General features: G+C 39.9%; 49 protein-coding genes and 2 pseudogenes. 29 read left to right on the top strand and 22 right to left on the bottom strand.

What is annotated here, in order from left to right; genetic code table 11:
- Nucleotides 1-122 precede the first annotated feature (122 nt).
- The 8 genes and pseudogenes from Q0541_RS25110 to Q0541_RS25075 form a co-directional block, all read right to left on the bottom strand.
- A pseudogene (locus Q0541_RS25110) lies at nt 123-326 on the bottom strand (ChaB family protein).
- A gap of 18 nt (nt 327-344) precedes the next feature.
- Nucleotides 345-497, bottom strand: a complete 153-nt coding sequence (locus Q0541_RS25105) for a hypothetical protein (protein WP_298917182.1) — start codon at nt 495-497, stop codon at nt 345-347.
- Between the two features lie 168 nt (nt 498-665).
- Nucleotides 666-1,109: a pyridoxamine 5'-phosphate oxidase family protein gene (locus tag Q0541_RS25100; RefSeq protein WP_298917178.1), complete on the bottom strand. Its 444-nt coding sequence runs from the start codon at nt 1,107-1,109 to the stop codon at nt 666-668.
- Between the two features lie 390 nt (nt 1,110-1,499).
- Complete coding sequence (locus tag Q0541_RS25095; protein ID WP_298917176.1) at nt 1,500-1,745, bottom strand: hypothetical protein; 246 nt, start codon at nt 1,743-1,745, stop codon at nt 1,500-1,502.
- Nucleotides 1,746-2,033, bottom strand: coding sequence for a hypothetical protein (locus Q0541_RS25090; protein ID WP_298917173.1), 288 nt, complete (start codon nt 2,031-2,033; stop codon nt 1,746-1,748).
- A gap of 63 nt (nt 2,034-2,096) precedes the next feature.
- Nucleotides 2,097-2,438, bottom strand: coding sequence for a type II toxin-antitoxin system PemK/MazF family toxin (locus Q0541_RS25085; RefSeq protein WP_298917167.1), 342 nt, complete (start codon nt 2,436-2,438; stop codon nt 2,097-2,099).
- Nucleotides 2,423-2,665 carry a DUF2281 domain-containing protein gene (locus Q0541_RS25080; protein ID WP_298917164.1) on the bottom strand — a complete coding sequence of 81 codons (243 nt, stop codon included), beginning with the start codon at nt 2,663-2,665 and terminating at the stop codon, nt 2,423-2,425. Before Q0541_RS25080 ends, Q0541_RS25085 begins: the two co-directional genes overlap by 16 nt.
- 152 nt (nt 2,666-2,817) lie before the next feature.
- On the bottom strand, nt 2,818-3,384 hold the full coding sequence (locus Q0541_RS25075; RefSeq protein ID WP_298917159.1) for a Uma2 family endonuclease: 567 nt from the start codon (nt 3,382-3,384) through the stop codon (nt 2,818-2,820).
- Between the two features lie 258 nt (nt 3,385-3,642).
- Between Q0541_RS25075 and Q0541_RS25070 the strand changes: the two genes are divergently transcribed.
- The 4 genes from Q0541_RS25070 to Q0541_RS25055 all read left to right on the top strand — a co-directional run bounded on the left by Q0541_RS25070 (nt 3,643) and on the right by Q0541_RS25055 (nt 8,105).
- The gene (locus Q0541_RS25070; RefSeq protein ID WP_298917156.1) at nt 3,643-3,861 is read left to right on the top strand and encodes a bromodomain-containing protein; all 219 of its coding nucleotides are present in this window, start codon (nt 3,643-3,645) and stop codon (nt 3,859-3,861) included.
- A gap of 131 nt (nt 3,862-3,992) precedes the next feature.
- Nucleotides 3,993-4,574, top strand: coding sequence for an alpha/beta hydrolase (locus Q0541_RS25065; RefSeq protein ID WP_366941927.1), 582 nt, complete (start codon nt 3,993-3,995; stop codon nt 4,572-4,574).
- Nucleotides 4,575-4,993: 419 nt separating this feature from the next.
- Entirely contained in the window at nt 4,994-5,566 is a 573-nt protein-coding gene (locus Q0541_RS25060) for an HdeD family acid-resistance protein (protein WP_298917153.1), read from the top strand.
- 448 nt (nt 5,567-6,014) lie between these two features.
- Nucleotides 6,015-8,105 (top strand): family 10 glycosylhydrolase, encoded by a 2,091-nt coding sequence (locus Q0541_RS25055; RefSeq protein ID WP_298917149.1) that lies wholly within the window; start codon nt 6,015-6,017, stop codon nt 8,103-8,105.
- 9 nt (nt 8,106-8,114) lie between these two features.
- Here Q0541_RS25055 and Q0541_RS25050 read toward each other — a convergent pair whose 3' ends face one another.
- The gene (locus Q0541_RS25050) at nt 8,115-8,270 is read right to left on the bottom strand and encodes a hypothetical protein (protein ID WP_298917146.1); all 156 of its coding nucleotides are present in this window, start codon (nt 8,268-8,270) and stop codon (nt 8,115-8,117) included.
- A 275-nt stretch (nt 8,271-8,545) separates the two neighbouring features.
- On the opposite strand from Q0541_RS25050, the pseudogene Q0541_RS25045 reads away from it, so the two are divergent.
- From Q0541_RS25045 to Q0541_RS25030, 4 genes and pseudogenes are all read left to right on the top strand, one after another.
- Nucleotides 8,546-9,441: pseudogene (locus Q0541_RS25045) on the top strand (IS701 family transposase); the annotation flags it as partial.
- A 169-nt stretch (nt 9,442-9,610) separates the two neighbouring features.
- Nucleotides 9,611-10,603, top strand: coding sequence for a serine/threonine-protein kinase (locus Q0541_RS25040; RefSeq protein ID WP_366941928.1), 993 nt, complete (start codon nt 9,611-9,613; stop codon nt 10,601-10,603).
- A gap of 53 nt (nt 10,604-10,656) precedes the next feature.
- Nucleotides 10,657-11,562, top strand: a complete 906-nt coding sequence (locus Q0541_RS25035) for a serine/threonine-protein kinase (protein ID WP_298917143.1) — start codon at nt 10,657-10,659, stop codon at nt 11,560-11,562.
- An 89-nt stretch (nt 11,563-11,651) separates the two neighbouring features.
- Entirely contained in the window at nt 11,652-11,990 is a 339-nt protein-coding gene (locus tag Q0541_RS25030) for a hypothetical protein (protein WP_298917140.1), read from the top strand.
- Nucleotides 11,991-12,691: 701 nt separating this feature from the next.
- Here Q0541_RS25030 and Q0541_RS25025 read toward each other — a convergent pair.
- Together Q0541_RS25025 and Q0541_RS25020 are read right to left on the bottom strand one after the other, a co-directional pair.
- Nucleotides 12,692-12,823: a hypothetical protein gene (locus Q0541_RS25025; RefSeq protein WP_298917137.1), complete on the bottom strand. Its 132-nt coding sequence runs from the start codon at nt 12,821-12,823 to the stop codon at nt 12,692-12,694.
- 137 nt (nt 12,824-12,960) lie between these two features.
- Entirely contained in the window at nt 12,961-13,986 is a 1,026-nt protein-coding gene (locus tag Q0541_RS25020) for a diguanylate cyclase (protein WP_298917133.1), read from the bottom strand.
- A gap of 1,716 nt (nt 13,987-15,702) precedes the next feature.
- On the opposite strand from Q0541_RS25020, the gene Q0541_RS25015 reads away from it, so the two are divergent.
- A complete protein-coding gene (locus Q0541_RS25015) occupies nt 15,703-18,606 on the top strand; it encodes a calcium-binding protein (RefSeq protein ID WP_298917128.1) in 2,904 nt (967 codons plus the stop codon).
- A 264-nt stretch (nt 18,607-18,870) separates the two neighbouring features.
- Here the strand turns inward: Q0541_RS25015 and Q0541_RS25010 are convergent, their stop codons facing one another.
- Entirely contained in the window at nt 18,871-19,782 is a 912-nt protein-coding gene (locus Q0541_RS25010) for an exosortase-dependent surface protein XDP2 (RefSeq protein ID WP_298917125.1), read from the bottom strand.
- Nucleotides 19,783-20,279: 497 nt separating this feature from the next.
- Here Q0541_RS25010 and Q0541_RS25005 point away from each other — a divergent pair, with 497 nt between their 5' ends.
- The 5 genes from Q0541_RS25005 to Q0541_RS24985 all read left to right on the top strand — a co-directional run bounded on the left by Q0541_RS25005 (nt 20,280) and on the right by Q0541_RS24985 (nt 27,146).
- Nucleotides 20,280-21,446 (top strand): calcium-binding protein, encoded by a 1,167-nt coding sequence (locus Q0541_RS25005; RefSeq protein WP_298917122.1) that lies wholly within the window; start codon nt 20,280-20,282, stop codon nt 21,444-21,446.
- Nucleotides 21,447-21,731: 285 nt separating this feature from the next.
- Nucleotides 21,732-23,048 (top strand): efflux RND transporter periplasmic adaptor subunit, encoded by a 1,317-nt coding sequence (locus Q0541_RS25000; protein WP_298917119.1) that lies wholly within the window; start codon nt 21,732-21,734, stop codon nt 23,046-23,048.
- A gap of 465 nt (nt 23,049-23,513) precedes the next feature.
- On the top strand, nt 23,514-23,966 hold the full coding sequence (locus Q0541_RS24995; protein ID WP_298917116.1) for a hypothetical protein: 453 nt from the start codon (nt 23,514-23,516) through the stop codon (nt 23,964-23,966).
- A 474-nt stretch (nt 23,967-24,440) separates the two neighbouring features.
- Nucleotides 24,441-25,181 carry an SDR family oxidoreductase gene (locus Q0541_RS24990; protein ID WP_298917114.1) on the top strand — a complete coding sequence of 247 codons (741 nt, stop codon included), beginning with the start codon at nt 24,441-24,443 and terminating at the stop codon, nt 25,179-25,181.
- A 306-nt stretch (nt 25,182-25,487) separates the two neighbouring features.
- Entirely contained in the window at nt 25,488-27,146 is a 1,659-nt protein-coding gene (locus Q0541_RS24985; RefSeq protein WP_298917111.1) for a pseudouridine synthase, read from the top strand.
- Nucleotides 27,147-27,365: 219 nt separating this feature from the next.
- On the opposite strand, the gene Q0541_RS24980 is transcribed toward Q0541_RS24985, so the two are convergent.
- The gene (locus Q0541_RS24980; RefSeq protein WP_298917185.1) at nt 27,366-27,695 is read right to left on the bottom strand and encodes a TIM-barrel domain-containing protein; all 330 of its coding nucleotides are present in this window, start codon (nt 27,693-27,695) and stop codon (nt 27,366-27,368) included.
- A 498-nt stretch (nt 27,696-28,193) separates the two neighbouring features.
- On the opposite strand from Q0541_RS24980, the gene Q0541_RS24975 reads away from it, so the two are divergent.
- The 9 genes from Q0541_RS24975 to Q0541_RS24935 all read left to right on the top strand — a co-directional run bounded on the left by Q0541_RS24975 (nt 28,194) and on the right by Q0541_RS24935 (nt 35,733).
- Nucleotides 28,194-29,240, top strand: a complete 1,047-nt coding sequence (locus tag Q0541_RS24975) for an aliphatic sulfonate ABC transporter substrate-binding protein (RefSeq protein WP_298917108.1) — start codon at nt 28,194-28,196, stop codon at nt 29,238-29,240.
- A gap of 9 nt (nt 29,241-29,249) precedes the next feature.
- Nucleotides 29,250-29,411, top strand: a complete 162-nt coding sequence (locus tag Q0541_RS24970; RefSeq protein ID WP_298917105.1) for a hypothetical protein — start codon at nt 29,250-29,252, stop codon at nt 29,409-29,411.
- An 18-nt stretch (nt 29,412-29,429) separates the two neighbouring features.
- Nucleotides 29,430-30,551 carry an LLM class flavin-dependent oxidoreductase gene (locus Q0541_RS24965; RefSeq protein ID WP_298917103.1) on the top strand — a complete coding sequence of 374 codons (1,122 nt, stop codon included), beginning with the start codon at nt 29,430-29,432 and terminating at the stop codon, nt 30,549-30,551.
- Between the two features lie 192 nt (nt 30,552-30,743).
- Nucleotides 30,744-30,950 carry an RRXRR domain-containing protein gene (locus Q0541_RS24960; RefSeq protein WP_298917099.1) on the top strand — a complete coding sequence of 69 codons (207 nt, stop codon included), beginning with the start codon at nt 30,744-30,746 and terminating at the stop codon, nt 30,948-30,950.
- Nucleotides 30,951-31,161: 211 nt separating this feature from the next.
- Nucleotides 31,162-31,836, top strand: a complete 675-nt coding sequence (locus tag Q0541_RS24955) for a cysteine dioxygenase family protein (RefSeq protein ID WP_298917096.1) — start codon at nt 31,162-31,164, stop codon at nt 31,834-31,836.
- Nucleotides 31,820-32,581 carry a class II aldolase/adducin family protein gene (locus Q0541_RS24950; RefSeq protein ID WP_298917093.1) on the top strand — a complete coding sequence of 254 codons (762 nt, stop codon included), beginning with the start codon at nt 31,820-31,822 and terminating at the stop codon, nt 32,579-32,581. The genes Q0541_RS24955 and Q0541_RS24950 overlap by 17 nt, the downstream gene beginning before the upstream one ends.
- Nucleotides 32,582-32,730: 149 nt before the next feature.
- Nucleotides 32,731-33,849 carry a sulfonate ABC transporter substrate-binding protein gene (locus Q0541_RS24945; protein ID WP_298917090.1) on the top strand — a complete coding sequence of 373 codons (1,119 nt, stop codon included), beginning with the start codon at nt 32,731-32,733 and terminating at the stop codon, nt 33,847-33,849.
- 255 nt (nt 33,850-34,104) lie between these two features.
- The gene (locus Q0541_RS24940) at nt 34,105-34,926 is read left to right on the top strand and encodes an NADPH-dependent oxidoreductase (RefSeq protein WP_298917087.1); all 822 of its coding nucleotides are present in this window, start codon (nt 34,105-34,107) and stop codon (nt 34,924-34,926) included.
- A gap of 18 nt (nt 34,927-34,944) precedes the next feature.
- Entirely contained in the window at nt 34,945-35,733 is a 789-nt protein-coding gene (locus tag Q0541_RS24935) for an SDR family oxidoreductase (protein ID WP_298917029.1), read from the top strand.
- On the opposite strand, the gene Q0541_RS24930 is transcribed toward Q0541_RS24935, so the two are convergent.
- Complete coding sequence (locus tag Q0541_RS24930; protein WP_298917026.1) at nt 35,714-35,890, bottom strand: hypothetical protein; 177 nt, start codon at nt 35,888-35,890, stop codon at nt 35,714-35,716. The genes Q0541_RS24935 and Q0541_RS24930 overlap by 20 nt on opposite strands.
- 163 nt (nt 35,891-36,053) lie before the next feature.
- On the opposite strand from Q0541_RS24930, the gene Q0541_RS24925 reads away from it, so the two are divergent.
- Nucleotides 36,054-36,179, top strand: a complete 126-nt coding sequence (locus Q0541_RS24925; protein WP_298917021.1) for a hypothetical protein — start codon at nt 36,054-36,056, stop codon at nt 36,177-36,179.
- A gap of 21 nt (nt 36,180-36,200) precedes the next feature.
- Here the strand turns inward: Q0541_RS24925 and Q0541_RS24920 are convergent, their stop codons facing one another.
- On the bottom strand, nt 36,201-36,746 hold the full coding sequence (locus Q0541_RS24920; RefSeq protein WP_298917018.1) for an RNA 2'-phosphotransferase: 546 nt from the start codon (nt 36,744-36,746) through the stop codon (nt 36,201-36,203).
- Nucleotides 36,747-36,803: 57 nt separating this feature from the next.
- On the bottom strand, nt 36,804-38,132 hold the full coding sequence (locus Q0541_RS24915; RefSeq protein ID WP_298917015.1) for an amino acid permease: 1,329 nt from the start codon (nt 38,130-38,132) through the stop codon (nt 36,804-36,806).
- Nucleotides 38,133-38,706: 574 nt separating this feature from the next.
- Between Q0541_RS24915 and Q0541_RS24910 the strand changes: the two genes are divergently transcribed.
- From Q0541_RS24910 to Q0541_RS24900, 3 genes are all read left to right on the top strand, one after another.
- On the top strand, nt 38,707-39,954 hold the full coding sequence (locus Q0541_RS24910; RefSeq protein ID WP_298917012.1) for a hypothetical protein: 1,248 nt from the start codon (nt 38,707-38,709) through the stop codon (nt 39,952-39,954).
- 106 nt (nt 39,955-40,060) lie between these two features.
- Complete coding sequence (locus Q0541_RS24905; RefSeq protein WP_298917009.1) at nt 40,061-42,370, top strand: NAD(P)-binding protein; 2,310 nt, start codon at nt 40,061-40,063, stop codon at nt 42,368-42,370.
- Between the two features lie 202 nt (nt 42,371-42,572).
- Nucleotides 42,573-47,915: an ATP-binding sensor histidine kinase gene (locus Q0541_RS24900; protein WP_298917006.1), complete on the top strand. Its 5,343-nt coding sequence runs from the start codon at nt 42,573-42,575 to the stop codon at nt 47,913-47,915.
- A gap of 136 nt (nt 47,916-48,051) precedes the next feature.
- Here the strand turns inward: Q0541_RS24900 and Q0541_RS24895 are convergent, their stop codons facing one another.
- Entirely contained in the window at nt 48,052-49,029 is a 978-nt protein-coding gene (locus tag Q0541_RS24895; RefSeq protein WP_298917003.1) for a threo-3-hydroxy-L-aspartate ammonia-lyase, read from the bottom strand.
- Between the two features lie 208 nt (nt 49,030-49,237).
- Here Q0541_RS24895 and Q0541_RS24890 point away from each other — a divergent pair, with 208 nt between their 5' ends.
- On the top strand, nt 49,238-50,050 hold the full coding sequence (locus Q0541_RS24890; protein WP_298917000.1) for an SDR family oxidoreductase: 813 nt from the start codon (nt 49,238-49,240) through the stop codon (nt 50,048-50,050).
- Nucleotides 50,051-50,883: 833 nt separating this feature from the next.
- Nucleotides 50,884-51,084 (top strand): heavy-metal-associated domain-containing protein, encoded by a 201-nt coding sequence (locus tag Q0541_RS24885; protein WP_298916998.1) that lies wholly within the window; start codon nt 50,884-50,886, stop codon nt 51,082-51,084.
- Nucleotides 51,085-51,425: 341 nt separating this feature from the next.
- On the opposite strand, the gene Q0541_RS24880 is transcribed toward Q0541_RS24885, so the two are convergent.
- The 5 genes from Q0541_RS24880 to Q0541_RS24860 all read right to left on the bottom strand — a co-directional run.
- Nucleotides 51,426-52,385, bottom strand: coding sequence for a general stress protein (locus tag Q0541_RS24880; RefSeq protein WP_298916996.1), 960 nt, complete (start codon nt 52,383-52,385; stop codon nt 51,426-51,428).
- 283 nt (nt 52,386-52,668) lie between these two features.
- Entirely contained in the window at nt 52,669-53,871 is a 1,203-nt protein-coding gene (locus Q0541_RS24875; RefSeq protein WP_298916993.1) for an AAA family ATPase, read from the bottom strand.
- A gap of 660 nt (nt 53,872-54,531) precedes the next feature.
- Nucleotides 54,532-55,695: a bifunctional glutamate N-acetyltransferase/amino-acid acetyltransferase ArgJ gene (gene argJ, locus Q0541_RS24870; protein WP_298916990.1), complete on the bottom strand. Its 1,164-nt coding sequence runs from the start codon at nt 55,693-55,695 to the stop codon at nt 54,532-54,534.
- Between the two features lie 324 nt (nt 55,696-56,019).
- Nucleotides 56,020-56,388, bottom strand: a complete 369-nt coding sequence (locus Q0541_RS24865; RefSeq protein WP_298916987.1) for a sensor histidine kinase KdpD — start codon at nt 56,386-56,388, stop codon at nt 56,020-56,022.
- Nucleotides 56,389-57,121: 733 nt separating this feature from the next.
- Nucleotides 57,122-57,588 (bottom strand): hypothetical protein (locus Q0541_RS24860; RefSeq protein ID WP_298916984.1); only part of this gene is annotated, 467 nt, incomplete at its 5' end.

Raw genomic sequence — 57,588 nt, 5'->3', positions numbered from 1 at the left:
TTACTTATCCTGACTGATTTTCGTCCTCTTTGCAAAAAACTGGGATGCTCCCGTTTTAAAGCGATTACTAGTAACTCTTTCCTAATCTAAAATCTAAAATCCAAAATCCAAAATGGTATGAGCTATTCTGGCTTTTTGTGCCAATGCCCATCATTGCCTTTTTCGTAATCGCGTTTCACAGCGCTCCAAGCAACACGAAAGGCACGCTCTTCTTCACCCTATTCTTCTAGAGCATTGTTAAATGCAGCCCGAAAAATTTCTTGGGCGTGCTTAGGTAAGTTTTCTTTGACTGAATCTGGTAAGTCTGCAATCTGTTTGTAAGGCATAAATTCTATTTTCCAGTCTTATGTCTGCATTTGGCTTTGGGGTGGAAAGCCATGTTGGATTCTGCCTTCATCAGCATCAAACTGCTTAGAACTTTTGAACAGTTCAAAACGCCGATCGGCAGCATATTGGACACAACGATCGCCCAATGCCTGCATTTGGTTTGCCTGCATCAGTTGAAAGCCACGGGCGATTGACCTACCATTAATTTTTTGTAATTAAAAACACTTAATTTTTGCCAACTTCGTCCAACAATTACATATATACAAATAATTCGTAATTAGCAATTTAATTCTTAATTACGAATTACGAATTAGTAATTAGTTAAAGGCGTGATGGTGTCAAAAACTAATTATTTGTGGCTTAAAACTCGATGCACTATCCCAATAATTAACCTGGTTAATATTCACCTGAAGCAAAGCAATATCGGGTTCGTCTAGTCCTTTAGGAAACCAGGTTTGAAGTTCTGGCTTCCATAGTTCTCGCATCTTGTTGCGGTCTTTCACGAGTTTTGATGTACCTGAAATAGAAACGTATCGCTGCTGCTCAGGTGATGAGAAACTAATATTGACCTGCTCATGTTGTTCAATCTCAGTCACCTTATGGGAACCAGCATAGGTAAAAAACCAGAGGATGCTATCAGAGTTAATCTCGCCGCTCTTTGACATGGGGTAACTATGCAAACTTCCATCATCATCGACTGTAGTAAACATCCCATAATCAATATCTTTGATTAGTTCACGCAGCTTTTGAGTTTGTTGATCGCGGTCTGTAGAAGTTGCCATTGTTTGTACTTTTTTCTCTATTTACTTACTTTTTTTGGGCTGTAATTTTCGATTACAATCAGGTTTAAGGATGGTAAAGTTCTTTTTTAGTATTAACGTTTTTAGTTTCAATTGCGTGAGCCTAGAGATGGAATTCTGCTAAAATTAGCTTTTCTAGTTATATCTCTAGAGATATTGTTTGAGAGTGACTGTTATGTAAATGCATAACTTTTAGACAAAGTGAATTTTGTGCTTATTTCTTTAGACATAAATTTTAGAAATTTTGCACTAAATTCAAACTGCCTCTGTAACTTTAGGGCGATAAATTTCCTATTTTGGGGCTACCGCTTTCCTAACTCACGGCAGCAGCCCAATCAGGAGCATTTCCAGACTCTGGCTGGAAATGATGTTTTAAAGGGGTTTTAGCTTAAATCTTGTAGTTTGATTTATTCTCGCCGACTTATTTACTGAGAAAGCATTTAAGTCTTTTGAGAAAGTAAACAGGCATTTTGATAAAGCAATTAGGCTTTTTGATAAAGTAATCAGCAAATATACCTTGTCCAACCCCACACCATCTCTAAACGCTACCATCAAAGCGATACCCATACCGCGCTCGCTTGATAACCTTTCTCCTGGCTGGGTAATTAAAATCAACAATCAAATCTCCTTGCAAGACAACCAATTGCTTCCCCCTGAAGCTTTTTTAGAAGTTATCAACATAAGTCCAAATCCTAAACCGACTTCTAAAAATTTTTCGGTGTTTATGCGAGTATGTCCAAGCAAAAGCACGCAGGCTCCAGCTAATACTAATAAACCAGCAATAACTTCCTCTGTTCCACCCAATTTTAAACCTTTCCCGGAAACAGTATTTATGGACTTATCCCAACTAAAACGTTTTGGCATGTCTGTTTTACAATCAGATGCACCAAGTCCATGTATAACCATTACACAACTGCCAGCTACTCAATCACCTGACACCAGTCCAACTTAGTCAAATACTCGATACAACTACAGGCTTGAGTACTGTATAATTTCAATAATTTTATTGATCACCTCTGTTAATTTTTCAAGTTTTATTTGACCTGCTTGATATAAAACAATTTGTTTGTCGGCAGTAAAAATCCGATTTGGTCTGATATTACTTGGCTGATTTAAACGAGCAGAGCTAAAATCACTATTATCCAGTTGAATAGCATAGATATCGCCAACAGATTGGCTAGTAATTTGGCAAAGAATTAGGTCATATCCCTGAAGAGTAGCAATAACTAAAGCAGGTCTGCGTTTTGTATCAGTTAAGTCTGAAAATGGAAATGGAACAATAACAACATCTCCTTTTACAAATCCTGCCATGCTGCATCTTCCTCTGGTCTTAACCAATCTTTTTGCAGTGATGATTCACTCATAATGGTAATTTCTAAAGTTTTATCTTTCTGGTACTTGGCTTGTAAAAAATGAACAAAATCTAAAATTTCCTGTAACAGAGGTTCAGGTAATTTTTCTAGTTCTTGTGTAATCTGTTCTTTAAGCATAATTATCTTGTTTTCTGCTTTGGCAATATCTAAAATAATATTTATCATATCGGTTTTTGAATCAAAATATAAAATAAAACAAATTTTGCAACTATGAAATTTTATATGACACTCAGCAGCGATCGCTATTTTGTTACCTGATGTTTAGGCAATATCTAAAATAATATTTATCATATCGGTTTTTGAAGTAGGAGACAAAATCATATCAATTCTGCCTCTTCAAATACCTGCCTTGTGATCAATTCCAACCCTGGAAGTAGCTCATCTACAATCGGTGTATTATCTATGTAAACTTGACTTGAACCATCAGGAAGAAAAACTCTAATACTTATCGCTTCCGCGTCTACAACCCAAACCCTTGACACACCCGCAGCAAAATAATCCTGCGCTTTATCTTCAAATTTATTCATGGTTTGGTCTGGAGATATAATCTCAATTACCAATTCTGGAATCGCTGGACAAGCTTCATTACGTTTCCAACTTTTTGGTAAACGTTCGTAAGATATGTATGTCAAATCTGGTAATGGTGCCCAATCTTTACCTTGACGCTTTAACAGAATTGCCCACTCAGGAAGGACTCTACCTTTACCTTTGCACCAAGCACGAATTAGTAATCCTAAAGCTAGCTGTAAAGTCGAATGAAAAAATTTTGGAGACACTTTAGGGATTGCCTGACCATTGACAAGCTCATAGCATATCTCTCCTTCGGGTAGAGCCAGAAATTTTTCTAAAGAGAGTTGACCTGCTATATTGAGCATAAGCTGCATAAACGATCGCCTACATATATCTTACACACGCCATAAGTAGCAAAGCTTCAATAGTGAAAGTTTATAAGATATTGCAAGCGATGTCTACGACGGGCTTTGCGCTGTCGCAGATGCTGACAAGAGTTATTATATTTGCGATCGCTAAATTTGTACCCTCAGAATGAGCCTCTTCCACCTATAGCAGGAGTGTAATGTTCCATTAAGCACCTACTATCAAGAACTAGGAAATCAAATCGCAGTATATCTGCCTTTCAAATTATGGACTGGAAGTATAGGTGGAAAAATGGCTCTCAGCCAAGCCGAGATCAAGCGGTAAAAAACCCTCATTTGTTAGATGAGAGTCAGTTCGAGAACCAGCAAGACCGAAAGCTAGCTGAAGAATCTGCAAGGAAGCATTTGGGCATACCTGCACCAACCTTAGATCAGGAGCAGTCAATACTACCTCGTGCAGTTTCGCCTGATGAAAACCTTCTATAATAACACCATTTTCAAAAATCTTTGTAACAAAAAAATTGGCTCTGGGGGCATACAAATGTATGCCTCTAAGCATCTATCCTTCGCTGGAACTTTGTGAAATAATATAACGCTTGGGCATTTTGTGCCTATGTATGCTCCACACCATTATAAAATTCGACAAGATGCAGATTTATCAACTTTTCAATCGATTAAACAATAGGAAATTCACTAAGTTATTCACTCAGACTGTAGCTTTAGGCGTAGGTGCTATTGTTCTCCTTTTAAGTACTAATGCTAATGCTGCCGAGCAAGTTGTTTTAAAGTATGGTACTTTTCAGGGGCAAATATCTGTTCAAGAATTAAGTCAGTTTACAGAAACTGGCAAGACTACCCCGACGTTAAGAGCTTATTTGGAGGCGGCTAAACAAGACCCCGCAGTAGCTCGTAAGGCATTGAAAGCCCCAATCAAAGCCGATCCTGCCTTTTTAAATAATTTACTGTCTAGCTGGGCTGGGCCGATTTTGGTTGACCAAATTGGTGAGGTAGTTCACCCTCCCACAGGACAACTAAATCAGCAAGCGCTGCGAAGTGCTTTAAGTGCATCTATTAAACAAAATGGTGAAGTTACACTGCTTGGAGCGATTCAGAATTATCCAAATACTTCTGTTGAACTTGAAGGAGATCGTCTGATCGCTGTTTATGAACGCCTAAGCAATCTTGCAGAACTCTTATGAGGGCTACTTAGAGATAAATATATAGGACTCATATTTGATTTTTGAAATAAACCTAGTGGCGTGACATAGTGCAATAGTCGTAGGGTGTGTTATGCCCTTGGCTAACGCACCGTTTTTATGATCTATTGCGGTGCGTTAGCCTAACGCCATAACGCACCTATGATACTTAGATTTATTTCGCGGTGTCCAGATCCCCGACTTCTATGAGAAGTCGGGGATCTAACTTTTCACGAATGATTTAGGATTGCCATAGTTAGTTGTGATCATATCACTGGTTTGGTGTCTCAATAGTCGTAAAGTTTAATGATGATCAGGATTAAGTTAATACTGACGAGTCTATCTTAGGGTTCATACCTTGTTACTTAGAAATTCCGTAACCTAAATGTAGAGTTGAGTCTAAGAATAGGGAAAAGATTTGTATGACAACCGATGCTCCTAGAAATATTAACAAGGATTTTAATGGGTCACTGATAACTGGTGTTCTCCTGAGTATTTTGGGAGTTATTGCGATCGCAGTGCCTAGTCTCTCGACCATATTCGCCGAGACTTGGACTGCGCTGATTTTGATTTCCGTAGGATTTACAAAACTAGTTTATGCTACTCAAACCCGCGACAGAGGAGGTTTTATTTGGAAACTTCTATTGAGCGGACTCTATATTGCAGCCGGCATAATGCTGTTTGTTTATCCTTATACGGGTGTTCTGACACTGACTCTGTTGCTTGGCACCTTTTTGCTGACTGAAGGCACATTCGAGTTAATTCTGGCATTCCGGTTACGTCCGCAAGAGAACTGGACGTGGGTACTAGGTAATGGCATTATTACGCTGGTCTTAGGCGCAATGATTTGGTTCCAGTGGCCCTTCAATGCACCCTGGCTTCTTGGGACACTAGTTGGTATCAGCATTATTTTCACTGGCATTTCACGCGTGATGCTATCGTTGAATGCTCGTTCTAACTTGAATCCTCCTGACCAAACTGCAAAAGCCACTTAGTAGAGCATTTGATTAATTCGTAGCGAATTAAATTTGGCAATCTGTTGCAATGTTAATGCAGCCCAATACAATGTTAATGCGTTTCGATACAATGCCAATGCGTCGGCTGCATTGTTAATGCATCGCGATACAATGCCAATGCATCGGCCACATTGTTAATGCGTGCTGATACAATGCCAATGTATCTCAATACAATATTAATGCGTCGGCTGCATTGTTAATGCCTGCCGATGCAATGTTAATGCGTTCCCGTGCATTAAAAACGTTACTGTTTTACGCAAAACTGTAGTTAGTAGATGGGGAATGGGGAATAGGGAATAGCAATTACCAGTACCCCATGCCCAATCTTCAATAGTCAAAGTTTATAAGACATTGCAGCAGCGATCGCTCTGATATTGCTAAATTAACTAAGGAAATCAAAATCCAGGTCAGTTAGCTGCGATCAACAATGGTATCTATTACTACTCCCTTCTCGGATATTCAAAACCATTGGGCACGCTTATTTATTACAGCCTTAGCCCAACGTGGTATTGTCAGTGGGTCGCCTAATGGCACATATCGCCCCGATAACTCACTCACTCGTGCTGAATTTGCCGCCATCATCGCTAAGGCATTTCCCACAGTTACTAAGAAGCGGCAGTATATCCCCTTTGTTGATGTACCTACTAATTATTGGGCAGCAGCCGCCATTCAAGCAGCTTACGAAAAAGCATTTCTTAGCGGGTTTGCTGATAAAAGTTTCCGTTCCGCTAACCGAATTACGAGAGGAGAAGTCTTAGTTTCCTTGGTAGCAGGCTTAGAAATTGCCACCAAGGTAAAACCTGACCTCCTCTCAGCACTCCCAGAAATTTATCAAGATTCTGTTCAGATTCCTGGGTATGCTAGAAATCACATAGCTATTGCCACTAGCGCTGGATTGGTGGTTAGTTTCCCAAATGTGAAATTACTCAATCCCAATCTCGCAGCCACCCGTGCAGATGTGGCAGTGATTATTTATCAAGCTTTGGTGTATTTAGGTGAGGCAGAAAAAATTCCCTCTAATTATCTTGTGAAGCCGCCAATACCGATACCAATACCGATACCAATACCAACGCCAACACCAACGCCAACGCCAACACCAATACCAATACCCACACCCACACCTGTCGGTAGCGTTAGGATAAATCATAGTCGAGAATTCCGGGGGGCGTGGGTAGTATCTGTGTGGAATGGTGATTGGCCTTCCAAAGCCGGACTTTCTGTTGCCCAACAAAAAGCTGAACTCAGCGAGATTATTAGTAAATTACAAGCGCTAAACTTCAATGCCCTCATCTTTCAGGTGCGACCAGAGGGAGACGCCTTATATGAATCTAAATTAGAGCCTTGGAGTGCTTGGATTACAGGAACTCAGGGTAAAGCACCAGAACCATTTTATGATCCTTTAGCGTTTGCGATCGCAGAATGTCATAAGCGCAATATTGAACTTCATGCTTGGTTTAACCCCTACCGCGCTAGCACTTCCACCGACCCAGCCAAAACAGTTCGTCCTCACATAGCAGTTACCAATCCAGAAAGCGTTTATTTATGGAAAACTCAACGCTGGATGGACCCAGGACTGAAAGTAGTTCAGGACAGAGCTTACAACGTAATTATCGACGTAGTGAAGCGCTACGATGTTGATGGCATTCACTTAGATGATTATTTCTATCCATATCCCATTGAGGGACAGTCTTTTCCTGATAACAAAACCTACGCTGCATATAAAGCAGCAGGTGGTACATTCAGCCTTGGCGACTGGCGACGGGACAACGTTAACAAAATGGTACAACGCCTCTGGCAGGGAATTAAAGCAACCAAACCCGATGTTAAATTTGGTATTAGTCCCTTTGGGATTTATCGCCCCGGACAACCCGCTGGAATTACTGGGTTGGATGCTTACAACGTGCTGTATGCTGACTCGAAGAAATGGTTAGAAGAAGGTTGGATTGATTATATTGCGCCTCAACTTTATTGGCGCACAGACCAACCACAACAAAGTTATTCAGCGTTGCTAAAGTGGTGGACACAGGTAAATACAAAGCAAAGACACGTTTACGCTGGTAATAATTTGACAGAACCAAGCAACAAAAGTCGGGAGAGTGATGAGATTGAAAAGCAGGTGAAAATTAGCCGTAGCCAAGCTGGACAGTTGTCACTGGGGAATATCTTCTTTAATCTCGCTGTTTTGACGGAAAATAGTCAAGGCATTGCAGATAAATTCCAAAGTCTGCTTTATAACAAACCTGCGCTACCTCCAACTTTGTCTTGGCAGGATACAACCCCACCCCCTCCACCGATTGGATTACAAGTGAATAACCGCAAACTGAGTTGGCAGCCTGGTGATAATCAGCCAGTTCGTTCTTGGACACTTTATCGGCAAACTGGCGATACTTGGACAATTCAGCGAATTTTGTCTGCTGGCACAACCTTTGCTACTGTCCAACTAGCGGGAACCTATGCCGTGTGTGCGGTGGATAGATTGGCGAATGAGAGTGTAGGAATAGTTATTACAGTTAGTTGAACAAAAGTGCTACCCATGAGTGCGATGTCTGCGGCGGGCAACGCGATCGCACTTATGCTGTTGTGTAGTATGTGTGCGTTGGCGGCGTAGCCCCTCGTACCCTTCTCTACGAGAGGCTGCGCCAACGGGAAACAAGCTACGCGTAGCATCTGGCAGAGAAGACATAGCATCTTTAAATACTGGTGCAAAGTAATCAACCTGAGCCAGTTAAGGCCGATTGGATAGTCAGCCTTTTAGCACTCTTCTATAACTCTCACAAGATAAAAATCAGAAACCTTTGTTGTCATTAGTTTTTATAAATCTATGAGTAGGTTGGGTTGAGGAACGAAACCCAACACCAAGAATCCTTGATTTTGTTGGATAACGGGACTTAAACAAAACTGGAGATGAAAAAAGAGTATAATCCTTAACTAGCGTAGCTTTCACGTTAAAAAAAGCTCATGAAAGAAACTACCCCCGCAGCCATGCCACCATGCTTTGAAAGATGGTGCCAACGGTTTGATGATGTGTTTACTCATAAAGCTCAAAAAAGAGAGTTTAGGCATTATTTAGGAGGATTATTGGGTGAAAGCGAGAGAAAAAATCTATTTCAGATTGCAGAAAACGCTATCGGGGTGAATTACTATCAATTACACCATTTTTTAACCCAAGCACCTTGGTCTGATTCCAAGATCAATGAACGGCGCTTAGAGATTATGAACAAGTGCAGTCAAACCAGGATTAGTAGAGGATTTAGTTTAATAATTGATGATTCTGGTCATCGGAAAAGTGCGGAGCCGGAGAGGCTCCGCCTCCGGGCAATTTTACTGATGGAGTGGGAAGGCAATATATTGGAGAAATTGGCAAGACGGATAATGGAATAGTAGTAGTAACAACTGATTTATCCGATGGGAGAAAAAGCTTACGATTAGATATAGAGTTATAGCAGCACGCCAGTTCTTTGACAGAAGGAAAGCAAGACTCAGAATTTGAGAAAAAACCAGAATTAGCACTGAAGTTAATAGACAGAACTATAGAAAGGAAATATCAACCAGGGATAGTAATTGTAGATGCGGAATATGGCAACAATACATCTTTCTTATTGGAGTTAGAGAAGAGACAATTAAAGTATTTAGGAGGATTAGCTAAAAATCGAAAAGTAACTCTTACTACCGAAGATAATATTCCACAACAAACTAGGCTAGATGAATTAGCACAAAGTCTACCCACAGAGGCTTTTACGAAAATTAAACTAGACTTAGACAAACCAAAAACAGATATATTAAATAATAAAAAAGTGATGATACAGAGGTTTAAAGCTTTGATAATTCTAGTTCTAAATACAAGAAACTCATTCTGAAAAAGTTCATATTTTTCATATTGAAAATTTATAAAAAAAGTTTTACTATAAATGGAATTCCTATCACTTAAGGAAAACATGGTAAATCAAGAAGTTTTGAGATATCTAAAAGAGCAAGTCATTCAGAAAAACAAGAAAACCTCTTACGTTTGCTGAAGAAACTCTTATTTGTCAATGTTGGGATGAAAACAAACCTTACGAGGAATTAGAAGAGCCTTTTTGCGGTCACTCTATTGGTTATGTTAAAATACAAACTGCTCCCAAGCTATGGAATTGTTTAACTCAGATAACTGGACAACAAGTCACAAAACGTAACTATAGAAGTATTTTAGAAAAAGCATATGAAAAATATTTAAAAATTGATGTAATAGGTCAAGTTCTCCGAGAACGCTATGAAATTTTAGAGATTATTAATAAGGCAGATTTTAGTAAAATTTACTTAGCCAAAGACTTGGATCTTAAGAATAAGCTCTGTATTGTCAAGCAAATCATTCGCAAAAAAAATGACAGAGTGATTAGGAAAAATTTTGATACAGAAGTCAGTTTTCTTTATCAATTAGGTTGGCATCCTCAAATCCCAGGGTATCTTGCTCACTTTGAAGATGGAGAAAGTTTCTATTTAGTTTATGAATACGTAGAAGGTGGTTCCCTCAGCAAGAGATTGCCTGAAGAGGAGTCAAGTCTTCTTTGGAAAGAAGAGTCAGTAATTGATTTGTTATCTAAGGTTCTTAATGTCTTAGAGTTTGTGCCTAAAAGAGACGTCATTCATCGAGACATTAGACCAAGTAATTTAATCGTGAGTCCTGAGAGCAAGATTTATTTAATTAACTTTGGCTTTATCAAGGAGTTAGTGTCATTACAAACACGCACTTTCACAGCAACTTTAGGATATAGTGCGCCTGAACAAAGTCAAGGTTTTCCTAGATTTTGTAGTGATATTTATGCCCTGGCGATGGTAGGTATTCAAGGGTTAACGGGAGTTCCACCCAAAAAATTTCAGGTAAATTACGAAACTCAAAAAATTATCTGGCATCACCAAGCCAACACTAGCCCAGAGTTTACAAATATCCTCGACAAAATGACGTTTCCAGACTGGAAAGAACGTTACCAGTCTGCATCAGAAGTCTTACAAGACTTAAAAAAACTGTATAGTGATTAGGTTTTAGGCAGGTTTAAAATCTATTCAACGAATTCATCAGGAAATAACAGTCTATGTTTCCAAATGAAAATTTACTTATAGGTGGACGCTATAGAATTAACGAAGAACTAGGTAAAGGTAGCTTTGGTGAAACATCTAAAGCTACTGATACTAGAAAATTTGATAAAACAGTTGTAGTTAAGCGACTTAGGGTCGAGTCGTATTCAGAAGACTTTAAGGTAAAAGCGAAAGAATTATTTAAAAGAGAAGCAAAAAGTTATATGCAATTAGGAAGTGAGCATTCCCAAATTCCACAACTAGAAGCTTACTTTGAAGAAAACGATGATTTTTATTTGGTGATGGAATACATTGATGGAGCAAACTTAAGTCAGCAAGAACTTAGAGAAGACAATATACTTAAAGAAAAAGACTTGATAAATTTGTTGAAGAATCTTCTAACAATTCTTCAAGCTGTTCACAGGGAAAGCCTGGTTCACCGAGATATTAAACCTGATAATCTTATTCGCAGAAATAGTGATAAAAAAATTCTACTAATTGATTTTGGCGCTGTCACAAATGATTTAAATATTAAAGAAAAAGAGCAAATAACTGGTCAAAGGACAAATCTTGGAAGTATTTATGCTGCTCCCGAACAATTTCATGGAGACGCATATCCTTGCAGTGATATTTATGCGGTAGGAATAATATGTATTCAAGCGTTAACTGGAAGACAACCTAAAAACTTGCCTGTAGGTCCAAAGAACGGGGACAAACTTTGGGAACATCTAACATCAGCCTCTGAGGATTTAAAACGAGTTATCAGAAAAATGATTCGCTTTGATAATTCTCAACGCTATCAGTCAGTAGATGAAGTGTTGAAAGATATTGACAAAATAGACAAAACAGACAATCAATCTCCTCAAAAAACAACTTTCAATCAATCCCTGTTCTTCCTATCAAAGCAATTATTGGTAGTTTAGCTATTTTAAGTATAAGTATAATAAGTATAGCTATCCATAAAAATATATCTGAGAAAGACCTTATTTTACAACCTATTACACGTGAAGACATGAATAAATTATGTCGAGATCCAAATTATTTTATCCCAAAAATTCATAAAGAGTACCGGGATCTGAAAGACAAGATTAAATCAGATTTTATTGTAAAAGGACTAAAATTAGATAATTCATTAATAGAGGTTATTCCAGCATATCGCTGGAGATGTGCTTATAAATTAAAAAATCAAAGTAATTTACGAGAAGGTGGGTCAAGGCCAAATCCCATAGATCTAGGTTTATCTATGGATGAGTCTATTTGTGAAAAAATACTTGGATATAAAAAACGTACCGTAGCAGTACCTCTTCACTACGACAACCCAGATTCTATTCACTGTATTCTTACCAACTAATAAGCTATGCATTAGTCATATCTTTCTTAACTCAAATCTTACATCTGGAAATATGAATGTCAAAACTATAACTACGTACAAGGTGAGCAAGGCGCTCAATCTCAAGTAATATGTGAGACATGACTATTTGAGGAAAAATTGATTCTAAGGCAGCTTGTGTCAATTAACAAATTGTTTGTCGCTTTAACAAATTAATGTCGTTCTATCATAAATTGCTAAAGTCAATCCAGATCAAGGAGTTGTAATTTTTTGAGCATTCTTCACATGGCACGGATTAGTGATCGCATCAACGACTGAAACCCTTACATCGTATAATTTTCTTTTTCGATGACATTAATCTGTTAAAGCGACAAACAATTTGAAGCGGCTTTATCCATCAATTCTTTCTTGACAGACTAGTAGAGACTGGGGACTGGGAACTGGGAACTGGGAAGCCTCAGTCCGCTAATTCCCTGTTCTATAAATATATATTTCCATTTGTTTACAAAACCTACAGACACTCCTAAAATATTTCCAATTGTTGAATGTTTATAGTTTTGTATTACTATTTTTACAGAAAGTGCCCGTTTTAATTCTCTAGGATCTGGGTTCGCTTGAATGAACTCTATCAACTCTTGCATCTGTACGGTCATCCACACTGTCACTACTGCCAATATTCACCATATCAACAACTGTTATTTTTCACAAATGATTTAGGATTGCTATACTCCCTCTCCTGCGATCGCTATTTCTACTACTCCAACTCCAACCAATCCTTCCCTTTCCCCTTCCTCTAATCCTAATCCCGCTCCCTCTCCTGCGATTGCAATTTCACAAACAATGTATCGGCTCAATAAATTGGGGTAGCAGAAAAAATAAAAAAGTGAGTGAGGTACACATATCATCATTAGATATGACACGTTATGCAACAAAAATTTACAACCTGTCCCCTGAATGCGGGTATCCCGGCTGAACCTCAATCTAGATATATCTAACAAAATATGATTCGATTTCGTCCCTCTTGTTTTGCTCTAGAAAGTGCTTTCTGGCCAGCCTTCATCAAAATTTGAGGAGATGATTCCCAAGTGGGAACTGTAGTCGCTACCCCTATACTTAGGGTGACATATTGACTAATTTCAGACTTTGGGTGAGCAATTTCTAAATTTCTAATTTTCTTTTGTATTTCTGTGGCAACGATAACTACGCGATTTGCATCGGTATATGGCAGAATAACAGCAAATTCGTCATCTCCATAACGAACTGCTAAATCTTGACTTTTTAGTTCTAATTGAGTTGCGAAAAGTGTACCAATTCTTTGTAAGCATTTACTTCCTTCAAAATGATCATAGTGTTCATTATAAAATTTTAAAAAATCGACATCGCACCAAATTAAGGACAATGGAGCTTGCTTTTGTGCCAGATTAATCCACTGTGCATTCAAATAATTATCAAAACGGCGGTAATTAGATAAACCAGTTAAGCAATCGGTATTAGCAATTTGCTCCAGAGCTTGGTTTGCCGCCTCTAATTGTTTGTAAATTTGCGCTTCCTTTAGCAGTCGGCGCAACCGCTGGCGCAATACAGGCCAATGAATTGGTTTAGTGACATAATCAATCGCCCCTGCGTCAAAAGCAAGGTTTACAGATTCTTCATCGTCCAAGCATGTGATCATCAATATGGGAGTGCGCTGCCATATCTGGGAAATCATACTCTTGTTAAGAGTCGAGTCAGTATCAAAGGTTTCAACGGCTGATTTTAAATTATTCTTGTCAATCTGGTGCAAGTGCTTACAGCAGGTAAAGCCATCCATCACAGGCATTACAGCATCCAGCAAAACTATATCTGGTTTGATAGTCTCGTAAGCATCTAAACATTGCTTACCATCATTGACCTCGACCACTCGATAACCTTCTTGTTCCATAGCTTTACGCAAGAATACTCGAACACTGTTGTCATCATCAGCCACTAGAATCAGTGGTGGTTGCTTAGAAACAGAAAATGAGCTTATGCCTGACATGAGTTGGTCTCCCCGTAGCGCATATTAGAAATATTACTTAAATAAAATGTAGAAATCAGTATTTTTTTAGATGATAGCAGTTCTGACAAATTAGGAGTATAACAAAATACTTACTTTTGACGAATTCAGTTAGGGGTTTCCGTGCTAAAAATGGCGTAGTTACACATAATCTGCCATTGTTCCGAAACTGCCGTTGCTGAAGAATAATTGTGTAATTTATTACATTATAAACTAGCGATCGCAATTAGAGAAGCTGAAATAAAAAATTTTGTTTGATGAAGTTGAGAAAAATTCATACTTAGTTGCCACACTTATCAAAGTAATAATTGTTTCTTTAAGATGGGTGCCGTATACTAATTTGTCAATGGTGTAGGGAACTTATAAACTTTAAAGGTATTTATTTTAGGACTAGCCCTTTCAAACTGAACGTTTGTACTATCAAAAAAATAGCGTTCTTAACCCGATTTTGGTATTTTGACGATTGCGTAGGCGTAGCCCGCTGTAGACATACCCTTAGTAGCCTAATTCATCCGGCAACGGGAGCAACGCCGCTTCTTCTATCTCCTCAATACTGTCCACGCTTATTTAAATAGCGAAGTCAAAGTCAACTCTCACTCTCCTACTCCCTCTCCTGTGATCGCTATTTTTACTACTCCAACCTCTCCTTCCCCTACCCCTACCCCTGCACCTATGATCGCAATTTCTACAATACCAACGACACCAACCAATCCTTCCGCTGCACCTACTCCTGCTGCCGCGATCGCAGCGAACCACGAGTCCTCTTACGTCGTCCGAAAGCCTACCCCTTAATGACTAAACCCCGGCATGAATTACACAAGCAATTGCAAACTGCTTAACCCATAAGTGTTTCTTTCGGCTTTTCAAGTGTGCCATTCAAATATGATTCCTATATTAATTCGTAATAGCCTTCCGGAAGAGGCACCATCAAAAGATAAATGGCACATAAACAAAATATTTTTACGTCAATTTCTCAGCAAATAATGTGAAGAATATGCAAAGATGTACCTTTAGCAAAGATATCTAAGTAAATACGATAGTATATAAAGTGTTGGATTGTTTAGATATTCTCTATTTTCAACGGAAATATCTACGTATTTTCTTCAAAAATGTATAAAAAATATAAAATCACAGTCAATAATTGACTAGTTCCTCTTCTAGTAGGACTTAAACGCTGGCAACTAACTAAATATTAAGTGTGAATTCTAGGCATTCAACCATTAGATTTTTTAATTATTCTTGTTCAGTGATTTTTCAGAAGAAGAATCATTAATTTAGCCGAAAAAGACCAATTATTGGGAATACACATGCTGATTAATTTGTACAGCGCTTAAGGATTAGATAGTTAGAGATAGTTAGATAGGATCACGTAAAAGCTATTCTTGGAGTAAATCTTTGAGAAAGATTACTGTTGCTTAAGGATAGCGAAAATGTATTAGACCTCTTGCAAAAAAGTTTTGTGGTATGATTAGGGGTTTTATAAAAAATCCATATCAGAATCTATACAGAGAACTTTTGTTACCTCATTGGGATGTTTGATAGAGATAGAAAGCAAATTTTGATAACCCATTATTGTACCATAATTTATTTTTGCAAGAGGTCTATTATTGAGGCGGTTTATTTGTACCCGAAAACAGCACTCAAGTCCAGGTTGAGAATTGAAGCTACTGAAAAAATTGATTTAGGTAAATAAAAGTGATGGCGAATATCAACGGAACCAGCAAAAATGATACCTTACAGGGCGGTTATAATGCGGACACGATTAATGGTAAGGGAGGCAACGATACGATCACAGGTTACGGGGGCAAAGACATCTTAACTGGTGGCAGTGGCAATGATGAATTTGTGATCATGGAATTTGTGCTCACGGACTCTGACACTAAGCGCATCACCGATTTTGGTGGCATTGGTAAAGGAATAGACCCAACACCAGGAGTCATTGCCGAGGTTGATACTCTAAAATTCCAGGGCGATGGCTTAACTGCCCAAAATATGCTGTTGACCAAGAATGGCAGCAATTTGGAAATCGGCTTTGAAAATATATATGACATCAATGAAGGTGTATTTTATCCCAGAGTCATTTTGCAAAACTTTGCCTTGGAAAACCTAGATAACTTGAGCAAATCTACTGGAGCCACCGTAGATTTGGGTAATATAGAGTTTGATGAGCAAAGTAAGATTACGGACAGCTTTGATGTTTTCAATGCCGACTCTACTCAAAGCAGCATCTTTAATTTGAATACAGTCACCTTCCTCAATGACATAGACAACAATGTTAACGGCTTTGATAACTCAGATGATGTGATTAATGGTCAGGGGGGTGACGACATTATCAACAGCTTGAGTGGTAATGACATCCTCCGAGGTGGTGCAGGAAATGACATCCTCAGAGGTGGTGTAGGAAATGATACCCTCAACGGTGGCTATGGAAATGATACTCTTGAGGGTGGTGCGGGGAATAATACCCTTGACGGTGGTACTGCTGATGATTACCTGAATGCTAGCGGTTCAACAGGTAATAACCTCCTCTTTGGAGGCGATGGAAATGATACCCTTAACGGTGGCTATGGAAATGATACTCTTAATGATCGTTTGGGTAATGACATCCTTAATGGTGGTGTGGGAAATGATACCCTTAATGATGGTAATGATGGTGTAAGCAATGACACCCTCAACGGAGGCGCTGGTAACGATTACTTAAATGTTAAGTCTTTTGATTCTAATTCCGCTTCAACGGGTGATAACCTGCTGTATGGGGACAATGGCAATGATTATCTTTTCGCTTTTGGCGGCTACTATAAATACAATGATGCATACCGTGACTATATCACAATTTACAATTATCTATCGGGAAATAATACCCTTAAGGGAGGCGCTGGTAATGATTACTTGCGTATTGAAGCATCAAGTGGCAATAACGTCCTCTCTGGGGATGATGGTGACGACGGCTTGTCGTCTGAGTATTCAACAGGCAATAACATCTTCTCTGGAGGCAGTGGCAATGATAATCTCCAGATCTATAACTCCAGCGACTCCGGCATTATCTTCAAAGGTAATAACACTCTCGATGGTGGCGTTGGTAACGATACCTTGTATATTTACAATTCAGCAGGTAATAACATCCTCTCTGGAGGCGATGGCAATGATCAACTTTATACAACAGTAGATGGAGATTCTGGCAGTAATACCCTCAACGGAGGGAATGGCAATGATTCCATACAACTATCTTATTCTATTTCCTTAGTGACTCAAGTGGTGGATGGGGGAGCAGGTGACGATTCGTTGACTTTAGACTGGGGTGCAGTCCAGGGAATCACTTTTACTTTCAATCCAACTACAAACATTGGGTCAATAACCACAGGCACTACCAATCTGCTTACCTATAAGAATATCGAAGAATTAAATATCATCTCCACTACAGACTATGATGACTATATATTGGGGAGCAATGGCAACGATACTCTTTATGGAGGCGATGGCAATGATACCGTAGATGGGGGTAAGGGTGACAATTTGTTGAAAGTCCATTACCACAAAACTACAGGGGGGATAATCTCCACAATCAATGCCAGTACTAACAGTGGATCGATTACCGCAGGCAGCAATAGCGTTAGTTACAAGAATATTGAACGATTAGATATTTCTGGTACAGACTACAATGACAACATATTGGGAAGCAATGGCAACGATACTCTCTCCACTGGTGATCGTGGTAATGATACCATAGATGGAGGGACTGGCGAGGATTTGTTAATAGATGATTATACTACTGCTACAAAGGGGATCACCTCGACCTTCAATGCCAGTAATAATAGTGGAGCGATTACCGTAGGGAGCAATAGCGTTAGTTACAAAAATATTGAACGATTAAACATTTATGGTACAAGCTACGATGACTATATATTGGGGGCCAATGGTAACGATAGCCTCTTAGGGGCGGGTAGTGGCAATGATACGCTCAATGGAGGTAATGGGAACGATTTTTTGTCCGTCAATTACACTAATTATCCGATAGATTCAGGTAAGGAGCAAGATATAGATGGAGGAAATGGGGACGATATTTTGTCCGTCTATTTTAATAATGCTACAGAGGGAATAACTTCCACAATCAATCTCACTACTAACACTGGATCGATTAGCTTAGGAACCAATACGGTTAGTTACAAGAATATCGAAGGATTACAGATTTATGGTACAGACAACAATGACAACATAGTGGGGAGCAATGGCAACGATACCCTCTACGGGGGCAATGGAAATGACACCCTCACAGGTGGGAAAGGTAGTGATACTTTTGCTTTGGATTATATAAATATATATGCAAATGAGGTTGATAATTTTTATGACTTCAACCCCACTAATGACCTGATTCGGGTATCAGCTTCTATTTTTGGTGAGGCGTTATCATTAGGTTCACTTCACACAACCCAGTTTACTATCGGAACATCTGCAACCACTAACAAAGAGCGATTTATCTACAACAGCGCTACAGGTGCATTGTTCTTTGACCTTGATGGTAGTGCATCTGGCTTTACTCAGGTAAAATTTGCACAACTATCTCCTGGATTGTCACTAACTAACAACAATTTTGTGGTTATTTAATCGCAGTTAGCGCTCTCTTGTCTGCGATCCCTAAGGTTTGCGAGGTGCTGTTTAAAGTACTTCGCATCTGTTTTGCTCCCGCAATATCCCCGTAGGGGTACGGCGGGCTTTGCCGAAGCTGGTCAACGCGTTCATTTTGGCTCAATGCCAAATAGAGTTCTAGGATGATATTGGATCAATAAGTAACCTATGAAAGCTCGTTATACTTGCTAGCGAAAGTTTTGTAGACTTGCGTTTTTAGTGAAATTTTGACAAGCTGCTAAATCATCCTATAACTTTTTTCTGACGCTTTAAGACCATTCCCATACTGCTAACAAGCAGTAAGCTCATAAAAGTAGTAGGCTCAGGAACAGTTTCAACATTAGCTGCCACAACCTTAAAATCAGGCCCGTTGTCATTAGGAATATTAGGAATAAGCCCATTATTATTGGAACTGGTTAATCTTAGTGTTCTTGTAGTGGTTCGGTCTAAAGTAATACCGATAGAACCAATATTGAAAGGCCCATTGTTCACAATTGGCTCAACAACTGTACTAATGTTATAGTCAGCTTTGGTGTAGTTTTGTCTCAAGATTTTGTAACTAGCTATAACTGCGTTATTGTCATCCAAAGCCTCCACCAATAAGTCACTATCGCCAGCCACTGTTCCACCGGCTGTTCCACCACGCTCCCAAAAAAAGAACGTATTTACCGGATTTGCAAAATAAACTTCAATGCTGGCTTTATTTGCATTTTCTCGTGTTACCAAGATGCTGTTGAGATTTAAATTACCTAAACTGTCCACAATGTTTTGAGCAGTTGGGTTTGGTTTTGAGGGCCCTTCTACAACTAAATTATCATACTGAGTATTGGGCCCTCGTCCTGAATTAAGTATGCCAAAAACACCGCCATCAGCAAGAGTATAAGTATCGTTTTGAAGAATGTTCCCTTGCTTGACAACTTCAAAATTACTAATCGTTTTGCCATGAAATTCTAGAGAGTCTAGTCGTACATCCCTGGTAGAGTCGTTGAGTAATCTACCTGTGGGGTCGTTAATAGGAGTAGCAGTAACATTGGTTTGAAACGAAAATGTACTGAATGAAGCTGCCTGAACAGGTACTGCAACCGTAAGGGAAACCATTGATATACAAGCAGCACTTGTAGAGAAGGCTATTGTTTTTGCCAAAATACTTTTCATTCGTATTACACCTGAGTAGAGATCAGAAAAATTTGCCTCAGTGAATCTCATCGATTATTAGGCAGAATCAATTTGGCCACACAGCAGCAAATATGTGTAGCCAGACTTCTGCTTTTATCAAAAGCAAAGTTTTAAACTTTTTCACAACCGCGTGAATCAGTCTTTTGGTTTTTGAAAGCCTTAAATTAAAGACTTGATAGTTACTACGTAAAGCCGACAGACTTGCCGTAGTTTTTAGAAATATCTCATATCTTTTGGTATCTGTCAATAATTGATCCTCTTGGGAATGAATTGCACAGGTTTCAAGCTAGCAATCTCTTGTCAAGAAGATAGCCTAACTAACCCCTAGCAAACCTGGATGCAAGCCATTTCGCCAGCATTAGAGTTTGTAACAGATTATAAAATATTCCCAAAACGGGAATATTCATTACTCTAATTGCAACTTTGGGCCATTCTCACCCATCACAACCAAGTGAGTTTTTTCCACCCAGCGCTTAATGCCCGCTAGCTTTTGTCAAGTTCTCAAGACTAAATTCGGTGTAAGTCTGGATGATTTTACAAATGCAATGATGGGGGACGTTGCATCTACTCAAAAAATTTTGACTATCCTGCAAAACTTTGCTTTGGAAAACTTAGATAACCTCAGCAGATCTCCAGGAGCCACTATCAACTTGGGCAATATAGTGTTTGATGGGCAAACTAGCATCACCGACAGCTTTGATGTCTTCAATGCCAACTCTACTCAAAGCACTATTTTCCAGAAGAACACAGTCACCTTCCTTAACGACCTCAACAATAATGTTAACGGCTTTGACAACTCAAATGATGTCATAAATGGTCAGGGGGGTGATGACATCATTCAGGGCTTGGGTGGCAACGACCTTTTAAGGGGTGGTACGGGCAATGACTCCCTCTTTGGTGGTGCGCGCCATGAGTTCCCCGAAGATAGTGACTCCCTCCCAGGCAATGACTCCCTTGTTGGTGGCGTTGGTGACGATTACTTGAATGTTAACTCTTCATTAGGCAATAATCTGCTCTTTGGGGGCGATGGCAATGATTCTTTTGACTTATCTTACTCATCTGGCAAAAATACCCTCAATGGTGGCGTTGGTGACGATACCTTGAATGCTGAGTCTTCATCAGGCAATAATCTGCTCTCTGGGGGAGATGGCAATGATTTTCTAAGCATCTCTGGCTACTTGTTTTATAACGCCAGTACTATTGACTATAGATCAAGTGGCAATAATACCCTCAATGGTGGTGCAGGTAACGATACCTTGAATGGTAGCGGTTCATATGTCAATAAGCTACTCTCTGGAGGCGATGGCAATGACTACCTTACAGGTGGGAATGGTATTGATACCTTTGCTTTCAATAGTTCCCACGAAGGTGTTGATAGTCTTTATGACTTTAACGCTACTGATGACCTGATTCAGGTATCAGCTGATGGTTTTGGTGGTGGGTTGTCAACACCTTCACTCAAAGCAGATCAGTTTACCATCGGAACATCTGCAACCACTAGCAAAGAGCGATTTATCTACAATGACATTACAGGTGCATTGTTCTTTGACCAAGATGGTAGTGCATCTGGGTTTACTCAGGTAAAATTTGCACAATTATCAGCTGGATTGTCACTAACCCAAAACAATTTTGTAGTTGTTTAATCGTCATTAACGTTTTACCATTACTAAGCGATATGTATTGTGAGGTGCTTAAAATAGCACCTCGCATTCGATTGATTAATGCAAGTCATTTTGATCAGCGATGGTCTATGGAAAATTAGGAATTCACCTTTCGGTAGATTTAGACAGAATTATCAAAACTGTATATTTGGATGGGGGAACACATAATTTGCCACAAAACCTCATGCTAAATCAGTAATTTCAATATCAACAGATGCAATTTTGATTGAATTCTAGTTAATTTCTTCCTTAAGTTCCTCATCAGCCATGACATCCCCTGAGCCTCAAAATGATTTTGGAGACAAACCTCCACAAACCCCATTTGAGCCACCTTCTGGAAAACGGCGGTGGCTTTGGTTATTTTTACCTGCACTACTATTATTAGGGGGCGGAACAGCTATAGTTTGGCGTTTGCTCACTCCGCAAAATTCAGCACCTTCAACTGCTAATGCTCAACCTCTAGGGGTAAGAGTCAAAATATCGACAGTACAAAGCGGCATAATTGAGGAAAGTTCAGATTTTATTGCTAGCCTAAAATCCCAGCGCTCAGTCACGCTTCAGCCGAGGATTCAGGGCCAAGTTACCCAGATATTTGTCAAATCGGGAGATTTAGTCGCCCAAGGAGCGGCAATTATCCAAGTAGATCCTACACCACAAGCGGGTGTCACTGGCAGCAATGCTGTACCTCAAGCATTTTTAGTGCAACTGGAAAATGCCCGCGCTACACTCAAATCTCTGGAAGCAGAACGACCATCCTACGTTGCAAATCTGCAATTGTACCAACAGAACTACGAAAAGTTTGTCACCCTAGCTCAAGAAGGAGCCGTGTCTCGACAGACTCGCAATCAGTTTGCTGATCGGCTCACCGCTGCTAAGACTAGTCTTGATGCAATTGATTCCAGGATTCAAGCACAACGAGCCAACATATTGCAGGCTGAAAAATCTTTGCAGCAAGGTAATGTAAATATTCCAAACCAACAAGTCCCGCTCCAGTCCGAGAAAATTACCACTCCCTTTGGTGGCACAGTTGGCAACATCGCCGTGAAAGTAGGTGATTTAGTTAACACTTCCACACAATTAGTTAATATCACCCAAAATCGACCTTTAGAAGTTAATATCTCTGTGCCACTACAGCAAGGGGCCCTATTGCGTAAGGGAATGCCAGTGGAGGTTATGAACACACAAGGTGAGAAGCTTGGTAGAAGTAGGGTATTTTTTATTGCACCTAATGCCAGTAATCAAACACAAGGGATACTGATCAAAGCACTTTTTAACAACCCTAACGGTCAGCTACGTGCAGATCAATTGGTAAGGGCTAGAGTGTTCTGGAATCAGCGCCCCGGAGTTTTAATTCCCACAACAGCAATGACTCGTATCGCTGGGGACACTTTTGTTTATGTAGTTGAAACGGAAAAATCTCCCCAAGGTGTATCCCAAGAAGTAGCTCGGCAAAGGCGAGTGAAGCTAGGCGAGATCAGAGATAATAATTACCAAGTTATTGAAGGATTACAGCCAGAAGATCAAGTTATTATCTCAGGGCTGCTCAATCTCAGGGATGGTGTTGCGATCGTTCCAGAATCTTAATTAAGGGTAAAGGGAGTGGGGAGATGAGGGAGTAGAGGAGAAGTCCTCAATCTTGTCTCCTACCAATGTCCATCCAAGAGCGTTAACTATAGTGCTTCTCGTTTGTATGCAATCCACTCTGACCTCTCTCCTTTTAGGAGAGCATTCGTAAAAGTTTAAGATATGATTCGTTTTGTCAATAGTGATTACGCTGTAAATTATCCATGCTATCGAGTATCTAATTAAGCTTTATACCAAGTTTGAACGCAAGGATGAACGATGCTTTTAAATATGACGCGTAGGCGTAGTCAGCCTTCTCTACGTGACGCTCCAAAACGGCATCGCAAGCTGAAAATTTGCGTTTCCGATCTCGATTTTAACTTAATTTTTCGCACCATTACTCATTGACAAATGTTTAATGACCTTAACCATTTGTCAATAGGTAAAAGTAAGCAATTACTTGATTACGTAAGAGAGGTAATAATTATGTCAGTGCAAATCATTAAATCTAAGTGTGGTTTAGTTTTAACTTGTTTACTTGGACAAATAATCTTGTTTGCTGCACCAGTACAAGCTGGAGTGGAGGGCAAAAGCTACAATGTCAATGTTAATTCGAGTCTGGGAGATAATTTTACTGCTTGTTTTGAATTTAAGGCCAATGGTAGCCTACGCTTTGTTGGACTAGACGCTACTTATAGCCGTACAAATCTAGGTCAGGATCAGAAAAATTGGCAAGCAGTCACAAAACCACCTTCAGTAGTAAGTATCGCACTTAACGGTGAAGTAATAGGAGACTTTGTTCCAGATCGGAGGATAAATGGTAATGCTATCAATTCCAACGGCACTACTTTTACATTTAATGGAACACGCTTATCTGATCCAACATGTCCGCCGTTTGCGATTCAAGGGATAGATCCAGAAAATCCTTTCTTAAAATAATTTAATCTACGCAGATTTGATAAACCAGATGAGCTTTTGGTTAACGAAGACAGACAATTTATCCTGCGTCATCAGCACTTAAATTCTGTCAAGTTCGGTAGGGCGTAGTTTACCGCACTTCTCTACGAGACGCTCTTGCTAGCTTGCTTCCCCGTAGAGGTACGGCAAGCTCAGTGACCACCGTAGGCATCGCGTTTACATCAAAGAACACTCAGGCATTCAATTTAGCTCAACATATTCAACAATATTCGCCAAGCCGCATCAAACCTTAATCTGCCGTGAAGAGAGCGCACATATCCTCAGCTCTTGCAAAGTATTTTCATTTTTCCCGCCTGACGCTTACTTGAAGTCGCTGGCGGGATTTTGGCTGGAATAAAGTTGGCTTTCTAACAGCGATCGCTAAATTTAACCTTGGTACAGGACTTTAACAGCAGATAATCACTTTGGTAAACTAAAATAAAATCAGATTAATCTATGGCATCTTTAGCCGGAAAAGTTGCAATTATCACTGGTGCATCGCGGGGAATTGGACGAGCGATCGCACTAAAATTAGCAGGTAATGGCGCATCTGTTGTCGTTAACTATGCGGGTAATACAGGCAAAGCACAGGAAGTTGTTGCGGAAATTGAAAAGTTGGGAGTAGAGGCGATCGCTATCCAAGCTGATGTTAGCAAAGTAGCCGACATCCAACGGTTATTTGAGCAAACACTTGAACGCTTCGGTAAACTCGATATTTTGGTCAACAATGCCGGAATCATCTTCTATAAACCAATTACTCAGGTGACAGAAGAAGATTTCGACAAAATTTTTGCCACTAATGTCAAAGGCACTTTTTTTGCTTGCCAACAAGCCGCGCAACACATGGCAGAAGGGGGACGGATTATCAACTTTTCCTCATCAACCACGGCAATGATGCTGCCAACTTATAGTGCCTATGTTGGAACCAAGGGTGCTGTTGAACAAATCACGCGGGTACTAGCTAAAGAATTGGGTGCAAAGGCGATCGCAGTTAATGTTATTTCTCCTGGCGCCACCGATACAGAACTATTCCGAGAAGGCAAAACACAAGAACACATAGACCATGTAGCTCAAATGGCTGCTTTTGGTAAACTGGGAGAGGTGGAAGAAATCGCCGACGTAGTAGCATTTCTCGCTAGCGACGAAGCTAGGTGGATCACTGGGCAAAACATCCGTGTAAATGGTGGAGCCGTGTGAGATGATCAAACTTAAGCGCAAAGCCCATGCGCCCCTCAATACTTCTCGGTTAAACGGCAATACAGTTTAGTAGGTTGGGTTGAGGAACGAAACCCAACATTATTAACCGTTCGTTGGGTTTCGCCAGCGCTCAACCCAACCTACCATTCTGATCCGAAAAGTATTGGTGCGCCCCTACTAACTAAACATGGGCTGAAAAAGTTTGTATAAACCATACCTGAATTCATAAACGCCGCTAAATACTACAGATTAGGGCGATTACACTTACTCAACTTTATATTTTAACTCAGCAACGCCGTATATTTTATGGTAATAATACGTTCGCTTTCAGATTTCATAGACTGCAATGCTATCAGCAACTCATCTCCTAGTTATTACTATGAAGGGCGTTGTCTCCAAAGTGGCGATCGCCTAAAACTACCCCGCACCTCAATGGCTGAAGCGATCGCCCACGGACTAATGCAACAGCTTGCCAACAATGATTGTTATTCTCGTGAAGGCAAGATGTATGGAATACTATTGGTTGAACTGCCTAGTGGCGAACAACGGGTACTCAAAGCCTTTTCCGGTCTTTTGAATGGTTGCAGTCTGGTTGAGGACTGGGTGCCACCAATTCCAGGAAGAGACGAAGTTGCTTTAGAGTCAGCCCGCACTTTGGCACAGTTGGACGCGATTAAGCAAGAACTCCTTAGCTTGAAGCAACTGACCGAACGCCAGCAGTACCAAACCCTATTTGATCAGTTTGAGCAGCAATTGCAAGCAATGAGCGATCGCCATCGCCATTGCAAACATCAACGACAGGAAAAACGTCAGCAAATCTGCGATCCACTTATTCTTGAACAACTCGACGAAGAGAGTCGTCAGCAGGGAATTGAGCGACGACAACTTAAACGCCAGCAGAATGCAGTATTACAGCCCCTTCAACAGTTAATTGCAGTGACGGATGCGCGAATTAGCGAACTGAAACAACAGCGTAAAGCACTGTCGCGTCAATTACAAGCTCAGATGCACGCTACATACAGCCTGACTAATTTTTCCGGGCGATCGCGAGCATTGCAACAATTGATGCCAGGAGGCTTCCCCACTGGTACAGGAGACTGTTGTGCCCCAAAGCTGCTCCATTATGCCGCAACACATAATCTCAAACCACTGGCAATGGCGGAATTTTGGTGGGGTGCGTCTTCTGTAAATCAGGACAAAATTCAGGGAGAATTTTATGGAGCATGTGCGGAGCGATGTCAGCCACTAATGGGGTTTTTGCTCTCAGGCTTGAAACCTATTTCAATCCCAAACAGGGATGTATACATAACTAGCCCACTTTCCCCTACCAAAGGAGAGATCCCGATTATTTATGAAGACGAATGGCTGATTGCTGTAAACAAGCCTGCTGGGCTGCTTTCAGTGCCTGGTCGTTATCGCGATCGCCAAGATAGTGTTTTGAGTCGCTTACGTCATCTATTACCGGATGGCATAACCCTTGCATCTGTGCATCGCCTAGATCAGGAAACTTCTGGTATTTTGTTGTTGGCGCGCGATCGTCAAACCCATCGGCAACTCAGCCAGCAGTTTCAGCAACGCCAGGTTTATAAAGTTTATGAAGCCATCCTTTCCGGTGCTGTGACAGTTAACCAAGGTACAATTGAACTGCCATTGTGGGCAGATCCTGAAAATCGCCCTAATCAAAAAGTTGATTGGCAGCACGGTAAACCTAGCTTGACACATTTTCAGGTAATGGCGAGAGAAAAAGACTACACCCGCGTAGAATTTACGCCGCTAACTGGACGCACTCATCAATTGAGGGTTCATGCAGCTGATGTGCGAGGACTTGGGGTAACTATTTTAGGCGATCGCCTTTATGGATGCTGTGCAGTTACCAGTCGGTTACATCTGCACGCTAGAGAACTTCGCTTCCAGCATCCGCAGTTAGAAAAAAGCCTACATTTACAAACAATTACGCCTTTTTGACAATATTAAAATAACGAGCATTTTAAGTATAATACCAATTTAAAAAAAGAATGCGACAAATAGACCATTTGTAGAGACGCGATTCATCGCGTCTTCACCCAAGGATGTGTTGCAATCATTAATTGAATTGGTATAAATACATAAAAATTTCTCCTAAAAAGCCAAAATCAAATTGTTGCCGACATTAAACCAACCATTTTCGGCCTGATCGAAAGCATTTTAGGAAGTCAGCTGCGGTAAAGCTACACGATTTAATGTCACCTTTGTCGCCAAGGATTCTTGGTTTTCGTCCCAATTCAACCGATCCATTGCACTGCCCGTAGACTCATCAACAGATGTCTGCGTTTCGTCAGGAATAATTCCACCAAACCAGTTCAAATCAAGCACGAAGCCATCGATTGGGAAATTATTGCTTCGCAAGCCGCTCAAAATCGGATCAATCTGCTTCCAATTGTCATAACCATACTCTGAAACCCACAAACCAAAGGTTTTACGAGGTGGAACTGGTGGGCGACTTACTAATTCTAGAAATTCTTTGCGTAAGTCCAGACCGTCATATTGAGTTCCCCGACAAGTTGCTAGGTTTAGCTTCTCGTATGTCTTTTACTGGTTAGTTCAATTGGGATTCCAACGAAGTTAGGTAAAGAACGTTGTCAATAAAACTCTGAGTTAAGCAAATCCAACGCTTTTTGGCATTGTGGACAAACGATACACGTCTAGATGATATGGACAATTCCACTTTTTCGCGTTCCTCACACCTGGAACTCGTAACAATCGACTTGCTTTTTAAATTTGGATGTGATAATTTCTGCTTGTAGTTTATTCAACGGTTATCCGACCGATTTACCGTATTTGTATAAACCAATATCACAGCTAAGAGGCTTGCCAATAAAAAATATCCAACTATTGATTGTGAGACCGCCCTACAAAATTGGATGATTTATTCCTTGAAAATCCCTAATTAGCGGTAAAGACGAGAGTGCTGGAGTTGACCTCTAGACTCTCATTCTTATCTTTTCTTTAATAAAAGGAGTAATAAAAAAGTTGTTGAATCAATTCAAAAAGTTCTTGTTTTTATTGCCACAACGCTCAGTCAAGTCCCTTAGTGCCTTACTGGTTGCTGGTTCCTGGCTAGGTTTGGTGATTTCTGGCTGCGCTTCAAGTGACTCTACAAATACTAACACTGCCCAAAATGTCAGTAACCAAACTCAAGAGAAAACCAGTTTGATTCGCCTGGGATACCAAAAGGGAGGTGTGGTACCAATTGCCCGTCAACGAGGAGAGTTAGAAAAGAGGCTTGCGGCTGAAAATATCAAAGCTGAATGGGCTGGCCCCTTTGACCGATGTGCTACCTTACTCCAAGCAATTAGTGCTAATCAAGCCGATATAGGCGGGTGCGGGGACATTCCTGGGTTGTCAGCGATCGCCGCTGGTCAGGAGCTTTGCATTGGGGCTGTCCAGCGTCCTAGACCTGAATCATTGAGCAGTGCGATCGTAGTTCGTGGCGACTCTTCTATCCGTAAGCCTGCTGACCTCGTAGGTAAAAAAGTTGCTGTAAATCAGGCTGGTGCAGGTGAGTACCTGTTATTAAAAGTATTGGAAAAAGAGAACATTTCTAAAGATAAAGTTCAGCGTGTCTTCTTAGCTCCAAATAATGCTGCACCCGCCCTTTACCAAGGAACTGTGGACGCTTGGGCAGTTTGGGATCCCTATATCTCAATTGCCGAATTAGAGCATGGTGCTAGGAGAATCACCACAACCCATCCAGCCCCCACCTACAGTGTAATGCTTGTGCGTAATGAGGCTGCGGCTAAATCTCCAGAGGCGGTGAAAGCAGCTTTCAAGGGTTTAGGCGAGGAATACGATTGGTTGAATGTAAATACGGCAAAATCAGCCGAATTTCTAGTCAAGGACATCAAAATCTCCCCAGCCGTAGCCAAGCGGGTAACTGAGAATCAAGGACCACAGCTACTTGCCACACCTAATGCTGATGATGTTGTCAAAATTCAGAAGACTGCTGACTGGATGCTGGAGCAAAAAATTCTACCGAAAAAGGTAGATGTTGCTGCTACTATCTGCCCCACGGCTAAGTAGGAGGGGGAGATGGGGAGCAGAGGAAGCAGGGGAGCAGGGGAAGCAAGGGGAGCAGAGGATACAGGAGCAGAGGAGTGGAGTTCAAAGACTCATCGGCGAGTATCAAAGACTCGTCAGCGAGTATTAAAGACTTATCGCCAATGCCCAATTCTTGTTGATTATGGTTTGTAATTTTTAAGGAGATGCACTATGCCGATTGAATTTATTGGAATGATTGGAACGCGACAAATATCTGAGTTAGATGGGCCGACAGTTTCGATCACCGGCGGTTCCATAGATGCCGCCTACGTCCGCAAGTTTGCTAAGGCACATGAGGATGGTGGCTTTGATCGGGTACTGGTTGGTTATGGTTCAACTGGCCCCGATGGCTTAACTGTGGCATCGTTCGCGGCGGCTGCAACAGAACGATTGAAGTTTTTAATCGCCCACCGCCCTGGTTTCGTGGCTCCTACACTCTTCGCACGCAAGACAGCAACTTTGGATCATTTTACTAATGGTCGCATTGCCGTACACATTATTACAGGTGGCAGCGATGCCGAACAGCAACGCGATGGTGATTGGCTTGACCACGATACTCGCTATCGCCGTACAGATGAGTACCTCGACATTGTGCGCCGGGTGTGGACGAGTGATACTCCCTTCGACTATGAGGGCGAATTCTACCGGGTGAAAGATGCTTACTCAGATGTGAAGCCTTTACAACAACCCCACATACCCCTGTACTTTGGCGGTGCTTCTGGTGCAGCAGTACCTGTGGGTGCAAAGCACAGTGATGTCTACGCTATGTGGGGAGAACCGATTGCGGCGGTTAAGGAACGGATACGCGAAGTAAAAGCTGTAACACCACCAGAGCGATCGCCACGGTATAGTGTCTCGTTGCGACCGATTCTAGGTGATACTGAGGAGAAGGCTTGGGAACGGGCGCACTCAATTCTATCGCGTGTTAAGGAAATTCGGGCTGCAAAAACCGAAAATCAGCTACCGATAACTCCCTACTTTAATTCAGCACGTCCGCAAGCAGTGGGTTCCAATCGTTTGTTACAGTTTGCCCAAGAAAGCGAAATTTTCGATAAGCGCTTGTGGACACCAATTGCTGCCGTTACTGGTGCCTATGGTAACACTACAGCCCTGGTTGGGACACCGGAGCAAGTAGCAGAGTCCCTTGTGGATTACTATGATGCTGGGGTAACTACTCTATTGATTCGGGGATTTGATCCATTAGAAGATGCGATCGCTTATGGTCGTGATGTGATTCCCCTAGTCCGGGCAGAAGTGCAACGGCGGGAGCGACAAGCAACTGTTGTTGCTTAGGGACTTTCAAATAAAAAAAATATTCAACTACTTCTTGTGGGATAGTCAGAAAAGTCGCCTGTAGCCAAAGGCGCTCATGTTGGCCACTCCATAAGATTGAATAATTTATTTGTTGAAAATCCCTTAGATCAAGATTGGATGATTGATTTTTTGATAGTCCCTTAATAACTGTATTCGTAAGGAATATCATTCATGACCAAAGTATTGATTCTCGATGCCAACCAACAACCGTTATATCCAGTACGCATCAGCCGTGCTAGGCTACTATTGTCACAAGGTAAAGCTACCGTATTCCAGAGATATCCCTTTACTATCATTCTGAAGGAGTCTCTTTCTCGTCTAAAACTTGAGCAACTTGGCTTCAAGCTTCACCCTGGCATTAAAATAATTCGTAATTGAATTCTTAACTACGAATTACGAATTAACGCCGTGTGCAACTTTCCTCTCAAACCTAACCTCCAACCTCTTCTCTACTAGCGTTGGGGAGAAAGAATCAAAGCCTCTCGACCTTTCGGGGAGAGGAATGGAAGCGGGGTTTTAATAATAAGTCGCACATAGCGTGAATTACGAATTAGTAAATGTTAGTTGCCTGCCAAATCGAGGAATATAAATGACAAACCACACCATCTTGGAACCATTACCAGAAGACGAATGGTTTATTGAGAGCCAGGAACTACGATCCTTTGTAGCAACAGTGCGTGAAATTAGCGCTAGCACTGCTGACGATCGCACCCAAACTCTAGCTAGACTAGAACCCTATTTTCAAGAACTGCTCGCCCAACAGGAATGGCTCCGGGAAAAGTTTGCTCAAATCAATCCCGAAAGCAAGATGGGCGGCGGTATTGGTCAGTGGCTGCTTTATCGCGCCAAAGACCGTTCCCTCTCAGTCTTCAGCTTGGTGATTCCCCCAGGTTCAACGACTCCCGTCCACGACCATTTGGCTTGGGGATTGATTGGTTTATACAAAGGTAATCAAGAAGAAACAGTCTATCGCCGTCTAGATAACGGCGATGCTGAAGGACACGCACAATTACAAGTAACTGAAGTGCGATCGCTTCAACCAGGGGATATCTACCGCCTCTTACCTCCAGATGGTGATATCCACGCCGTCAAAACCACATCCCAGAGCGCATCTGTATCTATCCATCTTCTGGGTAATGATACTGGCTGCATCTTGCGTCACCAGTTCATCCCAGAATCTCATAGCGTCAAATCTTTTCGCTCTGGATATTCCAACGCTCCCTGTAAAGAAGAAGAGGAAAAAGAACATGCCCAAGTCCGATAGACCACAACCCCCAGTATTCGAGAGAGTTGAAGACGAACGCCTGCACCGCAAGCAACGTCTCGCCGCTGCCTTTCGCCTGTTTGGTAAGTTTGGCTTCAGCGAGGGAATCGCCGGCCATATTACGGCTCGTGATCCGGAGTTTACAGACCATTTCTGGGTCAATCCATTTGGAACATACTTCGGTCATATCCGAGTTTCTGACCTGATCTTAGTTAACAGAGAAGGTGAGGTGGTTAAAGGCGATGCTGAGGTGAATCAAGCTGCTTTCGCCATTCATTCTCAGCTTCATGAAGCTCGACCTGATGTCATAGCAGCGGCTCATGCCCATTCACTTTATGGTAAAGCCTGGTCTAGTTTAGGTCGTCTCCTTGACCCCTTAACTCAAGATTCCTGTGCTTTTTACGAAGACCATGCCCTATTTGATGATTTCACAGGTGTGGTTTTAGAAACTTCTGAAGGTCAGCGACTGGCGCAAACTTTGGGGCCAAAGAAAGCCATAATCCTGCGGAACCACAGCATTTTAACTGTGGGACATACGGTAGATGAAGCTGCCTTTTGGTACATTAGCTTAGAGCGATCGTGCCAAGCCCAACTACTGGCAGAAGCTGCGGGTAGACCTACTACTATCAAACACGAAACAGCTCGCTTAACGCAAACTCAAGTGGGGTCACATATAAGTGGGTGGTTCAGCTTCCAGCCACTTTACGACAGGATTATCCGTGAAGAACCTGATTTGCTGAATTAGTGCTGTGTATTTTGACACTTAGACAAGCAGGGAAGTATCAATTTACCCTACTTCCCGCTATTTTTATATCAATTTAATTTAAATTTATCTATATACTCCGGTAAACCTATAAGTTTATAGTATAAATATAGTTCAGAGAAATCATTTTGATGATTCACCTAATCTTTCGCCGCTTAATTACCAAGTGGATATCGTTGATAAAAATCAGGAATATCCCATTTAACAACCAACATAAATTATTCTTTTCTTCTCCTTTGCCAATTGCGGGGGCTTTTGTTGCAGGTCTTTGTCTGAGCGTGCTATTTGCCGCCTGCTCATCGACACCTACTGTTAATTCCCCTAATCCCACTGCCACATCTGTTAGCAATTCGGCTTCCAGTAAAGCAACAGTGGTAAGATTTGGCTATCAAAAATCGACTATTTTAATTAGAACTAAAGGTGTTTTAGAAAAGCGTTTGGCACCAGAAGGGATCACTGTAAAGTGGACTGAATTTCAAGCGGGTCCCCAACTCCTAGAAGCCATGAATGTGGGTAGTATTGACATCGGTCCTGTAGGAGAATCACCGCCAATATTTGCCCAAGCAGCCGGAGCATCACTAACTTATGTTGTTGGTACTGCGGCTACTCCGGCTAGTTCAGCAATTCTTGTTCCTCAAAATTCACAAATTCAAAAACTTAGTGACCTCAAAGGTAAAAAAGTTGCCTTTCAAAAAGGCTCTAGCGCTCACTTATTGTTAGTCCAAGCTTTAGAAAAAGCGGGATTGAAATATACTGACATTGAACCTAAATATTTAGCACCAGCTGATGCCCGCGCTGCATTTGTCAAGGGTAGTGTAGATGCCTGGGTAATTTGGGACCCCTTCTATGCAGCGGCTCAAGAAGCAACTAAAGCCAGAGTCCTAATTGATGGCACAGGAATCAATAAACAGGGAGGATATTATTTGATGAGTCGCAAATTTGTCACTGAAAATCCGCAAACTGTCAAGGCAATAGTGGAGGAAATTCAAAATCTAGAAGAATGGTCTAAACAAAATCGAGAAGAAGTAGCAAAAACTCTAGCACCTGTGTTGGGAATTGATGTAGAAACGATGAAAAAAGCAACTAACAGACGCACTTTTGGTGTTGTCCCAATTGACGACAATCTAATAAATCTCCAACAAGGTGTTGCGGATACATATTATAAATTGAAGTTAATTCCCAAAGAGGTAAATGTCAAGGATGCAATGTTGACAAAAGAAGAATATGCTGCCTTTTCACCAAAAACTTAAACTAGTACAATGAGTAGGCTATAGGGGCATACATCTGTATGCCCCTACAAATGCCTAGTTCCTAGTCTCCGACTAGGAATGCCCTCTGTGAGGCTCTGCCTCGTATTCAAGTGGCAGTAGCCCAATAAAGAGCATTTTCTTCTTAGTACCTGGAAACAAGATTTTAAACCTTAAATTGACACTAATGACATCTGTAAGCTCCTAAAGTCTTTTATTCAACTGACAATTTTTGAAATGTAAATCTTGGAATTGATTATGACTAATCCTACAGAACTACTGCGATCGCGCTACGGTGAAATCCCCTTCAATCCCGAAATTGAATGGAATGATTCCCTGACAGCACTACTATCTCACCGTTCAATCCGGTCTTATCTATCTGATTCTCTACCACCAGGAACTCTGAAGTTACTAATTGCAGCCGCCCAATCTGCATCAACTTCCTCTAATTTGCAAACCTGGAGTGTGGTAGCAGTCGAAGATCAACAGCGCAAAGAGGAATTATCCAAGCTAGCAGGAAACCAAGCACATATTAACCAGGTTCCTTTATTCTTGGTTTGGTTAGCAGATTTGGCGCGTCTAAGCTACGTAGCTGACAGTCGTGGCATATCTCATGATGCCCTGGAATACTTGGAAATGTTTGTGATGGCAACAATCGATGCAACTTTGGCGGCGCAAAACGCAGCAGTAGCAGCTGAATCACTTGGTTTAGGAACAGTATATATCGGCGGAATTCGGAACCACCCCCAAGAGGTAGCAGAGATATTAAATTTGCCCGACTCTGTGTATGCTGTGTTTGGGCTATGTGTCGGCTATGCAAATCCTGAGGTAGAAGCAGCGATTAAGCCAAGGTTGCCACAATCAGCGATACTGCATCGTGAAACTTATAAATTGGCAGATCAAGAAGAAGCGATCGCTCACTATAACGATATCATCAAAGACTTCTATACTGAACAAAAGATGAATATCCCTGGTGATTGGTCAGAACACTCAGCCCAACGGATCGCAACTGTCGAATCATTGAGGGGACGCGATCGCTTGCGTGAAGTTCTCAATTACCTCGGCTTCAAGTTACTATAAACAAGAAGAATCAAGATTATGGATTTGCAACTCCGTGGCAAAGTCGCCTTAGTGACAGCTGCTAGTAAAGGTTTGGGCAAAGCTACAGCAAGGCAATTTGCCCGTGAGGGTGCAAAAATTGCCATCTGCGCCCGCAGTGAGTTAATTGACAAAACCGCTGCGGAGATTGAAAGCGAAACAGGTACAGAAGTGCTATCTCTGCGTGCAGACGTCACTAGTCAAGCAGATATTGAGCGGGTGATTAATGCCACAGTAGAGAAATTCGGCGGGTTGGATATCCTAGTTACCAACGCCGGAGGCCCACCCGCTGGCACTTTTGACGATATCGATTTGGCAACTTGGGAAACTTCGATCAACTTGACTTTGCTGAGTGCGGTACGCTTGGTGAAGTTCGCTTTACCTTACTTACGCCAATCTACAGCACCAGCGATTCTGACCATCACCTCAACCTCAACTAAACAACCAGCCCAAAATCTGGTGTTGTCTAATTCGATTCGATTAGCGGTGATTGGTTTAACGAAAACTCTCAGCCAAGAACTCGGTAGCGATAAAATTCGCGTCAACAGCATTTTACCAGGCTGGACATATACAGAACGAGTAGAAGAATTAATCAACGCCCGTATTGCTAAAAGTGGTGAAACAAAAGCAGCAGAAATTGCTAGAGTCAATGGGACAGTTCCTTTAGGTCGTATAGGGACACCAGAAGAGTTTGCCAATGTCGCGGTATTTCTGAGTTCACCAGCCGCCTCATTTGTAAATGGAGTCATGCTGCAAGTAGATGGCGGAATTATTCAAGGAACATTTTGAGCAGTTTGACAACAGAACCAGACCATTGAAAAAATTTTTCTGCCCGGATCAGCAGCAAATTGGTCAATGTTTTCCAAAAAGTCAAAAAATCGACATCTGCTAAAATCGGTTTTCTGATAAATCGAGATGATTTGAATGGTTCGAGCCTAGTTACCATAATTTTCTCTATTTGGTGATGCACTAATTAATCAGTAATTTAAGCAATGATTCGCGTCAGTTTAATGAACTAACGATAATTTTGATAACTCTATACCTATGACGCAAGCCTTGGGCACAAAAAAGCCATAATCCCGTGTAACCAAGGCTTTTAACCGTGGAATATGCTTTTTGGCATATTATCAGAGCGATCGCGCCAAGCACAAATACTGGCAGAAGCTGTGGGTAGAACCAATGCTATCAAATACTCAAAACAAGGAAACAGTTCCTTTTTTGAGATTTCTAAATAAATCTTAACAACTTATTAAAATTTAAATTTTTTGTAGATACTCAGGTGGGACATGATCCACTAACCAAACACCATTAGCAGAACAATAGAAAATGTAACCCGCCTGATGCATTGCCGCAGCATATACAACAAAAACTACTGCTTTTCCATGTCTTGCACCAACAGTTTGTGCTGTTGCAATATCCTTCGATAAATGGACATGATGTCGTAACATTTTGCAAAGTCCTGTTTGCATAATAGCCTTTACAGACTTGTGTCCCGTGCCGTGATAAAGCTCATCTGGGGGAACAACAGATTCTAATTGTAAATCGACTTTTATACTATGTCCTTGGTTCGCACGAATCAGAGTCCCTGTAGAATCAAAAGAAAACCGTTGTTTCTCGTTGGATTCAACTACCGCCTCTAATTCCTGACGGTTAATCGGAAACTTGTTTTTAGCACAAGCAGTAAGTAGTTCATCAACAGCAACCCAACCAGCAGGAGCAAGTTTAATTCCAATTGCATCCGGCGTATGTCGCAGATATTTACTGAGATATTTGTTGATTTTGACGAGGCGAGAATCACTCATTTGATTGTGTTTGTCCTCTTTATACTACAACTATAAGTATTTGTGTTACATAGAATTTCATTGATGGTTTGACTGTGTGGCAATTGCCAGAATTTGCCTTCCCATCATGGCTAACGCCACTCCAATCATCACCATGAGTGTCACCTTCCCACCAGGAACGAGTGATTGATTTATACTATCTGAGTTTTCTTGTTCTTGACGTTGCTTCCAACTCATTAACGCCGGAATAATTCCACCGAGAACTGAGATACTAAATGTTCCAGTGTAATCTAAGGCAGTAAAAAAGATGGTGGGATTGAGTGTTCCCAGAGTCATAGGAGGGAAAAGAACCAGCGAGTAGAGGGATAGGCGACTAAAAAGTTTGCCCTGTGTAATTAGGAAAATATCTTTGAACACATCCAGCAACCCGTATACAAATCCAATGAATGATGTAACGATCGCAAACTCTGAAAAAATGGATGCTAGCACTCCTAACCCTTCCCCCACACCACCTGTTCGGAGAATTTGCAACGGGTCAAAAACAGTTCTACCATCAGATGTGTCATGTAGGATATCAGGACTGACGCTTCCTAAAATTACGGCATTCCACGCCAAGAACATAATTAGAGGAATCACAGAACCAATAAAGATGGACTGACGAATTTTGTGGGCATCCCCTTCGAGTTGCGTCACAACCAGCGGCACAACGTTTTGGAAAAATAGCGCCACAGACATTACTGAAATGGCACTACCAAGGGCACTCCAATTCTGAAATAATAATTGGGCACTCTGAATGTGCCCTCCTACCAGAAATAATAGTCCCAAAAAGGAAACGATAACAATTCCGACAAAGGCGCTATTTAATTTCTCAATAAACTTTTCTCGCCCAAGATACATAATGCCACCAAATAAGAGCGTGAAAGTCATTGTACCCACCCACTTTGGCAATATCTGCACACCCCAGACTTTTGCCGCCGCAGATCCTAAAATCTCTCCACCTTCAGTGATGTATGCCACTAAGAGAGCATAGTGCATGAATAAATATGCGCCGCCAGCAATTCGCCCTCCTAGCTTACCAAGGATCTTCTCAACAACTCCCAAAAAACCTATACTCGGACACCCTTCTGTTCGCATCGTGTTTAAGATCACTTCTGCAACCAATAACCCTGAAACTAAAGCGTAGAGCCAAACAGCAATCAGCCCAGATGTGGATGGCACAATCCCAGACGGCAGGGTAACAGCTGGTAAGGCGAGAATCCCAGCCCCAATGGTGGTTCCCGCAATCAATGCAGTACTCCCCAATACGCTACCCGGTTGATGATTGAGTTTCTTTCCATCAAATTCGAGATGAGAAAACAACCGAGTGATTTGCTCTGAATCTTTGAGAACAGTCTTTATGGCAACCATACTAAATATCTGTACTTAAATAAAATTAACAATATTAACATATGTGAATATTATTCGCAAAAAGCCTGATGTTCCTGCTTTTTTAAGCAAATTTTTGTGGTAAATAAGCGATCGCTACTTGATCATCAACACAACTTTTAAACTATAAATGTCACTTGTAACACTTGATTAAGTTTTACTTTTGGGCAAATGCATCGGTGCGATCGCGCCCTCTCCCCCAATGCTGTAGCCAATCGCCCCAAACCATCTAACCCCCCAAGAACATCGAGAGCTTTGCTGATATTGGCTATTGGATTGACACTGGTCGCGTTGGTGGTAAACCTTGTGCCAAGATTCGCTGTCTGAGCAATTTGTTAGAAAAGCCACTGTAAAGGGAACACTTCAAACAAGACCCTCTGTTGAAGAATTTGATTGTGATTTATTTAACAGATTATCGGGTTTTAGTAAGGACAAATTAAAACTCCTTTGACACAATAGTACAGAAACACAGAGGTATCTAATATTCTCATATCTCTGTACAGATGCTCAACATCAGCTTGGTATAAAAACTAACTAGCTAGTTACCCAAAACCCGATGAACACCAACAACCCTTTGCAGACAATGCAAACAAGTTTCCATACAGCTTTAGGCGCTGTTAGTGAATTTACTGCCCTACTTCAAGAACCCCAAAAACTCACAAATTACCTTACCCAAATACAACAAAAACCAGATCAATTGTTCCAAGATTTAGCGGTAAAAGGCAAAAATATGGAACAAGATATGAGTAGTTTTTTCAAAAATTACTTTTCCGGAGGTGGTGACAAATCACCATACCCCAAATATATAGAACGAGCAGATGGACAGGCGTTTAATCAACCCTACGAAATCAAAGGGACAAAAATGTATGCCTTTGCCGTTGAAGGTTCAATGGCGAAGTTGCAAGAAGTGTGTGATAAATATCTCAATGATCCTAATAACGGAGAGATTGAATATCGCCCAGCGATGAACTATCTCATCTTGACGTTCAACAAGATAGATTCTTTAACTTCTATCTATCCACCCGACTATGACAAAGGAACTGTGCATGAAGAAGAAGCCATCTTTTGGATGTTAACAGTAGTAGGTAAAAGAGTCGGGCCTTTATTCATTGCCGAACGCCTAGCTTGGTTTATGCCTTACTTGTACGTGAATAATTCTCCCATCCTAATTTCTGGTAGAGAAGTCTACGGCTTCTTTAAACAACTTGGTACATTTCAGATTCCTGACTTAAATCAAGAACCGGATTTATTAACCGTAGATACCTTAGTATTTAAAGAGTTTTCTCCGACAAGTCAATCTATAGATGCGCGCCTGCTGGAAGTTCAACGCATCAGTACAAGGGATAAACATCAAACTATCAAAACATGGGACACTTTTGAAGAAGCAGTAACAGCGATCGCTAACTTATTATTTAACAATGACGAGATTGCCATTCCTGGCTTACAGTTGCCCTTTAATCTCCTCGAATATCTCTTAAACAGGGTCGTCCCTCTCGTTACCCTCAAACAAATCCGCGACGTAGAAAACAGCAAAAAAGCCTGCTATCAAGCACTGATTGAATCCCCCATGCAACTACAAACCTTCTATGGTGGAAAACTCTTTGGATTCAATGGTTTTGGCGATCAATTTCAATTAAAAATCAATAATTTTGCTAGCCAACCAATCGTCCAAGACTTAGGACTAGACAAAGGTTATTCCGTAGGTAGCGAATCAGTAAATATCCCAGTAAAGCTTGGTTTTGTGCTGCATTTCGACTTCACACTCAAAGATGGAAAAACCGTTTGGCAAGCACCATATAAATAGTAGTAACTGCTGTTAGCGGATAGCTATGGTTTAGCCCATACTAATTAAATTATCTCCCCTATCTTCTGCTTCCTTCTTCACCCTTACCACGCAAAGAAAAACAAACATGTCTAAAATTTTTAAGCCAAAAAAGATTGCTATCTTAGGCGGTGGAATAGCATCATTAACCACTGCCTATGAATTAACCAGTCAACCAGGGTGGGATAGTCTCTACGACATTACTATTTATCAAACAGGTTGGCGTTTAGGTGGTAAATGTGCAACTGGACGCAATATCAAACCCCATGCACCTGATTATGAACCAGACTACCGCATCGAAGAACATGGACTGCACATTTTTTTTGGATTCTACGAAAATGCCTTTCGTCTACTCAAGCAATGCTATGACGAACTTGGTGGCAACGGGCCTTTCAGTACCATAGAAGACGCATTCAAACCCCATAGTTTCATCGTCTTAGAAGAATACATCAATCAAAATTGGGTAACTTTGCCTTTTAACTTCCCTACCAATTCTCTAGCTCCTTGGGAAGGTGGCGATATTTCTTCTCTTTGGGAACATATTTGCAGCACCATCAAATTCGTCATTCAGACTTACGCAGAAATTGAGAATTACGACCAGTTCCATTTTTCCAAAAGTTCCTCAGTATCTCTTGCCAAACAAATAGCATTAGGCAAAGAGGTAATGGAATTTTTATCAGATAGTAGTCTCTTGCAATTTCCTAGCCAGTTGATTCAGTTATTTTTCCAAGAACCTAGTTTTTGGGGAAAATGGCTTAACAATATCAACGAATACATTGGTGAGATATTTCAAGACATAGACTTGAATTCTGAAGGAATGTTTTTAAAACTTGCCTATAACCTAGCTCAATCACTACCTCAAAATACCAAAATTCAAAGACGTGAACATCAGCAGTTAATTCTTAAGCTAATAGACCGTTTTAAAGAACATTTGATCCCTCAGATAGAATCTAAAAGCGGACAAAATCCTGAAATTTTTTGGCGTTTAACACTTATCGATTTAGCATTAGCAAACATCCGGGGTTTATTTGTAGATGAGGTAATTCATTTTCGTTCCCTAGACAGTTTAGATGAGTATAACTACATAGACTGGCTACGAAAACACGGAGCTAGAGAATCAAGTGTTAAATCAGCATTTATTCGTGTCTTATACGATTTAGTGTATGGTTTTCCAGAAGGCAATACTAATGAACCGCAACTAGCAGCAGGAACAGCTATCCGTATCCTCACCACTATGTTGTTCAAATACAATGGCGCCATCATGTGGAAAATGCAATCAGGGATGGCGGAGGTAGTGATCACTCCACTATATGAAGTGCTAAAGCGTCGTGGTGTAAAATTTAAGTTCTTCCATGTTGCCAAGCAGTTGCACTTGGATAAAGATCAGCAATCAATTGCAAGTATCACTTTGGCTCGCCAAGTAAATTTAAAAAACCCAGAGCAAGAATATCAACCACTCATCAAAGTTAAAGACATTCGTTGCTGGCCTAGTGAACCTCTTTATGATCAGATTGTCGATGAAGAAGCCCAAAAACTCCAAGACCAAGAAATTAACCTTGAGTCATATTGGACACCTTGGCAGAATGTAGACAAAATTACCCTCACCAAAGGCGACGATTTTGATATTGTGTTGCTGGGAATTTCTATAGCCGCCTTACCCTCTATTTGCGGTGAATTGCTCCATGCCAAAAAAAACCCAGTGCATCAAAAATGGCACGATATGCTAACTCAAGTTAAGACAGTAACTACTCAAGGCGGACAAATATGGCTTAAGCCTACCTTACAGCAATTAGGATGGCAACAATCTAGTCACGTGCTAGGAGCTTATATTGAACCACTTGATGTTTATGCAGATATGAGCGAGTTAATAGTACGAGAAAATTGGCCTTCTAAGCATTATCCTTACAGTGTAGCTTACTTCACCGGCGTAATTGCAGATCCAGGTATTCCTCCCCACACAGAATATGATTTTCCAGCTAAAGCCCAAAAAATAGTAGAGCAACAAGCAATTAACTTCCTCAACAATTACATCGGACACCTTTGGGCTAATCCTACTCACCCCAAAAATTCCCAAGGTTTGAATTGGAATTTACTAGTAGATTTTCAAAACCGTCAGGGAGTAGAACGCTTTAAAGCTCAGTACTGGCGAATTAACATTAACCCATCAGAACGCTATGTACTTTCTGTACCTGGAAGTACCAAGTATCGACTCAAAACTGATGAATCTGGGTTTGATAACCTTTACCTAACTGGCGACTGGATTAACAACGGTTACAATTCTGGTTGCGTGGAAGCTACAGTAATGTCTGCAATGCAAGCAACACGAGCTATTCTACATCAATGCTTCCATATAAAATACACCAAAAAAATTATTGGTGAGTGGGATTCTTGGTTATAAAGGTATATTCAAATTAATCAGGTGCATTTTGATAAATTCAACCAAATTTAGCATTATATAGGTTCAAAAAACCTATATTATTTGGTGGTTCTATATATTTTTAAAGTTTATTGTTTACCGACTTTAAAATATATTTGTTATATAAATAATAGAATCATCATTTCCCCAATTTTAAAAATTACTTTAATTATTAATATAACAAATGATTACATTATCTAATTACCAAATTATAGAATTAATTTATGAAGGAACCAAAACTACTGTTTATCGAGCCAGTAGAAATAAAGATAATAAACTAGTAGTTATTAAACTTTTAAAAACAGAATATCCTGAGCTAAAAGATATAGCGGCATTCAAACATGAATATGAACTGCTCAAAAATTTAGATATCCCAGGAGTTATTAAAGCTCATAGCCTAGAAAAATACAACAATGGTTTTGCCATTGTGTTAGAAAATTTTGATGGTACTTCCCTCTCAAAAATTATCCAGGCAGAAAAAATAGAGTTACTTGATTTTCTCAATATAGGCATTCAAATTACCCAAGCTTTAGGTGAATTACACCAAAATTATATTATTCATAAAGATATTAAACCACAGAATATTATTGTTAATTTAGAAACTCATCAAGTTAAAATTATTGATTTTTCTATCTCATCACTACTTTTTCAAGAAAAACCCAAACTCAGTAATCCTGATTTGCTTGAAGGAACTCTAGCCTATATGTCTCCACAGCAAACAGGAAGAATGAACCGAACAGTTGATTACCGTACAGACTTTTATTCGTTGGGTGTAACTTTTTATGAAATGCTCACAGGTCAGTTACCGTTTCAAGTAATTGATCCAATGGAGTTAGTTCATTGTCATATTGCCAAACAACCTACAACAGTAGATCAGTTAATCCCACAAATCCCTCAAGTAATTTCTGCAATTATTATGAAATTACTCAGCAAAACTGCTGAGGAAAGATATCAAAGTGCTTTTGGGATTAAAGCTGATTTAGAAAACTGTCTCAATCAGTTAGAGCAAACTAATTCTATAATCGCATTTTTCATTGGTCAGCAGGATCAGTCTAGCCAACTACAAATTCCCGAAAAGTTGTATGGACGAGAAGTAGAAATAGATATCTTAATGACTGCTTTTGAAAAAATTAATCAAGGAAATAAAGAATTAATATTAGTTGCGGGTTATTCGGGGATTGGTAAATCAGCATTAGTAAATGAAATCCATAAACCTGTTATTAAAAATAGAGGCTATTTTATTGCTGGTAAATTTGAGCAATTTCAGCGCAATATTCCTTATGTTTCCCTGATTCAAGCATTTCAAGAGTTAATGCAGCAATTACTGACAGAAAGTGAAGTACAACTAGCAACTTGGAAAGTAAAACTTTTAGAAGCTCTAGTTCCAAATGCTCAAATTATTATTGATGTTATTCCTGAACTAGAACTGATTATTGGTAAACAACCAGAAGTACCACAACTAGCTTCAGCAGAAGCACAAAATCGCTTTAACTTGGTTTTTCAAAAGTTTATCAATTTGTTTGCTCAAAAAGACCATCCATTAGTTGTATTTCTAGATGATTTACAATGGGCAGATTTAGCTTCATTAAAATTAATTCAGTTATTAGCTACAGATACTGACATTCAATATTTATTGATAATCGGAGCTTTTCGAGATAATGAAGTTAATATTAGTCATCCTTTAATGTTAGTTTTGCAGGAAATTGAAAAAAATAGTAGCTCTGTCAAGATTATTCATTGTCAAAATCTAAAAGTTGCTGATGTTTCTCAATTAGTTAGCGACACACTAAAATCTAGTTTAAATAACTCTAAAGAATTAGCAAAATTAATTTTCAATAAAACAGCTGGTAATCCGTTTTTTGTCAATCAATTAATCAAATTTATTCATCAAGAAAATCTACTTTATTTTAACTTTGTTACTAGTCAATGGCAATGGGATATTCAGGACATTGAGATACTAGAAATTACTGATAATGTTGTTGAATTAATGATAGCTAAAATTCAAAAACTCAAAAATACTACACAAAATGTTTTAAAAATAGCTGCCTGTATTGGCAATAGATTTAATTTAAATATACTCTCTTGTGTTAACGAAAAATCTAATACTGACACAGCATTAGATATTTGGGAAGCACTACAAGCTGGTTTAGTTATACCTTTAAGTGATAGCTATAAACTACCACAGCTATTAGATAATGTTGAGATTTTTGTAATTGATTATAAGTTTCTTCATGATCGTGTGCAACAAGCAGCTTATGCGTTGATACCTGATGAGCAGAAAAAGGAGATTCACTTAAATATTGGTAGGCTGCTATTAAAGAATATTGACGAAAGTTTACTTGAACAAAAAATATTTGATATTGTTAACCAATTAAATATCGGAAGTGAACTAATTTCTTCTCCAAAAGAAAGATATAAACTAGCTGAGTTAAATCTTATTTCTGGACGTAAAGCTAAGGATTCTGCTGCTTACGAATCTGCTGTAAAGTTTCTTAGAAAAGGTCTAAGTTTACTTGCAGTTGATTGTTGGCAAAATTATTATGGATTAACTCTTGACCTTCATGTAGAAACCGTAGAAGCAGAATATTTAAATACAAATTTTGAGCAGGCTGAAACATTATTTATCAGTGTTACAAGTAACAGTAAAACTATTCTTGACGCTGTTAAAGTATATGAGAAAAAGATTCAGTTTTATGTGGCTCAAAATCGAATGCGAGAAGCATTAGATTTAGATTTGCAGGTGCTAGAAATACTGGGAGTTTCATTGTCTCAAACTCCACCAACAGAGCTAACAATTGAAGAATTAGTCAATCTGCCAGAAATGACTGATGCTCATAAGCTAGCTGCGATGAGGATACTAATGACAGCCATGCCTCCGGCTTATTTAGCAGATCCTGCACTTTTACCACTGATTGCTTTTACGATGGTTCATTTATGTGTGCAGTATGGCAATTCATCTTTTGCAGCTTATGCCTATGGTTTTTATGGGCTAATTTTATGTGGGCCTCTTAAAGATATTGAATCAGGATATCGATTTGGTAAATTATCTTTGCAGATTTTAGATCAATTCAACGCTAGAGAAATTAAATCTAAAGTGTATGGATTATTTAATATTTTTGTTAGACATTGGAAAGAACATATTCAAGCAACTATAGAACCTTTACAAGATGGTGTTCAAAGTGGTTTAGATACAGGGGATATTGAGTATGTGGGTTACAATGGCTTATTAGTTTGTTGGCATCCTTTTTGGGCTGGAGAAAATTTAGATATTCTGGAAAAAAGACTAAAACAATATATTAATTTAGCACACAAAATACAGCAAGAGCATTTTACTGTTTGTTTGCTTATCTTAAAACAGATGGTAATTGAACTAGTTCAAGGACAGGAAAATAAATCTTACTTAGAAGGTAAGAGTTTTAATGAATCAGTAATGCAGAGAATGGCAGGAAATATTACAGCCATCTTTTATGCTTATCTTGCCAAAAGTATTTTAAGTTATTTTTTTAAAGATTATGGTCAGTCTGTTAAAAATGCTCAATTAGCACAACAGTATGAAGTTGCAGCTAGTGGGACTGCTTATCTACCTCAATATAAGTTTTATTATTCTCTAGCATTGTTGGCTCTGTGTTTAAATACTACTTTCCAAACAGATATAAGAACTGTTATGGAGAAAGTGGAAGAAAATCAAAAACAATTAAAAGAATGGGCGGCTCACGCACCTGTAAATAATCAGCACAAATATGAACTAGTAGAAGCAGAAAAAGCACGATTTTTAGGACAAGTATTAGTAGCGATGGAACACTATGATTGTGCAATTAAAGGCGCTCATAATTCTGGATATATTCATGAAGAGGCGTTAGCTTATGAATGTGCAGCAGAATTTTATCTTAGTCTAGGAAGAAATGAATTTGCTTCCTTATACATGACAAAGGCACATTATGGTTATCGTCGTTGGGGAGCAGGTGCTAAATTTAAGGATTTGGAATTAAAATACCCAGAATTAATTGCTAAAATTTCCACTCATTCTGAAGTAGGGTTTACCAGTAATACTATTACTATTTCCACTATCAATGAAAAGTCAAGTGGACTAGATTTGCTCACAGTTATTAAAGCATCACAAGCTTTATCAGAAGTAATTCTACTGGAAAACTTGTTAGAAAAATTAATGAACATTGTGATTGAGAATGCTGGCGCTCAGACTGGTATTTTACTTTTAGATAAAGGAGGAAAATTATTTATTGAAGCTCAAGCAAGTTTAGTTAAAGGTGATTTAATTGTTGGTCAATCTATACCATTAAAAAATTATAATCAATTACCTATATCTGTAATTAATTATGTCACAAGAACCCAAAAAAATGTGGTTTTGTCTAATGCCAGTAATGAAGGAAGCTTTACGATAGATCCGTATATTATTGACTATCAAATTAAATCACTAATGTGTACTTCTATTATTAATCAAGGCAAATTAATTGGTTTACTTTATTTAGAAAATAATTTAACAGTGGGAGCATTTACTCAGGATAGAATACGAATATTAAAGATCCTGTTTTCACAAGCAGCTATTTCTTTAGAGAATGCCCGACTCTACGCTAACTTAGAAGATAAGATAGAGGAAAGAACTAGGGAATTAAATGAAAAAAATGTACGATTAAAACAAACACTGCACGAATTAAAACTAACTCAAACCCAGCTTATTCAGACAGAAAAAATGTCCAGTCTTGGGCAAATGATTGCTGGTATTGCTCATGAAATTAATAACCCTGTAAGTTTTATTCATGGCAACCTAAATTATATTGAAGATTACACACAAAACTTACTTAACTTAATTAATATTTATCAAAAACTCTATCTTGATGTTGTACCAGAAATTGAAGAGTTTTTAGAGAAGAATGATATTGATTTTATTAAAGAAGATATGCCTAAAACTTTATCTTCTATGAGAATTGGCACGCAACGCATTGAGGAAATTGTGCTGACATTGCGTAATTTCTCTCGGTTAGATGAGGCTGACATGAAACCTGTTAACATTCATGAGGGAATTGAGAGTACCTTATTAATTTTGCAAAGCCGTCTCCAAGTCAAATCAGGTAAACCTGCAATTGAGATTATCAAAAATTACGGTGATTTGCCAAAAATTGAATGTTATCCTGGGCAACTAAATCAGGTATTTATGAATATTATGAATAATGCAATTGATGCTTTGGAAAAGTTAAATAAGGAAAGAAAAGCAGAGGAAAATAAGAGTAATTCTAGCGCGATCGCAATTCGTACCCAAATAGTCAATGCTGATTTAGTCGTCATTTCCATTAAGGATAATGGGGTAGGTATGAGTGATCGTGTCAGACAAAAAATATTTGATCCTTTTTTCACTACTAAACCTGTAGGACAAGGTACTGGTTTAGGATTATCAATCACTTATCAAATCGTAGTAGACAAACATCACGGTACAATAGAGTGCATTTCTGCGCCTGGACAGGGCGCAGAGTTTATCATTCAAATTCCCTGTTGGCAAAAGCGGGTAATCTAGCATAAGATGTGTCAACCAAAAATCTATCCACAGATTAATATTTCCAGGTTATGACCATTTGGATCGTAAAAATAGAAACCACGCTCTGTTTTCTGGGTTAACAGACACTTGATAAATTGAGCAGTGCATACTCGGTTCAATACAATCCTACAGAAAACAATTTACCAACTTGCGACAAATCTACATTTCCACCGCTGATGATCACACCAATCCTCGCCTCTGGTGCTGTTACCACACCTTCGAGTAAGGCTGCGGCTGCGAGTACTCCGGTGGGTTCAACTACAATTTTCAGACGTTCCCACAAGAAAAACATGGTGCGAAGAATCGCTTCTTCAGATACCGTCACCATATCATCGACGTAATGCAGCACTAAGGGGAAAGTAATTTGACCAAGGCTAGGAGTCCGCGCACCATCAGCGATGGTATCAGGATTATTGACAGTTTGCAGCGTTTTGGTGTGAAAAGAGCGGGTAGCATCGTCGGCAAGTGCTGGTTCTACCCCGATTACTTTACAATTGGGTAAAAGTGCTTTGGCTGCGATCGCACAACCGGAAAGTAATCCGCCACCGCCACAACAAACTAATACTAAGTCCAATTGACCAACTTCTTGGATCAGTTCTAAAGCAGTTGTCCCCTGTCCGGCGACTACATGGGGATGATCGTAAGGGGGAATGAGTGTCAAAGAGCGCTCCTGTGCTAGATTTTGGGCTAATTCTTCCCGGTTTGTTTCTTGGCGATTGTACAAAATTACCTCTGCACCATAGCCACGAGTAGCAGTTTGCTTAACAGCGGGAGCATCATCAGGCATGACAATGGTGGTGGGAATATTTAGTAATTGTCCAGCTAAGGCGATCGCTTGGGCATGATTTCCCGATGAATAGGTGAGAACGCCTGTTTGTTTTTGTGCTACCGATAGTTGGGCTAGAGCATTGTACGCCCCTCTAAATTTAAATGCTCCGGTGCGTTGAAAGTTTTCGCACTTAAAGAACACTTGACTATTGGTGCGATCGTTAACAATTCTAGAAGTCAGCACAGGTGTGCGGTGGGCAATCCCCAAAATCCGCTCTTGTGCTGCTTGCACGTCAGTTATAGCAACGGAATTATGCTGTGGCATTGATGACCATATGAAATATTCTTGCTCTTGTTTATATGGATACAGATTTTTATATTTGCGCTTAATATGCTGGATTGAAACATACTCATTTCAGGTGGATAGCATCATTCTTTGTGACCATAAAAATAGCTACAGCAAATATTATATATTGCTGTAGCTACTTTTATAAAAGTTAAATTCATTAACTCAAATTAGTCATTTTTGTAACATGAATCAAACATCTGAAAGTCGGCGAAAAAAAACTGCTCTAATTACAGGAGCGGCTAGTGGGATCGGCTATCAATTAACCCAGATTTTTGCTCGTCATAGTTATAATCTGGTGTTAGTGGATAATAATGAAGAAAAACTTAACGAAATTATAGATGAGTTTCCGCAAAAATTTGGTATTTTTGTGAAAATTTTTGCTAAGGATTTATCTATGCCAACATCCCCAGAAGAAATTTTCACCGAACTACAGCAAGCATCCATCAAAATTGATGTGCTGATTAACAATGCTGGCTTTAGTACTTATGGAGCATTTAACGAAACAGACCTCACCGTTGAACTGAAAATGCTACAGCTAAATATAGGGAGTCTGACTCATTTAACTAAGTTATTCCTCAAGGATATGATCGAGCAAAACTATGGAAAAATATTAAACGTGGCCTCATCCGCTGCTTTTCAACCAGGGCCTTTAATGGCAGTTTATTTCGCTACTAAAGCCTATGTCTTATCATTTTCAGAAGCGATCGCTAATGAATTAGAGGGCACAGGTGTCAGCGTGACTGTTCTGTGTCCAGGGCCACCAGCATCGGAATTTCAACAAATAGCTGGAATGGAAGATTCAAAGATTGCTCGTATTAAGAGAATGATGGAGACGGAAACTGTTGCTAGGATTGGTTATCGGGGCTTAATGACAAACAAAACTGTTGTCGTTCCTGGGATGAGAAATAAGATATTGACTGAGAGCGTCAGATTTACACCCAGAAATTTAGTAACAAAGGTCGTGAGAAGTTTGCAGGAACTCAAAAAAAATAGGTAGCCCAATATCCTATACTATTTTCGGCGTTGCAGGGGAGGCAGTGCGTTGCGCGGGTTAAGAGCGTTGTAGCAACTGCCGTGAGGCAGGGGAGAATTTTGGAAGTTGCTAAATCATCTCACTTTCTTTGCAACCGCCTTATTTTCAACTAAATCGCGGCAGTCCCCTTCCTCAACGCAACGAAGCAGAATAAGGAAGTGGACAACACCATCCACTGAAAACCATAGGGGTCAGCCCCTTCCCTACGGGACGCTACGCAAACGGGGAAGTCAAAAGTCAAAAGTCAAAAGTCAAAAGTCAAAAGTCAAAAGTCAACCGTTCAACACTCCTGCCACAACTGCATCACTGAAGGTTTTTGTTATCAAGCCCACAGTAGATATATGCCATAAGATAGCTGCTTTTTGGATATATATATGCTCAGAACGTTAGGCAGGAGTACCTGGTGCATAAAAATAAGTTAAAAACTATAGATAAAACGTTTTGTGACTTACGTATAAACGTTTGTATGTTCAGGTAGTGCTGTCTGAATAACTATGTAGAACAGGAACGCCTATAGAAGAATCTGCAATCTCTAGTGGAGTCTTCAGAACAAACTAAAAAAGCGGGTTTTTAGAAGTTAGTAGTACTAAGTGGATTTTCATAAATTACTTTATAGATTTTGGCATTTATTTCATTTCATGCCTACAAATTCTTTCAATAACTATTTAAGTATAGCTATTATTTATTACTATCTTTTGGATGCCTAATTTCCTCACTATAGTAAGATTTACATTCCCGATCTTAACTGTTATTATATTTATGCAATAGAAATTCTATCTGACGTAATGAGGTAAGTAATGGCGATTAAATTGAAAGTTCCGGATATCAAAGGTGATGAGTGCGCCAAGAAAATAACTAAATCTATTTTGACTATGGAATCTGATGCCAAAGTAGATGTGGACGTTAATGCAAAAACTGTAACTGTAGACGCTGCGGCTTCTGAAGAGACAATTAAACAGATAGTTCAATCTGCTGGTTATACAATAGAAGGCTATTAATTACATTTCTAAATTTCTGAGAAGATTTAGATCAAGTAATTTAGCCAGCACTATTGCTTATACCAATTCTTTGTGAAACCCCACAAAATCAGGCTTGGTAAGACAAGGGGCTTAAGCCCCTTGTTCTATGCAACCTCATAGATAATTGGTATTAGTCATATATTCGCCCGGTTTCCGGGTGGAATATTATTAATTACTCTACTTCGGACAGGCTTGAAATACTTGGCTTTCTGCCTAAGTTATAAGCTGTAACAGATACAGCTAAAGACAGTAAGATTTTGAAAGTATAGCTGTATATTTGTTTGCTCTGACAAAACTGTTAAATTTTCCAGTACTCCTTTTCAAGAACGAATTAACATGGGGTCATAAATTTGACATTCCTGAACCCCATAATTGCTCAGAATCAAGCTAACCTGCTCAAGCTCATTGTCTGTACCACTAACGATGAGTATGTAATTGCCTTGAGCAATTTGCTCGTTGTAAAAGCGTGCCCACTCATCTCCTATTCCTAGCCTGATAGCGTCAAAGCGCTCACTTAAATTAACATCTATTGACCCAATCAATTGAGAAAAGTCTTTGCTAATTAAGGAAATCTGGTTTGCTGGAAAACCTGCGACATACATATCATTAATTGCCGCTTCAGCATTATCTATATTATCAAAGTAACTAATAGCATACTTAGTCAAAATCCCACTTTTATTAGGAATAGTAGTAGCAGTTGTCGTGGTTAAATAATTTGTAGGTAATTGCTCATTGTTGAAATGCTCGTAAATGCCAAACTCTTCAATACCCCAACGTTGTAGAATTGCTTCTACTGTAGCAATTTCCAAAGATGTACAATCCACGATTATTAAATAATGTCCATACTCTACTCGCTGGTTATATGCTCTTGCTTGTTCTTCCGATATTCCCCAACCAACTAATGCACCAGCAAAAGTTCCAGTAGCAGCACCAATACTTGCACCAACAAGGGTTGTAACCAAAGCAGTTGCGGCTGCCCCAGCCAGCATTATTGGCCCAACTCCAGGGATTGCTAAAGTACCAAGACCTACTAATAAACCAGTTAACCCACCAACAGCGCCCCCTGAAAGCCCTCCTACTGTTGCACCTTCGTCAGTTTTATCACCAGTGCGCTCTTTAATTTGATCATCGGCAATCTCATGATTGCGGTCTACATTCTGTACAACGACAGATACTTTTTCCATCGCCAAGCCAGAATCTCTCAACTCATGTAGTGCCTGTTCTGCATCTCGACGATGAGTAAATACGCCTACAGCACGTTGATATTGACTTAAAACCATTATTACTCCTTGATAACAGGGGAAAATTAATTCCGCACAAATCTAGTTTTTCATTACCTGTAATCTTAAATCAATACCTTTGACACAAACTGCTAAAACATCAGGATAATCAGACAGTCGAAAAAATTGCAAAAGCATTGGGTTAGGGACTTCCAAATAAAAAAATGTCCCAAAACTGACGCAAAAACCCTCTCAATTTCTCCTCTCTCTGTGTCGCGCCAGTTGCTTCTCCTAAGCGACAAGTCTCTTAACCCGCCCTGTAGTTCAACAATAACAGCCTTCTTTAAACAAATAGTTGCGTAAACTCATATATTAAATCCACCCTGCCCTTACGTAACATGGCTGGATCTAATCTTTCAGTAGTGTTACAAGTCATCAAAACAACTAACCGTTGCTGCATCTGAATACCAGACTCATCAATTACACTCTGATACAAAGTGCCATCCAGTAAACTCAGAATGTGTTCGGTTTTGTTATTGTATTGCGCTACCTCGGAAGCACGATTTTGCGCTAGATTATCGGCTTCGTTAATAACGATACAAATACGCTCTATGTAAGTCGGTGGGACAAAGTTAGCGATCGCATCATGATCTAAAATAAAAATTACATATCCTAAAGGTACAAGAATTTCTTTTGCTACTGCCTGTGTCCAGACTGTTTTACCTGTACCTGGTTGCCCATGTATAACAACCGCTAACTGATTTTGATTAAGAATCGCCTGCTGTACAGAATCAGTAAAGTTTTGGATATCTGCGGGAAATGTCCGAATGGGAAATTGACTATGAACTTTGCCTACACGACTTTGATATCCACTCAGCATAACTGCTAGGTCGTAAGTCGCTTTGTTAATTAGTGGCGCCAGATTTTTCGCCATTAAAGTATATTGTCGTCTTCCGCGATCGTAGGGGTCAATTTGCAACCAAACGTCATCCTTCGACCAGTAAGCATAAACAGTATTGATAACGTCTAAGCGTTCCCAGTTCACAAATTTATCTATAGGAAAATAAAAATCTCTTTCTGAATAATACTGAGTAATAATGTCAGGATTACCCAATACATGTAAAACTCGCAGTACAGTAATTTCTTGCAGTCGGTTAAGAACATAATCAATGGGAATGCTACTACGACTGACAAATTGAACGATGGGCGTTTCCGTACTCAAAACATCTTTGTAGCGATGATCTGGTGATTGAGGATCTGGCGTAATGTAATTCCAAAACTTTTCAACTTCGTAGCGGGTATTATCAGATACAATATTTAATAAATTAGCCCACCAAGCATAATTATTTCGTCCCAAAATATCAGCAACATTACTCGCTAAATTCAAACTTTTTTGAGTTAATTCGCGGGAGTCACTGTACAATAGTTGCCACAAAAACTCCCAGTTTAATTCTCGGTTAAACGGTCGCCAACCGCTAGCAAGCAAGCTTTGCCGGGTATTATTTGTAGGAGTGCCTTCATTGCTTCTAAAATAGTCAAAATCCATATTTGTCAGTTATGCAGCGTTGATTGAGTTATTTTGGGTGAAGTATGAGATTTTGAAAAAGTTTTTTCGTAATATCAACTAATTGCGTACAAATGGTAATTTTATTTCCACCGTGCTGTACTGGGTAGGAAGTCTTTTTAATCTAACTCATTCTTTTTGTATTATATTATAATACATTAAATACTACCTGCGTCAAGTTTTTTAACAAAGCAATTGGTAAGTGGGGGTTTACTTTTAGCTATTGATGTACTTATGCCATTTATGCATCTCTAGATCAGGACTAATATTATGGCAGTAAAATTACTTATACTATAAAGCACATAGTCTCATTTTTACCTGACGCTAAAGTTCTTTTTACGTGAATTCGACGGCTTATATAGTATCCATCTAATTAGCTTAATTAAAAGACCTCTAAGAGATTTTACTACGTAAAACCGTCCCTCTCCGAGTCCCAGAGACACAGATTTGAACTTTAGTTCAAGGCAGGGAGAGGTTAGTCGAATTCACGTTAAACTTTGGCTAGGGAGGGTATAGAGAAAAATCTGGCAGATAATCTACATGGAATCATGTAGCCGTTCTTGAACCCAATCAAATACCCTTAGTAGGTTAAGCTGATAATACATTGATTATCCTCTCACGAGAGTAATAAAATATCGTTAATCAAGTCGAGTATTTACCATTAATTTCTATATAACCCTCTGAAAGATCGCAACCCCATACAGTTGCAGAAGCTTCGCCAATATTGAGGCTAACATGAATATCTACTTTATCTTTGGACATAATTTGCCGCAACTGTTCCAGATTTTCATTAGTTAAGCTATTAGGATAAACTTTCACGTTATCAAAACTGATAATAACTCGTTCTGGATTTATCTGCTGTTCATTTTCACATTTGCCTATAGCCATAGCAACTCGTCCCCAATTTGGATCTGCTCCATAGACGGCAGTTTTTACTAATGGTGAATTTACAATTGCTTTAGCTACTGTTTTAGCTTGTGCATAGTTAATCGCTGAATCTACAGTCACCTGAATAATTTTGGTAGCACCTTCTGCATCTTGGGCAATTTTCAGCACCAATTCTTGTGCAACTTCTTGCAATGCGCTGGCAAAATCTGGTTCTGAAACTTCACCGGCTATTCCATTAGCTAAAATCACCGCAGAGTCACTAGTAGAAGTGTCAGTGTCTACACTCAGACAGTTAAAGGTTTTATCTATAGTAGAGCGAAAAATAGAACGAAGGCTATTTGCAGAAATTGCAGCATCAGTAAAAAAGAAAGTTAGGAGGGTAGCCATATTAGGCTCAATCATGCCGACACCTTTGGCAATTCCTACGAGCTTGGCATTTCCTATTTGCCGTGTAGCTAATTTCGCTACTGTATCGGTGGTCATAATACCACGGGCTGCGGCATGAAAGTCAGCAGCAGTCAATTTTTTCCCCAATCCTAATAAACCTGCTCGGATTTTTTCAATCGGGTAACGTCTGCCAATTACACCTGTAGAAGCTATCACAATATTATGTTCAGCAATTCCAGTTTCAGTTGCAACCAATTGCAAAACCTCTTGGGCGTCAGCGATCCCAACAGAACCATTAGCTACATTTGCATTCTTAGATATAACGACAATTCCTTGTGCTTGTGAATCTTTTAAGTTATCGCGGCTAATAGTAACACTTGGGCCAGCGAAAAGACTTTGAGTGAAGACTCCATCAGCAACACAAGGAACTGATGATTTAATAAATACAAAATCATCAGTTGTATCTCTGATTCCCAAATTACTAATAAATGCACTAAAACCCTGAGGTGTGGAAGATATAGTTAATGACATTTTTCTGAATTTAATAATTTGCTTTAATTATCTCATTTTTGGGTAACCATAAGAAGTGACAATAATTTATAACTATGAAGTTTTTGGTAATTTGTTTTATAATTAAAGTCAGCATTTATTAGGTTTATACCGATTACCTGTGAGGTTGCACAGAACCAGTTGCTCAAGCTCCAAGTCTTACCAAATCTGATTTTATGCAGCCTCTTAGAGAATTGGTATTAAATTGCTATTATAAACTTATAAATCAGTTAATGTGAAGATGAATATCATCCATCCATTGCCGCTTTATACTAAAATGTTTCCTTCCAGTTGTTCGGCTAATTTCTATACTATAGATAAACCTAATCTCGAACCCCCTTGATTCCAGATGTCTGCAATGGGGAGGCGAGAAAATTTCTCAAAGATTCGTGGTAACTCTGTTATTGAAATATCTGCTGAATTACTGGTAGTAATAATAGTTTTTACGGACGCTTCCGAGGAATTGTGACGGACAGTTAGGACAATTTTATTACCCACAGATGTGTATTTACAGGCATTATTGAGCAATTCTACTAAGATTTGTTTCAAGCTAATGCCATCTGAGAACAGCGACAGGAGATTTGAAGGGAGATTTATCTGTAGAGTTTGCTGATGTTCTTGAAGACGGATTTTAAACGGCTGAATAACCCAAGATAACCAGTGTTGTAAGAGCAACGCATCAGGTGTAATAATTGGATAAGATGAGCTTTCCAGCCATTGTAAGTCTAATAGATACGTTTAGATCGTTAATTAATCCTAGCTCGCGATCGCACTCGGCTTCCATCACCTGTAGATAGCGTTAAAAATATTCCTGAAGTCTAAGGTAAGACACACCTGAAGTATGAAGTTATAAGTTCTCAAGTGAAATATCATTGTAGAGTCTTGTAAAACACAGTCTCAACCACTGGCAGTATCCGGCTGCTTAAAATTCCTAGCTTATTTCTATCCAACTAACTAGAAGCTAATGTCGATAAAGTTATAATTTTTGTTGAGGTGAAAATTCTATTTAACTTGGCGATCGCTTGTACTTCTTAAGTAGGTGAGTGTGAATAATTAAAGGTTTGTATAGCAATCCTATCTGAGTTTGTTGTGAACAAGCAAGTTAAGTCATGGGTTCACAATCATAAATTAGTAATTACCGATTATGAATTAGTTTGATTATAAGGAATTGGTAAGTTGTTGTGTGAGCTTTAAATGCTTTCAATTTTCCCCAAATAAACTAGGTGAAAGACTTCTGAATGTGTCTTGTGAAAATTTACCTAATTTAGCAGTGGATTGAGTAGACTAATATCGGTTTTGAAAATCAATCACAGAAATCTAGAAAAAAGGAACCATAACCATGAAGCCTATTAATTTCTCTAAAGCTGTTTTGGCTACTGTCTTTGCCATCAGTTTCGCTACTTTGTCTTTACCTCCTTCTGTTTCTGCCCAAGGCGGAGGCGGCGGAGGCTCCGGTGGAGGCTCCGGTAGTGGAAGCTCCGGTGGTGGAGGCTCCAGCAGTGGAAGCTCCGGTAGTGGAGGCTCCAGCAGTGGAAGCTCCGGCAGTGGAGGCTCCAGCAGTGGAAGCTCCGGTAGCACAGGCTCTGGCAGCACAGCCCCCGGTAGCACAGGCTCCGGTAGCACAGCCCCCGGAAGCACAGGCTCTGGCAGCACAGCCCCCGGTAGCACAGGCTCCGGTAGTACAGCCCCCGGCAGTACAGCCCCCGGCAGCGCAGTCCCCGGCAGTACAGCCACCGGCAGCACAGGCTCCGGCAGCACAGGCTCCGCCAGTACAGGCTCCGGCAGCGCAGTCCCCGGCAGCACAGGCTCCGGCAGTACAGGCTCCGGTCGCACAGGCTCCGGCAGCGCAGTCCCCGGCAGTGGAACCTCCAGTGG

Source organism: uncultured Nostoc sp. (assembly GCF_937863485.1).
Classification (GTDB): domain Bacteria; phylum Cyanobacteriota; class Cyanobacteriia; order Cyanobacteriales; family Nostocaceae; genus Nostoc.
The sequence above is the reverse complement of the archived record's forward strand: the minus strand, read 5'-3'. Positions and strand labels throughout refer to the sequence as shown.

Bases quoted from the DNA above. Each gene is read 5' to 3' on its own strand.
- Q0541_RS24885 (WP_298916998.1), top strand. From the start codon at position 50,884: ATGGCGATTAAATTGAAAGTTCCGGATATCAAAGGTGATGAGTGCGCC.
- Q0541_RS24895 (WP_298917003.1), bottom strand. From the start codon at position 49,029: ATGCCACAGCATAATTCCGTTGCTATAACTGACGTGCAAGCAGCACAA.
- Q0541_RS25055 (WP_298917149.1), top strand. From the start codon at position 6,015: ATGGTATCTATTACTACTCCCTTCTCGGATATTCAAAACCATTGGGCA.
- Q0541_RS24945 (WP_298917090.1), top strand. From the start codon at position 32,731: ATGATTCACCTAATCTTTCGCCGCTTAATTACCAAGTGGATATCGTTG.
- Q0541_RS24905 (WP_298917009.1), top strand. From the start codon at position 40,061: ATGTCTAAAATTTTTAAGCCAAAAAAGATTGCTATCTTAGGCGGTGGA.
- Q0541_RS25065 (WP_366941927.1), top strand. From the start codon at position 3,993: ATGCTCCACACCATTATAAAATTCGACAAGATGCAGATTTATCAACTT.
- Q0541_RS25090 (WP_298917173.1), bottom strand. From the start codon at position 2,033: ATGGTTATACATGGACTTGGTGCATCTGATTGTAAAACAGACATGCCA.
- Q0541_RS25105 (WP_298917182.1), bottom strand. From the start codon at position 497: ATGCAGGCAAACCAAATGCAGGCATTGGGCGATCGTTGTGTCCAATAT.
- Q0541_RS24995 (WP_298917116.1), top strand. From the start codon at position 23,514: ATGTCAGTGCAAATCATTAAATCTAAGTGTGGTTTAGTTTTAACTTGT.
- Q0541_RS24920 (WP_298917018.1), bottom strand. From the start codon at position 36,746: ATGAGTGATTCTCGCCTCGTCAAAATCAACAAATATCTCAGTAAATAT.
- Q0541_RS24900 (WP_298917006.1), top strand. From the start codon at position 42,573: ATGATTACATTATCTAATTACCAAATTATAGAATTAATTTATGAAGGA.
- Q0541_RS25080 (WP_298917164.1), bottom strand. From the start codon at position 2,665: ATGATAAATATTATTTTAGATATTGCCAAAGCAGAAAACAAGATAATT.
- Q0541_RS25070 (WP_298917156.1), top strand. From the start codon at position 3,643: ATGGACTGGAAGTATAGGTGGAAAAATGGCTCTCAGCCAAGCCGAGAT.
- Q0541_RS24990 (WP_298917114.1), top strand. From the start codon at position 24,441: ATGGCATCTTTAGCCGGAAAAGTTGCAATTATCACTGGTGCATCGCGG.
- Q0541_RS25005 (WP_298917122.1), top strand. From the start codon at position 20,280: ATGCCCGCTAGCTTTTGTCAAGTTCTCAAGACTAAATTCGGTGTAAGT.
- Q0541_RS24960 (WP_298917099.1), top strand. From the start codon at position 30,744: ATGACCAAAGTATTGATTCTCGATGCCAACCAACAACCGTTATATCCA.
- Q0541_RS25100 (WP_298917178.1), bottom strand. From the start codon at position 1,109: ATGGCAACTTCTACAGACCGCGATCAACAAACTCAAAAGCTGCGTGAA.
- Q0541_RS24955 (WP_298917096.1), top strand. From the start codon at position 31,162: ATGACAAACCACACCATCTTGGAACCATTACCAGAAGACGAATGGTTT.
- Q0541_RS24940 (WP_298917087.1), top strand. From the start codon at position 34,105: ATGACTAATCCTACAGAACTACTGCGATCGCGCTACGGTGAAATCCCC.
- Q0541_RS24925 (WP_298917021.1), top strand. From the start codon at position 36,054: ATGCTTTTTGGCATATTATCAGAGCGATCGCGCCAAGCACAAATACTG.
- Q0541_RS24880 (WP_298916996.1), bottom strand. From the start codon at position 52,385: ATGGTTTTAAGTCAATATCAACGTGCTGTAGGCGTATTTACTCATCGT.
- Q0541_RS25060 (WP_298917153.1), top strand. From the start codon at position 4,994: ATGACAACCGATGCTCCTAGAAATATTAACAAGGATTTTAATGGGTCA.
- argJ (WP_298916990.1), bottom strand. From the start codon at position 55,695: ATGTCATTAACTATATCTTCCACACCTCAGGGTTTTAGTGCATTTATT.
- Q0541_RS24930 (WP_298917026.1), bottom strand. From the start codon at position 35,890: ATGGTAACTAGGCTCGAACCATTCAAATCATCTCGATTTATCAGAAAA.
- Q0541_RS24935 (WP_298917029.1), top strand. From the start codon at position 34,945: ATGGATTTGCAACTCCGTGGCAAAGTCGCCTTAGTGACAGCTGCTAGT.
- Q0541_RS25050 (WP_298917146.1), bottom strand. From the start codon at position 8,270: ATGTCTTCTCTGCCAGATGCTACGCGTAGCTTGTTTCCCGTTGGCGCA.
- Q0541_RS24910 (WP_298917012.1), top strand. From the start codon at position 38,707: ATGAACACCAACAACCCTTTGCAGACAATGCAAACAAGTTTCCATACA.
- Q0541_RS25030 (WP_298917140.1), top strand. From the start codon at position 11,652: ATGAATAAATTATGTCGAGATCCAAATTATTTTATCCCAAAAATTCAT.
- Q0541_RS25010 (WP_298917125.1), bottom strand. From the start codon at position 19,782: ATGAAAAGTATTTTGGCAAAAACAATAGCCTTCTCTACAAGTGCTGCT.
- Q0541_RS25075 (WP_298917159.1), bottom strand. From the start codon at position 3,384: ATGCAGCTTATGCTCAATATAGCAGGTCAACTCTCTTTAGAAAAATTT.
- Q0541_RS24950 (WP_298917093.1), top strand. From the start codon at position 31,820: ATGCCCAAGTCCGATAGACCACAACCCCCAGTATTCGAGAGAGTTGAA.
- Q0541_RS24965 (WP_298917103.1), top strand. From the start codon at position 29,430: ATGCCGATTGAATTTATTGGAATGATTGGAACGCGACAAATATCTGAG.
- Q0541_RS24915 (WP_298917015.1), bottom strand. From the start codon at position 38,132: ATGGTTGCCATAAAGACTGTTCTCAAAGATTCAGAGCAAATCACTCGG.
- Q0541_RS24875 (WP_298916993.1), bottom strand. From the start codon at position 53,871: ATGGATTTTGACTATTTTAGAAGCAATGAAGGCACTCCTACAAATAAT.
- Q0541_RS24890 (WP_298917000.1), top strand. From the start codon at position 49,238: ATGAATCAAACATCTGAAAGTCGGCGAAAAAAAACTGCTCTAATTACA.
- Q0541_RS25000 (WP_298917119.1), top strand. From the start codon at position 21,732: ATGACATCCCCTGAGCCTCAAAATGATTTTGGAGACAAACCTCCACAA.
- Q0541_RS24970 (WP_298917105.1), top strand. From the start codon at position 29,250: ATGGGGAGCAGAGGAAGCAGGGGAGCAGGGGAAGCAAGGGGAGCAGAG.
- Q0541_RS25085 (WP_298917167.1), bottom strand. From the start codon at position 2,438: ATGGCAGGATTTGTAAAAGGAGATGTTGTTATTGTTCCATTTCCATTT.
- Q0541_RS25020 (WP_298917133.1), bottom strand. From the start codon at position 13,986: ATGTCAGGCATAAGCTCATTTTCTGTTTCTAAGCAACCACCACTGATT.
- Q0541_RS24985 (WP_298917111.1), top strand. From the start codon at position 25,488: ATGGTAATAATACGTTCGCTTTCAGATTTCATAGACTGCAATGCTATC.
- Q0541_RS25035 (WP_298917143.1), top strand. From the start codon at position 10,657: ATGTTTCCAAATGAAAATTTACTTATAGGTGGACGCTATAGAATTAAC.
- Q0541_RS25015 (WP_298917128.1), top strand. From the start codon at position 15,703: ATGGCGAATATCAACGGAACCAGCAAAAATGATACCTTACAGGGCGGT.